47 protein-coding genes and 1 other annotated feature (1 of these 48 running past the window's edge) are annotated in these 57,671 nt (G+C 52.0%); of the genes, 28 read left to right on the top strand and 19 right to left on the bottom strand.

Annotated elements, in window-relative coordinates; all coding sequences use genetic code 11:
• Window positions 1-323: 323 nt before the first annotated feature.
• Complete coding sequence (gene sltY, locus GA565_RS22100; protein WP_152200871.1) at window positions 324-2,252, top strand: murein transglycosylase; 1,929 nt, start codon at window positions 324-326, stop codon at window positions 2,250-2,252.
• A 56-nt stretch (window positions 2,253-2,308) separates the two neighbouring features.
• Window positions 2,309-2,653 (top strand): trp operon repressor, encoded by a 345-nt coding sequence (gene trpR, locus GA565_RS22095; RefSeq protein ID WP_152200870.1) that lies wholly within the window; start codon window positions 2,309-2,311, stop codon window positions 2,651-2,653.
• 18 nt (window positions 2,654-2,671) lie between these two features.
• Here the strand turns inward: trpR and yjjX are convergent, their stop codons facing one another.
• Window positions 2,672-3,205 carry an inosine/xanthosine triphosphatase gene (gene yjjX / locus GA565_RS22090; RefSeq protein WP_055774692.1) on the bottom strand — a complete coding sequence of 178 codons (534 nt, stop codon included), beginning with the start codon at window positions 3,203-3,205 and terminating at the stop codon, window positions 2,672-2,674.
• Window positions 3,206-3,255: 50 nt separating this feature from the next.
• Between yjjX and gpmB the strand changes: the two genes are divergently transcribed.
• On the top strand, window positions 3,256-3,903 hold the full coding sequence (gene gpmB / locus GA565_RS22085) for a 2,3-diphosphoglycerate-dependent phosphoglycerate mutase GpmB (protein ID WP_152200868.1): 648 nt from the start codon (window positions 3,256-3,258) through the stop codon (window positions 3,901-3,903).
• A gap of 92 nt (window positions 3,904-3,995) precedes the next feature.
• Here gpmB and robA read toward each other — a convergent pair whose 3' ends face one another.
• Window positions 3,996-4,865 carry an MDR efflux pump AcrAB transcriptional activator RobA gene (robA, locus tag GA565_RS22080; RefSeq protein WP_152200867.1) on the bottom strand — a complete coding sequence of 290 codons (870 nt, stop codon included), beginning with the start codon at window positions 4,863-4,865 and terminating at the stop codon, window positions 3,996-3,998.
• Window positions 4,866-5,076: 211 nt separating this feature from the next.
• On the opposite strand from robA, the gene creA reads away from it, so the two are divergent.
• Window positions 5,077-5,553, top strand: a complete 477-nt coding sequence (gene creA / locus GA565_RS22075) for a protein CreA (RefSeq protein WP_152200865.1) — start codon at window positions 5,077-5,079, stop codon at window positions 5,551-5,553.
• Between the two features lie 136 nt (window positions 5,554-5,689).
• On the opposite strand, the gene arcA is transcribed toward creA, so the two are convergent.
• A complete protein-coding gene (gene arcA / locus GA565_RS22070; protein ID WP_055774702.1) occupies window positions 5,690-6,406 on the bottom strand; it encodes a two-component system response regulator ArcA in 717 nt (238 codons plus the stop codon).
• Window positions 6,407-7,073: 667 nt separating this feature from the next.
• Here arcA and GA565_RS22065 point away from each other — a divergent pair.
• The 5 genes from GA565_RS22065 (at window position 7,074) to thrC (ending at window position 12,854) form a co-directional block, all read left to right on the top strand.
• Window positions 7,074-7,778: a tRNA/rRNA methyltransferase gene (locus GA565_RS22065; RefSeq protein ID WP_152200863.1), complete on the top strand. Its 705-nt coding sequence runs from the start codon at window positions 7,074-7,076 to the stop codon at window positions 7,776-7,778.
• A gap of 199 nt (window positions 7,779-7,977) precedes the next feature.
• Complete coding sequence (gene thrL, locus GA565_RS22060) at window positions 7,978-8,046, top strand: thr operon leader peptide (protein ID WP_072045096.1); 69 nt, start codon at window positions 7,978-7,980, stop codon at window positions 8,044-8,046.
• Window positions 7,985-8,102: a sequence feature (Thr leader region), on the top strand. It overlaps the preceding gene by 62 nt.
• A 53-nt stretch (window positions 8,103-8,155) precedes the next feature.
• The gene (gene thrA, locus GA565_RS22055; RefSeq protein ID WP_152200861.1) at window positions 8,156-10,630 is read left to right on the top strand and encodes a bifunctional aspartate kinase/homoserine dehydrogenase I; all 2,475 of its coding nucleotides are present in this window, start codon (window positions 8,156-8,158) and stop codon (window positions 10,628-10,630) included.
• Window position 10,631: 1 nt separating this feature from the next.
• A complete protein-coding gene (gene thrB / locus GA565_RS22050; RefSeq protein WP_152200859.1) occupies window positions 10,632-11,561 on the top strand; it encodes a homoserine kinase in 930 nt (309 codons plus the stop codon).
• A 3-nt stretch (window positions 11,562-11,564) separates the two neighbouring features.
• Window positions 11,565-12,854, top strand: coding sequence for a threonine synthase (gene thrC / locus GA565_RS22045; RefSeq protein WP_152200857.1), 1,290 nt, complete (start codon window positions 11,565-11,567; stop codon window positions 12,852-12,854).
• Between the two features lie 98 nt (window positions 12,855-12,952).
• Here the strand turns inward: thrC and yaaA are convergent, their stop codons facing one another.
• Both yaaA and GA565_RS22035 read right to left on the bottom strand, forming a co-directional pair.
• Window positions 12,953-13,729 carry a peroxide stress protein YaaA gene (gene yaaA / locus GA565_RS22040; RefSeq protein ID WP_152200855.1) on the bottom strand — a complete coding sequence of 259 codons (777 nt, stop codon included), beginning with the start codon at window positions 13,727-13,729 and terminating at the stop codon, window positions 12,953-12,955.
• 142 nt (window positions 13,730-13,871) lie between these two features.
• Window positions 13,872-15,296, bottom strand: coding sequence for a sodium:alanine symporter family protein (locus tag GA565_RS22035; protein ID WP_152200853.1), 1,425 nt, complete (start codon window positions 15,294-15,296; stop codon window positions 13,872-13,874).
• Between the two features lie 198 nt (window positions 15,297-15,494).
• On the opposite strand from GA565_RS22035, the gene tal reads away from it, so the two are divergent.
• The 3 genes from tal to GA565_RS22020 all read left to right on the top strand — a co-directional run bounded on the left by tal (window position 15,495) and on the right by GA565_RS22020 (window position 18,660).
• Window positions 15,495-16,448 carry a transaldolase gene (gene tal, locus GA565_RS22030; protein ID WP_055774722.1) on the top strand — a complete coding sequence of 318 codons (954 nt, stop codon included), beginning with the start codon at window positions 15,495-15,497 and terminating at the stop codon, window positions 16,446-16,448.
• Window positions 16,449-16,624: 176 nt separating this feature from the next.
• Complete coding sequence (mog, locus tag GA565_RS22025; RefSeq protein ID WP_152200851.1) at window positions 16,625-17,212, top strand: molybdopterin adenylyltransferase; 588 nt, start codon at window positions 16,625-16,627, stop codon at window positions 17,210-17,212.
• A 125-nt stretch (window positions 17,213-17,337) separates the two neighbouring features.
• Complete coding sequence (locus tag GA565_RS22020; protein WP_152200849.1) at window positions 17,338-18,660, top strand: MFS transporter; 1,323 nt, start codon at window positions 17,338-17,340, stop codon at window positions 18,658-18,660.
• A 69-nt stretch (window positions 18,661-18,729) separates the two neighbouring features.
• On the opposite strand, the gene satP is transcribed toward GA565_RS22020, so the two are convergent.
• Window positions 18,730-19,290: an acetate uptake transporter gene (gene satP, locus GA565_RS22015; protein WP_152200847.1), complete on the bottom strand. Its 561-nt coding sequence runs from the start codon at window positions 19,288-19,290 to the stop codon at window positions 18,730-18,732.
• Window positions 19,291-19,627: 337 nt separating this feature from the next.
• Between satP and dnaK the strand changes: the two genes are divergently transcribed.
• From dnaK to nhaA, 3 genes are all read left to right on the top strand, one after another.
• A complete protein-coding gene (gene dnaK / locus GA565_RS22010; RefSeq protein ID WP_152200845.1) occupies window positions 19,628-21,529 on the top strand; it encodes a molecular chaperone DnaK in 1,902 nt (633 codons plus the stop codon).
• Window positions 21,530-21,747: 218 nt separating this feature from the next.
• Window positions 21,748-22,887, top strand: coding sequence for a molecular chaperone DnaJ (dnaJ, locus tag GA565_RS22005; RefSeq protein WP_152200844.1), 1,140 nt, complete (start codon window positions 21,748-21,750; stop codon window positions 22,885-22,887).
• Window positions 22,888-23,074: 187 nt separating this feature from the next.
• Window positions 23,075-24,241, top strand: a complete 1,167-nt coding sequence (gene nhaA / locus GA565_RS22000; RefSeq protein WP_152200842.1) for a Na+/H+ antiporter NhaA — start codon at window positions 23,075-23,077, stop codon at window positions 24,239-24,241.
• Between the two features lie 74 nt (window positions 24,242-24,315).
• On the opposite strand, the gene rpsT is transcribed toward nhaA, so the two are convergent.
• A complete protein-coding gene (rpsT, locus tag GA565_RS21995) occupies window positions 24,316-24,579 on the bottom strand; it encodes a 30S ribosomal protein S20 (protein ID WP_045048604.1) in 264 nt (87 codons plus the stop codon).
• A gap of 490 nt (window positions 24,580-25,069) precedes the next feature.
• On the opposite strand from rpsT, the gene ribF reads away from it, so the two are divergent.
• From ribF to ispH, 5 genes are all read left to right on the top strand, one after another.
• Entirely contained in the window at window positions 25,070-26,005 is a 936-nt protein-coding gene (gene ribF / locus GA565_RS21990) for a bifunctional riboflavin kinase/FAD synthetase (protein ID WP_152200841.1), read from the top strand.
• 64 nt (window positions 26,006-26,069) lie between these two features.
• Complete coding sequence (gene ileS / locus GA565_RS21985; RefSeq protein WP_152200839.1) at window positions 26,070-28,886, top strand: isoleucine--tRNA ligase; 2,817 nt, start codon at window positions 26,070-26,072, stop codon at window positions 28,884-28,886.
• Complete coding sequence (gene lspA / locus GA565_RS21980) at window positions 28,886-29,392, top strand: signal peptidase II (protein WP_152200837.1); 507 nt, start codon at window positions 28,886-28,888, stop codon at window positions 29,390-29,392. The genes ileS and lspA overlap by 1 nt, the downstream gene beginning before the upstream one ends.
• Window positions 29,393-29,396: 4 nt before the next feature.
• On the top strand, window positions 29,397-29,867 hold the full coding sequence (fkpB, locus tag GA565_RS21975) for an FKBP-type peptidyl-prolyl cis-trans isomerase (protein WP_152200835.1): 471 nt from the start codon (window positions 29,397-29,399) through the stop codon (window positions 29,865-29,867).
• Window positions 29,848-30,798, top strand: coding sequence for a 4-hydroxy-3-methylbut-2-enyl diphosphate reductase (gene ispH / locus GA565_RS21970; RefSeq protein ID WP_152200833.1), 951 nt, complete (start codon window positions 29,848-29,850; stop codon window positions 30,796-30,798). The genes fkpB and ispH overlap by 20 nt, the downstream gene beginning before the upstream one ends.
• A 76-nt stretch (window positions 30,799-30,874) precedes the next feature.
• Here the strand turns inward: ispH and GA565_RS21965 are convergent, their stop codons facing one another.
• A complete protein-coding gene (locus tag GA565_RS21965) occupies window positions 30,875-31,741 on the bottom strand; it encodes an SMP-30/gluconolactonase/LRE family protein (RefSeq protein ID WP_152200831.1) in 867 nt (288 codons plus the stop codon).
• Between the two features lie 166 nt (window positions 31,742-31,907).
• On the bottom strand, window positions 31,908-33,059 hold the full coding sequence (locus tag GA565_RS21960; protein ID WP_152200830.1) for a porin: 1,152 nt from the start codon (window positions 33,057-33,059) through the stop codon (window positions 31,908-31,910).
• 607 nt (window positions 33,060-33,666) lie between these two features.
• Between GA565_RS21960 and dapB the strand changes: the two genes are divergently transcribed.
• From dapB to GA565_RS21930, 6 genes are all read left to right on the top strand, one after another.
• Window positions 33,667-34,488, top strand: a complete 822-nt coding sequence (gene dapB / locus GA565_RS21955) for a 4-hydroxy-tetrahydrodipicolinate reductase (RefSeq protein WP_152200828.1) — start codon at window positions 33,667-33,669, stop codon at window positions 34,486-34,488.
• A 500-nt stretch (window positions 34,489-34,988) separates the two neighbouring features.
• Complete coding sequence (carA, locus tag GA565_RS21950; protein ID WP_152200826.1) at window positions 34,989-36,137, top strand: glutamine-hydrolyzing carbamoyl-phosphate synthase small subunit; 1,149 nt, start codon at window positions 34,989-34,991, stop codon at window positions 36,135-36,137.
• A gap of 20 nt (window positions 36,138-36,157) precedes the next feature.
• On the top strand, window positions 36,158-39,382 hold the full coding sequence (gene carB, locus GA565_RS21945; protein ID WP_152200825.1) for a carbamoyl-phosphate synthase large subunit: 3,225 nt from the start codon (window positions 36,158-36,160) through the stop codon (window positions 39,380-39,382).
• A 170-nt stretch (window positions 39,383-39,552) separates the two neighbouring features.
• Window positions 39,553-40,125, top strand: coding sequence for a glutathione-regulated potassium-efflux system oxidoreductase KefF (gene kefF / locus GA565_RS21940; RefSeq protein WP_152200823.1), 573 nt, complete (start codon window positions 39,553-39,555; stop codon window positions 40,123-40,125).
• Window positions 40,118-41,965, top strand: a complete 1,848-nt coding sequence (gene kefC / locus GA565_RS21935) for a glutathione-regulated potassium-efflux system protein KefC (RefSeq protein ID WP_152200821.1) — start codon at window positions 40,118-40,120, stop codon at window positions 41,963-41,965. The genes kefF and kefC overlap by 8 nt, the downstream gene beginning before the upstream one ends.
• Before the next feature lie 226 nt (window positions 41,966-42,191).
• Window positions 42,192-43,115: a hypothetical protein gene (locus GA565_RS21930; protein ID WP_152200820.1), complete on the top strand. Its 924-nt coding sequence runs from the start codon at window positions 42,192-42,194 to the stop codon at window positions 43,113-43,115.
• Window positions 43,116-43,204: 89 nt separating this feature from the next.
• Here the strand turns inward: GA565_RS21930 and GA565_RS21925 are convergent, their stop codons facing one another.
• The gene (locus GA565_RS21925) at window positions 43,205-43,819 is read right to left on the bottom strand and encodes a LysE family translocator (protein ID WP_055775274.1); all 615 of its coding nucleotides are present in this window, start codon (window positions 43,817-43,819) and stop codon (window positions 43,205-43,207) included.
• 434 nt (window positions 43,820-44,253) lie between these two features.
• On the opposite strand from GA565_RS21925, the gene folA reads away from it, so the two are divergent.
• Window positions 44,254-44,739: a type 3 dihydrofolate reductase gene (folA, locus tag GA565_RS21920; protein ID WP_152200818.1), complete on the top strand. Its 486-nt coding sequence runs from the start codon at window positions 44,254-44,256 to the stop codon at window positions 44,737-44,739.
• A gap of 76 nt (window positions 44,740-44,815) precedes the next feature.
• Here the strand turns inward: folA and apaH are convergent, their stop codons facing one another.
• From apaH to lptD, 6 genes are all read right to left on the bottom strand, one after another.
• The gene (apaH, locus tag GA565_RS21915; RefSeq protein WP_152200816.1) at window positions 44,816-45,670 is read right to left on the bottom strand and encodes a bis(5'-nucleosyl)-tetraphosphatase (symmetrical) ApaH; all 855 of its coding nucleotides are present in this window, start codon (window positions 45,668-45,670) and stop codon (window positions 44,816-44,818) included.
• A gap of 22 nt (window positions 45,671-45,692) precedes the next feature.
• Window positions 45,693-46,070, bottom strand: a complete 378-nt coding sequence (gene apaG / locus GA565_RS21910) for a Co2+/Mg2+ efflux protein ApaG (protein WP_152200814.1) — start codon at window positions 46,068-46,070, stop codon at window positions 45,693-45,695.
• Between the two features lie 19 nt (window positions 46,071-46,089).
• Complete coding sequence (gene rsmA, locus GA565_RS21905; protein ID WP_055774792.1) at window positions 46,090-46,908, bottom strand: 16S rRNA (adenine(1518)-N(6)/adenine(1519)-N(6))-dimethyltransferase RsmA; 819 nt, start codon at window positions 46,906-46,908, stop codon at window positions 46,090-46,092.
• Window positions 46,905-47,972: a 4-hydroxythreonine-4-phosphate dehydrogenase PdxA gene (gene pdxA, locus GA565_RS21900; RefSeq protein ID WP_055774794.1), complete on the bottom strand. Its 1,068-nt coding sequence runs from the start codon at window positions 47,970-47,972 to the stop codon at window positions 46,905-46,907. Before pdxA ends, rsmA begins: the two co-directional genes overlap by 4 nt.
• Window positions 47,962-49,257 (bottom strand): peptidylprolyl isomerase SurA, encoded by a 1,296-nt coding sequence (surA, locus tag GA565_RS21895; RefSeq protein WP_152200813.1) that lies wholly within the window; start codon window positions 49,255-49,257, stop codon window positions 47,962-47,964. The genes pdxA and surA overlap by 11 nt, the downstream gene beginning before the upstream one ends.
• Window positions 49,258-49,331: 74 nt before the next feature.
• Complete coding sequence (gene lptD / locus GA565_RS21890; RefSeq protein ID WP_193312008.1) at window positions 49,332-51,689, bottom strand: LPS assembly protein LptD; 2,358 nt, start codon at window positions 51,687-51,689, stop codon at window positions 49,332-49,334.
• 198 nt (window positions 51,690-51,887) lie between these two features.
• Here lptD and djlA point away from each other — a divergent pair, with 198 nt between their 5' ends.
• Window positions 51,888-52,706, top strand: a complete 819-nt coding sequence (gene djlA, locus GA565_RS21885) for a co-chaperone DjlA (protein ID WP_152200809.1) — start codon at window positions 51,888-51,890, stop codon at window positions 52,704-52,706.
• A gap of 92 nt (window positions 52,707-52,798) precedes the next feature.
• Here djlA and rluA read toward each other — a convergent pair whose 3' ends face one another.
• The 3 genes from rluA to GA565_RS21870 form a co-directional block, all read right to left on the bottom strand.
• Window positions 52,799-53,485 carry a bifunctional tRNA pseudouridine(32) synthase/23S rRNA pseudouridine(746) synthase RluA gene (gene rluA / locus GA565_RS21880; protein WP_152200808.1) on the bottom strand — a complete coding sequence of 229 codons (687 nt, stop codon included), beginning with the start codon at window positions 53,483-53,485 and terminating at the stop codon, window positions 52,799-52,801.
• A complete protein-coding gene (rapA, locus tag GA565_RS21875) occupies window positions 53,482-56,379 on the bottom strand; it encodes an RNA polymerase-associated protein RapA (RefSeq protein WP_152200806.1) in 2,898 nt (965 codons plus the stop codon). Before rapA ends, rluA begins: the two co-directional genes overlap by 4 nt.
• A 194-nt stretch (window positions 56,380-56,573) precedes the next feature.
• On the bottom strand, window positions 56,574-57,671 hold the final stretch of the coding sequence (locus GA565_RS21870; protein WP_152200804.1) for a DNA polymerase II. 1,284 nt of this gene lie beyond the right edge of the window; 1,098 of the gene's 2,382 nt are visible here — the last part of the coding sequence; its start codon lies off the right edge, out of view; it ends in the stop codon at window positions 56,574-56,576.

The raw sequence follows: 57,671 nt of genomic DNA, 5'->3' as shown, positions 1-57,671 counted from the left end.
TTCAGCCCAACTCTCACCCCCCAACGCCAAATAGATCTGCACTAGGTTGTGGTATTGAAGAAGCCTATTCTTAAGTACGCGCCCGTTCTGCAAAATGAAGACGGCGAACCTCACTTGGCGGGGGAGGGGCCGGAGGAGGTAAAATGATGCTGAGTTCTTCAAACTGTGTAAAGTTTGTGACGCCGGAAGGGCATTTCTTCATTTATCGCGGTGAATAGATTAGCGTATGCAGTGTCTATCAATGGCGGCTGGGCAGTTTTGCCCTCAAAGCCTGGCTTTTGAGTAAGCAGTCAGCAACACAATCAGCGGGGATAAAGGTAAGTATGGTCAAGGCGGACAAGTGGCGATTTCTTGCAGTAGGACTGTTGTTAACCACGGCAACCGGAGCGGCCAAGGCTGACTCTCTGGATGCCCAACGTCAGCGTTATACGCAGATTAAACAGGCCTGGGATGCGAATCAGTTAGACGTGGTCAGTCAATTGATGCCCACACTGACCGACTACCCTTTATATCCGTATCTGGAATATCGCCAGCTCACGCAAAATATCGCGACAGCGACACCGCAGCAGGTGACGGCGTTTGTTCAGGCAAATCCAACGCTGCCTCCTGCCCGTTCTTTACCTGCGCGTTTTGTTAACGAACTGGCAAGCCGACAGGACTGGCAGGGGCTATTGGCCTTTAGCCCACAGGCACCCAAGCCGGTTGCTGCACGCTGTAACTACTATTTCGCCAAATGGTCCACCGGCCAGCAGCAGGTTGCCTTTGACGGTGCCAAAGATATCTGGCTGACCGGCACCTCGCTGCCCACCTCATGCGATAAACTGTTCACCGTCTGGCAGCAGGCTGGAAACCAAACTGCATTGACTACGCTGCAACGTATTGGGCTGGCAATGAAAGCCGGCAATACCAATTTGGTCAACTATCTGGCCAAACAGCTGCCGCCGGATTATCAGACAATGAGCGATGCGTTGGTCAAACTGCAGAACGATCCTAGCAGTATTGAAAGCTTTGCCCGCACCGTGGGGCCGACCGATTTCACCCGCAACGCCGTGACGATCGCCTTTTCTCGCGTGGTCAGTACTGACGTTGAAAATGCCCGCTCAATGCTGCCGGTGCTTGCTCGTTTGCAGAAGATGGACGACAGCGACCGTCTTGCGCTGGAAGAGGCTGTCGCCTGGCGTTATATGGGCAACGATGCCACGCCGGAGCAGGCCGCCTGGCGCGATAACGTAATTTTACGCAGTCACTCCACCTCGTTGGTTGAGCGCCGAATTCGTATGTCGCTGGCCAGTGGTGACAGAAAAGGGCTGGCGCGCTGGATGCAGCAGCTGCCCGCCGACGCGATGCAGGAAGATGAATGGCGCTACTGGCACGCTTCAGTTCTCATGGATCAGGGTAAACGCGCCGAAGCGGAAAGTATTTTACGCACCTTGATGCAGGGCCGCGGGTTCTATCCGATGGCCGCGGCGCAGAAGCTGAACGTGGCCTATCCATTGACTATCGACGTAGCACCGAAGCCGGATGCCAGCTTCGACAAGCTGGCGGAAGTGGTTCGCGTTCGCGAATTGATGTACTGGAATATGGACAATCTGGCGAGAACGGAATGGACCTATCTGGTGCTGAGCCGCAGCAGGCCGCAGCAGGAAGCGCTAGCGCGCTACGCCTTTGAAAAAGGCTGGCCCGAGCTTAGTGTGCAGGCCACCATTGCGGGCAAGCTGTGGGACTCATTGCAGGAGCGTTTCCCGCTGGCCTGGTCGCCTGAATTCCGCCAGGCCACTGAAAATAAAGGGATAACACAGAGTTATGCGATGGCCATTGCGCGTCAGGAAAGCGCATGGAATCCACAGGCGCGATCCCCGGTCGGTGCTTCCGGACTGATGCAGCTGATGCCGGCTACGGCTCAGCATACGGTGCAGATGAACGGCATTCCGGGCTATACCAACAGCAGTCAGCTGTTTGATCCGCAAACCAATATCACTATCGGTACCGGTTATCTGGAGTACGTATATCAGATGTTCGGCCGCAACCGTATTCTGTCGAGTGCTGCCTACAATGCTGGCCCATCGCGAGTGAATACCTGGTTGGGTAATACACAGGGACAGGTTGATGCTGTGGCGTTTGTCGAGAGTATTCCTTTCTCGGAAACTCGCCGATATGTTAAAAATGTGTTAGCGTATGATGCGTTTTATCGCTACTTTTTACATCAGCCAGCCAAAATCTTAACGGATGCGGAGTGGCAGAGGCGTTATTGATCTTTGCATCAATATGATATGCTGCTGTACTAGTTCAATAGTATGGCAGCGCATTGATGGCACAAATTTCTTTAAACGACCCGGCTCTTTCTCAACAAGGCAATGAAGACTGGCAATCCTTTATGGCATTGCTGCAGCAATCTTTTGCTGAAAATCTGCACTATTCTCTGCTACAGCTTTTTCTGACGCCTGACGAACGCACGGCGCTGGGAACGCGATTGAGAATTATCGAAGAGTTGATGAAGGGCGAATTGAGCCAGCGCGAGCTCAAAAATCAGTTGGGGGCAGGGATAGCAACGATAACCCGCGGCTCTAACGGTTTAAAATCCGCGCCGCCGGAGCTTAAAGCCTGGCTGGCAGCGCAGTTGCTCGATTCTGCAGACGGCGAGAAACAGCCGTAAGCACCCGCTTGAGCACTCTTAGTGCGTCTGTGAGCGAGTCTGGTAAATAGCATTATGAAAGGGCGACAGGGCGAGCACCAGTGCCTGATGATAAACGCTGGTACGCGTCAGTTTACCCGCGGTAAAAATTCCGATAGCGCCGCCTTTGCGTTTTACTTCGGCAATTCCCGAGAGTTTTTCCATTTCGTCGCCTAATTCACTCCCTTGATTGATCTCTTGTAATATAATTTCAGGCAACATTAGGCTCGCTGAGCGAGATTCGCCGCGCTGGTGCATGTTTTCAATCACCATCCAGGCGAAGGTCATGTTGTCTTCGATACCGGCCTCTATGCCTACCCAAAAGTCTGCTTCAGGACGAACCTGGCGGGCGCTGATGACGCGATGTCTTGCGCCGGTACGGGTTTCAATGTTGCCGATAGGTTGCTCAGGTACGCCGCTGTCGACGTCAATGCCTTCAATACGAAAGGTGTCGGCACCGAAGATATCTTCAAAAGCCATGGCAATTGCGTTAATTTTTGCCGGGTTAGTGGTAGCAGCGATAACGTGATACATAGATTTCATTGTCCTTAAGCTTATTTCACGCAGTATAACGGAAAACACTCATGTTACAGGTATATCTCGTCCGTCACGGCGAAACTGAATGGAATGCCGCCCGCCGAATTCAAGGGCAGTCCGACAGTCCATTAACTGAAAAAGGGACCTTTCAGGCACAACAAGTTGCCGAGAGAGTGCGCAACGAGGGTATCACACATGTGATAGCCAGCGATCTAGGTCGTACTAAACGCACGGCAGAAATTATCGCTGACGCCTGTGGCTGTAAGGTCATTACCGACCCGCGCCTGCGTGAGCTGCACATGGGCGTGCTGGAAACCCGCAACCTTGACGGATTGAACCCTGAAGAAGAGCTGTGGCGCAAGCAGATGGTTGACGGTACGCCAGAGGGGCGTATTCCCCAAGGTGAAACCATGAACGAGCTGGCGGCACGCATGCGTGAGGCGCTGGAAAGTTGCCTGAACCTGCCGGAGGGCAGCAAGCCGCTGCTGGTGAGTCACGGTATTGCGCTGGGTTGCCTTATCAGCACTATTTTAGGATTACCGGCCTATGCCGAGCGTCGTTTGCGTTTGCGTAACTGCTCAATTTCTCGCGTGGATCATCAGCAAAGCGCCTGGCTGGCATCGGGATGGATCGTTGAAACGGCGGGCGATGTTGCACATCTTGAGCAGCCCGCATTAGACGAACTTCAGCGGTAATAGTGTGGATAACAGTGTCGCTTTCAGCAGGGCGGCACGACACTAAACAGGCGCAGGCAGGAATCATACATCCTGTCGCGTCTGATTAGATGTTAGCGGCGGATTGGGATGAGATAATCGCAGTCCAGCTCTTTTGGTGGCTCGGAACCCATAACTTTGCGCATTGGGTGGAAACGCTCAATATCCTGACCTTTGCGGCGAGTCAGTTTCAGCATCGGCAGACAGGTGGTGTACAGGGTTAAAATAAACTCCTGCAGCGCTTCCGGTGAGCCTTTGAAGCGAAACAGTGCGTACTCTCCTTCGTTAAGCACAATTTCCTGACCTTCCTGCATATTCTCGGTTAAATGGCTTGGTTCGATGGCGGTGGTGTACATGACCTCCTGCTCGTCATCTTTTTCCTGGCTCGGTCGCGAATGATGCAGACCGTACAGCAGCGGCGGCAGTGCCGATGACTCACCAATGTATTGACGCCAGAAATGCGTGCGCATCTCATTACGATAAGTAGTAATTTGTTCCAGGGTGCAAGAATAGCTCTGCGTCACGCCTATCAGGTGCTTCTCTGGCAGCGACAAATACTCTGGCTGCGGCAGAATGAAGGCGCCTAAACGAATTGGCGGACAGATCCCGAAGGAGTGCCAATCTTCTGAACGACGATACAGTGCCGGAGTTTGTGCAAATTGTTTTTTAAAAGCCCGGGTGAAAGTCTGCTGAGAGTCAAAACGGTATTGCAGGGCAATATCAAGAATTGGCCGACTGGTCAGACGCAGTGCTACAGCAGCTTTCGAAAGCCTGCGAGCCCGAATGTAAGCACCGATAGCATTATTCGTGACATCCTTGAACATTCGTTGCAGGTGCCATTTCGAATAGCCTGCTTTTGCTGCAACGTTGTCGAGTGATAACGGCTGGTCCAAATGTGTTTCTAACCAGCTGAGAAGATCACGAATGATTCCTGCTTGATCCATAGATCATCCTCGTTGAACTAATATTGGCGCGTAGTGTTGTGAACCCGTGCATGATAGCAATTTTTTAACAGTAAAACTCGCAGATATTTTTTAGCTTACTGTGCGATATTGAAGAAAATGTGGCTCTTAGATTTTAACTTTGTGAGCTTGCGCAAGCTGTTACAGTGGTACGATTAGTCTATTCATCAATAAAAGGACTTGGGGTAACTCAATGAAAAAGTGTTTAATTTTTGTTCTAGGTATGTTGTCTCTGTGTTCCACCGTGGCTCAGGCGGAGCAGATTGGTTCTGTCGATACGGTGTTCAAACTGTTTGGTCCGGATCATAAAATTGTGGTCGAGGCCTTCGACGATCCTGACGTCAAAAATGTAACCTGTTATATCAGTCGGGCAAAAACCGGCGGGATTAAAGGTGGACTGGGATTGGCTGAAGATACGTCTGATGCGGCCATTTCTTGCCAGCAAATTGGGCCGGTTGATGTCTCTGACGATATCAAGAAAAACGGCGACAAAGGGACCGTAGTTTTCAAGCAAAGAACGTCACTTATCTTCAAGAAATTGCAGGTGGTACGTTTTTATGATCCGAAACGCAACGCACTGGTTTATTTGAGCTATTCCGACAAAGTCGTGGATGGTTCGCCTAAGAATGCCATCAGCGCGGTGCCGATTATTCCTTGGGCTACTCGCTAATTTCGTGCCATGAACAAGGCCAGCTTTCGCTGGCCTTTTTTACAGTTACAGACCGGTTGGCAACCCGTGTGTTAACGATTCATTTATTTTCGGCGAGCAGTGGCTCGATAATCTTAAGCCTGCTCCGAAACTGCGATTACTCTTGCAGATCACCGCAGAAGCGATAGCCTTCGCCGTGGATAGTGGCAATGATTTCTGGCGTATCCGGCGTGGCTTCGAAATGCTTACGAATGCGACGGATGGTGACGTCGACAGTACGGTCATGTGGCTTGAGCTCACGGCCGGTCATTTTCTTAAGCAAGTCACCGCGGGTCTGAATTTTACCCGGATTTTCACAGAAGTGCAGCATGGCGCGGAATTCGCTACGCGGCAGCTTGTATTGTTCGCCGGTTGGGCTGACCAGTGAACGGCTGTTGATGTCCAGCTCCCAGCCATTGAAGCGATAGCTTTCAACCAGACGGCGTTCTTCGCCAACCGGACTCAGGTTCATGGTGCGCGTCAACAGGTTGCGCGCACGAATGGTGAGTTCACGTGGGTTGAACGGTTTGGTCATGTAATCGTCGGCACCGATTTCCAGGCCGAGGATCTTGTCGACTTCGTTGTCGCGTCCGGTCAGGAACATCAGGGCGACATTCGCCTGCTCGCGCAGTTCGCGCGCCAGCAGCAGGCCATTTTTACCTGGCAGATTGATGTCCATCACCACCAGGTTAATGTTGTTCTCGGACAGAATGTGATGCATTTCAGCACCGTCATTGGCTTCGAAAACGTCGTAGCCTTCTGCCTCAAAAATACTTTTTAAAGTATTACGTGTTACTAACTCGTCTTCGACGATAAGAATTTGGGGGGTCTGCATTTTTGCTACCTAAGATTGCCAACAAATAGAAAATAGGAGTACAAAAGTCTTTGTTATCTTGAACAATTCTACTTTTTTATTGTTCAGTTTCACTCTTCACATGACTAAAGTACGTAAACGCGTTCTTGGTACACTTTCCATCAACGGCAATAACATCGCCTGCTCAGTTGGGATATCACTTCCTGCAGTCCCGTTAGTACCATGAGCGGCGCATATCCTAACCCTATTAACAGCAATATAACAGCGAGTACCGAAACTACCACTCAACAAAACTACGCTTTGTTGACATATATCAATTTCAATTGTAGCACGGTAACAGAAAGGTGAAAAATACTTAAAATCCGGCACCTGATACTTACATTTTGCTGTTTATTAAAAAATATTTGATGGTTAAATAACTTTAAGTTTCAAAAAAGTTAACAAATGGTACAAATTTACTTATCACTATGATTATTAAACCCTATTAATGACCATTGGCGAGTAGGATGCTATTCATTGCCTGATTACAATCATGAAGGCTTTTTGCCGCACAATGGGCACCGACATATTCAGAGACTGTTAAACGGATGTGAATTATAATTGGGGTCATCCCGATTGTCCGTGGCCAAAATAGATCTCATTGGCGACTTGGCAGTCGTCTTTAATCGTCATTTTTTAGAGGTAGCTCATGCAGGTTCATATTATTCTTGTCTCCCCGGCACGGCCTGAAAATGTGGGTGCTGCGGCGCGGGCAATGAAAACCATGGGTTTTGCCTCCCTGCGCATCGTTGAGAGCCAGGCGCATTTACAACCGGAAGCCGGTTGGGTTGCGCACGGTTCAGGTGAAATTTTGCAAAATGCCCAGTATTTTGCCACCCTTAGCGACGCGCTGGCTGATATCGATTTTACCGTCGCGACCACCGCCCGCAGCCGTGCCAGGTTTCACTACTACTGCACGCCGCAGGAGCTTGAAACTCAACTGACCGAACGCCAAGGCTGGGTGAACAACGTGGCGCTGGTGTTTGGCCGCGAAGATTCCGGGCTGACCAATGAGGAGCTTGAGCTGGCCGACCTGCTCACCGGCGTTCCGATGGTAGCTGACTATCCCTCTTTAAATTTGGGTCAGGCGGTAATGGTGTTCTGCTATCAGCTCTCTTCTTTACATCAGTTGGCGCAGAAAGAGCCGGTTCAGGCCCAGGCCGGTCAGCTTGAAGCACTGCGTGCGCGAGTGTCGCGTTTACTGGTCAATCTTGATGCCCAGAATGACCAAAAATTAGGTGACTGGCTGCATCAAAGACTAGGCGTTCTCGAACAGCGGGACGCGGCGATGTTGCACACCTTACTGCACGATATTGAAAAAAAATCGACCGCTGAGGCAGGAGGCTTTAGGTGAGTGGGGCGGCGTATTGTCCAACCTTTATGCTTAATTTTGGTTTTATTACCTAAAAATGGCGCGAAAATATGGTGTAAATCGCTGTCATATAAAAACGGTGAAACCGGCCAAAAACGAGAAAAAAATTGACTTACGGTGCCTTATGCTTTAGCTAATAGGGCAGACAGAGTAAAAACCAATAAGACGAACACAAAAACAAATGCGACACATCAGCCTGAACACAACAATTATTACCACCACCATTACCATCGGTAACGGGGCGGGCTGACGCGTACAGGAAAAACAGAAAAAAGCCCGCACCTAAACAGTGCGGGCTTTTTTTTTAGGCTACATTCCCTTGTAAATATTGCTCGATAAGAGAGTAGGAGAATCCAGAAATGCGAGTGTTGAAATTTGGCGGGACTTCAGTAGCAAATGCCGAACGTTTCCTGAGGGTTGCGGAAATCATGGAGAGCAATGCAAGTCAGGGACAGGTTGCTACGGTATTGTCAGCCCCGGCTAAAATTACCAATCATCTGGTCGCAATGATCGAAAAAACCGTTGCCGGGCAGGACATTCTGCCGAACATGAGCGATGCAGAGCGCATTTTTGCCGACCTGATTTTAGGCCTTGCCGACGCGCAGCCAGGATTTGACCTGCCCGCCGTCAAAACGTTTGTCGAGCAGGAGTTTGGTCAGCTCAAGCAGCTTTTACACGGAGTAGGACTGTTGGGGCAGTGTCCCGACAGCGTTAACGCCAGCATCATCTGCCGCGGTGAAAAACTTTCAATTGCCATCATGGAAGCCGTTTTTAAGGCTAAAGGTTTTGGCGTGACGGTGATCAATCCGGTCGAGAAGTTGCTGGCCGTTGGCCACTATCTTGAATCAACCGTCGATATCAATGAGTCTACCGCACGCATTGCCGCCAGTAATATTCCTGCCAGCGACATTGTGCTGATGGCCGGTTTCACCGCCGGTAATGACAAAGGCGAATTGGTCGTACTCGGTCGTAACGGTTCTGACTACTCTGCTGCGGTACTGGCTGCCTGTCTGCGCGCTGACTGCTGTGAAATCTGGACCGACGTTGACGGCGTTTACACCTGCGACCCTCGCATCGTGCCGGACGCGCGCCTGCTCAAGTCAATGTCCTATCAGGAGGCGATGGAACTTTCCTACTTCGGTGCAAAAGTATTGCACCCGCGCACTATTACCCCGATTGCTCAATTCCAGATCCCGTGCCTGATTAAAAATACTTCCAACCCGCAGGCACCGGGCACGCTTATCGGCAGCAACAGTGCGGGCAGCGAGCTTGAAGACAAAAGCATGCCGGTTAAAGGCATCACTAATCTGAATAATATGGCGATGGTCAACGTATCTGGTCCGGGTATGAAAGGCATGATTGGCATGGCCGCCCGCGTGTTTGCGGTGATGTCGCGCTCGGGAATTTCAGTGGTGTTGATTACTCAATCTTCTTCGGAATACAGCATCAGCTTCTGTGTACCGCAGGCTGAGCTGGTTCGCGCCCGCAAAGCGCTGGAAGATGAATTCTACCTTGAGCTTAAAGACGGCCTGCTTGAACCGCTGGACGTTACCGAGAAACTGGCTGTAATTTCGGTGGTTGGTGACGGTATGCGCACGCTGCGCGGCATCTCTGCCAAGTTTTTCTCCGCGCTTGCTCGCGCCAATATCAACATCGTCGCTATTGCACAAGGCTCTTCCGAGCGTTCAATTTCGGTGGTGGTCAGCAACGACGACGCCACGATGGGCGTGCGTGTAAGCCACCAGATGCTGTTTAACACCGATCAGGTTATCGAAGTATTCCTGATAGGTGTGGGCGGCGTGGGTGGCGCGCTGATTGAGCAAATCCGCCGTCAGCAAGCCTGGCTCAAGGCCAAGCATATTGATTTACGCGTGTGCGGTATCGCCAACTCCCGCGCGATGCTGACCAACGTGCACGGCATTGCGCTGGAAAGCTGGAGCGACGAACTGGGTGCTGCCAAAGAGCCGTTCAATATTGGCCGCCTGATCCGCCTGGTTAAAGAGTATCACCTGCTTAATCCTGTGGTGGTGGATTGCACGTCAAATGAAGCGATTGCCAATCAGTACGCCGACCTGCTGACCGACGGTTTCCACGTCGTGACGCCGAACAAACGCGCCAACACCTCGTCGATGAATTACTACTATCAGCTGCGCAAGGCCGCCGCGAGTTCTCGCCGCAAGTTCCTTTACGACACTAACGTTGGCGCAGGTCTGCCGGTAATTGAAAATCTGCAAAACCTGCTTAATGCCGGTGACGAGCTGGTGCGTTTTACCGGTATCCTTTCGGGTTCTCTGTCGCAGATTTTCGGCAAGCTAGATGAGGGCGTTTCTCTCTCTACGGCAACGCTGGCGGCGCGCGAAAGCGGCTTTACCGAGCCGGATCCGCGGGATGACCTGTCCGGCATGGACGTGGCGCGTAAACTGCTTATTTTGGCGCGTGAGGCCGGTTACAAACTTGAGCTTTCTGACATTGAGGTCGAGTCGGTTCTGCCGGTATCCTTTGACGCCAGCGGTGATGTAAATGCCTTCCTCTCACGTTTGCCTGAACTTGACGTCGAATTTTCACAGCGCGTGGCAGACGCCGCCGCCGAAGGTAAAGTATTGCGCTACGTGGGTGCCATTGATGAAGGTCGCTGCAGCGTGAAAATCGTCGCCGTCGACGGTAACGATCCGCTGTATAAAGTGAAAAATGGCGAGAATGCGCTGGCGTTCTACAGCCGCTACTATCAACCGATTCCTTTAGTTTTGCGCGGCTACGGTGCGGGTAACGATGTTACTGCTGCTGGCGTATTTGCCGATCTTTTGCGAACGCTGTCATGGAAGTTAGGAGTTTAATATGGTTAAGGTATATGCCCCGGCATCAATTGGTAACGTAAGCGTGGGTTTTGATGTGCTGGGTGCGGCAGTTTCTCCGGTGGATGGTTCGCTGCTGGGCGACTGCGTTACCGTTGAGGCGGCGTCAGTATTTAGTCTCAAAAATGAAGGGCGCTTTGTTTCCAAGCTGCCGGACAAGATGGAAGAGAATATTGTTTACCAGTGCTGGCAGCGTTACTGTCAGGAAGTGGGCAAAGAAATTCCGGTGGCGATGACGCTCGAGAAGAACATGCCGATCGGCTCAGGTTTAGGCTCAAGCGCCTGCTCCGTGGTTGCCGGTTTGATGGCAATGAACGAATTCAATGGCAACGCGCTCAGCGACAGCAAAATGCTGGCGCTGATGGGCGAGCTGGAAGGGCGCATTTCGGGCAGCGTGCACTATGACAACGTCGCGCCTTGCTACCTCGGCGGCCTGCAGTTGATGCTTGAAGAGCTGGGCATCATCTCTCAGGACGTGCCGTGCTTTGACGAGTGGCTTTGGGTCATGGCGTATCCAGGCATCAAGGTTTCTACCGCCGAAGCGCGCGCTATCTTGCCGGCGCAGTATCGCCGTCAGGACTGCATCGCTCACGGTCGCTATTTGGCAGGCTTTGTTCACGCCTGCCATACGCAGCAGCCAGAATTGGCGGTTAAATTGATGAAAGACGTGATTGCCGAACCTTATCGTACCCGTTTGCTGCCGGGCTTTGCTCAGGCGCGCGAGGCTGCCGAAGAGATTGGTGCGCTGGCCTGCGGGATTTCAGGGTCAGGTCCAACGCTGTTTGCAGTGTGCAACGACGGCGAGACGGCGAAACGTATGGCTGATTGGTTGCAGAATCACTATCTGCAAAATGACGAAGGTTTTGTTCATATTTGTCGCCTGGATACCGCAGGCGCGAGACTATTGGGATAATCGATGAAACTGTATAACCTGAAGGATCACAACGAGCAGGTCAGCTTCGCACAAGCGGTGAAGCAGGGGCTGGGCAAGCAACAAGGACTGTTTTTTCCACTGGATCTGCCTGAGTTTGAGCTGACCGAAATCGACCGACTGCTGGAGCTGGACTTTGTTACCCGCAGCAGCCGTATTCTTTCCGCTTTTATCGGTGATGAAATTCCCGAAGAGCAGCTGTATCAGCGCGTTAAGAACGCCTTTGCATTCCCGGCACCGGTGGCAAAAGTGAGCGACGACGTGGCCTGCCTGGAGCTGTTCCACGGCCCAACGCTGGCCTTTAAAGATTTCGGCGGCCGTTTTATGGCGCAGATCCTCACCGAAGTGTCGGGTGATCAGCCGGTAACGATTCTGACCGCAACGTCCGGTGATACCGGTGCGGCAGTCGCGCACGCCTTCCACGGTCTGAAAAACGTGCGTGTGGTTATCCTTTATCCGCGCGGCAAAATCAGCCCGCTGCAGGAAAAACTGTTCTGCACCCTCGGTGGCAACATTCACACCGTGGCTATCGACGGCGATTTCGATGCCTGTCAGGCGCTGGTTAAACAGGCTTTTGACGATGAAGAGCTGAAGGTCGCGCTGCATTTGAACTCGGCTAACTCGATTAACATCAGCCGCCTGCTGGCACAGATTTGCTACTACTTCGAAGCCGTAGCTCAGCTGCCGCAAGAAGCGCGTAACCAGTTAGTGGTTTCAGTACCTAGCGGCAACTTTGGCGACCTGACTGCGGGCCTGCTGGCCAAGTCTTTGGGCCTGCCCATCAAGCGTTTCATTGCCGCGACCAATGCCAACGACACCGTGCCTCGCTTCCTGAGCAACGGTGAGTGGACGCCAAATAAAACCGTCGCTACGCTGTCGAACGCGATGGATGTTAGCCAGCCAAACAACTGGCCGCGCGTTGAGGAGCTCTACCGCCGCAAAATTTGGCAGTTGAAAGATTTGGGCTATGCAGCAGTCAACGACGAGACGACTGAAGACGCGATGCGCGAGCTGGCGGATATCGGTTACATCTCTGAGCCACACGCGGCGATTGCCTACCGCGCACTGCGCGACCAGTTGAAAGAAGGGGAGTTTGGTCTGTTCATCGGCACGGCTCACCCTGCAAAATTCAAGGAAAGCGTAGACGCGATTTTGGGTCAGGAGCTGCCGCTGCCAAAAGAGTTGGCCGATCGCGCCGACCTGCCGCTGTTGTCGCACAACTTGCCGAGCGACTTCAGTGAAATGCGTAAATTCCTGATGGCGTTGCCTGAGTAAGTTCTGAGTCTTTGCCCCCCTCTTCGCGATAAAACGCGGAGAGGGGATCTAAATCCCTCAATGCTGCGATATAGGTCCCTTGCCCATTTTCTTCGCCATTACTTCTGCTCTGCCCGCGTAAACACCAGCTCATTGCCCTCTGAACGCGCGGCGTCAAACTGGTATCCCTCAAGAGAGAACTCTTTTAACTGTTTCGCCTTGGTCAGACGCTCTTTAATGATAAAGCGACTCATCAGCCCGCGCGCCTTTTTGGCATAGAAGCTGATCACTTTGTAATTACCGTTTTTCTCGTCGAGGAACACCGGCTTGATGATTTCACCCTCAAGCTTGGCGGGCTTCACCGCTTTGAAATATTCGTCAGACGCCAGGTTAACAAGAATATTATCTCCCTGCTCTTTGAGGATGACGTTCAATTTCTCAGTCAGCAAATCACCCCAAAATGAATACAGATTGGTCCCATGAGGATTCTTTAGGCGAATGCCCATCTCCAGACGATAAGGCTGCATCAGGTCCAGCGGACGCAGCAGGCCGTAAAGCCCTGAGAGCATGCGCAGGTGTTTCTGGGCAAAATCGAAATCTTTCTCGCTGAAATCTTCAGCCTGCAAACCGGTATAAACGTCGCCTTTGAAGGCGAGAATAGCCTGACGCGCGTTTTCTGGAGTAAAGTCCGGCTGCCAGTCGTTAAAACGCTCGGCGTTGAGGTGTGCAAGCTTATCGCTAATCCCCATCAGGCTTGAGATCTCCGCCGGCGTCAGTTTCTTTGCAATACCTATTAGCTGGCTGGATTTATCCAGTAATTCCGGCTGAGTAAAGCGTTTGGTGGCAAGCTCACTTTCAAAATCGAGTGTTTTGGCTGGAGAAATAATAGTCAGCATTAGGGCGTCCGGTTAGTTTGCGCAGGGATTCAGCCGCGAATTTAAGAAATTTATTGGCACTACTTTATCAAAAAATAATCGCGTGCGGGGCGATGAAGGTAAATCATAGCAATAGGCCCCGCCTTGAGAGGTTTAGCGATTTTTATTTTTCATGGTCTTTCCAGACGTCGGCCTGCAACTGGCCTTTCAGCTCTGGGAAGTGATCAGGATTAAACACCGGGGTCCTGCCCATCACCCGCTGGCGCTCGTAGTCTTTTACCACCCTAAGCGCCAGGCCAGTGAGTAAAAGCAGGGCAGTCAGATTAATAATGGTGATGACCGCCAGCGAAATACTGGCCGTTTGCACCAAAAGCGGCGTACTTATCAGGCAGCCACCCAGTAGCATGGCAGTCATAAGCAGGCGTAATAGCGGTATTGACTGTGTTTTTCCGCGCTGCAAAAACACCAGATTATTTTCCGCATACATATAGTTGGCAATCATGGTGGTGAAACCAAACGCCAGAACAAAAATCGCCACCATCTGCGGGCCGAACTGGCCAACGCTTGCCGTCACCGCAAGTTCCAATACGTTAATGCCGCTGGTGCTGCTTGCGGGCGTATTCAACAGGCCGGAAGAAAGAATAATTATTGCGGTGGCGCTACAGACCACAAAGGTGTCAATTAGCACGCCCAGCATCTGCGAGAATCCTGCGCTGGCAGGGTGTCGCATAGACGCCAAGGCACTGACGTGCGGCGTTGATCCCGAACCCGCTTCGTTGGAGAACAATCCCTGCTGAATACCTTGCGTCATGGCAAGAGTGACACCATAGCCAACTGCACCGGCGGCAAATTCCTGCAGCCCGAATGCTGATCTGAAAATCAGCAGGAAAACGTCGGGAAGTTGATGAACATTCTCCGCCATCACCCACAGCGCCAGTACCAGATAACTTATCGTCATGAATGGCGCCAGCCAGACAGAAATACGCACTATCGCCTTAAGACCGCGGAAAATTACCAGACTAAAAAGCAGCGCCAGCGCAACCGCAATGTGCCACGGCGTAAATTGATAAGCCCTTGAAAGTGCGTGCGTTACCGCCTGCGCCTGTAGCGCATTAAATACCAGCCCAAGGGTGACTATCATCAGCAGGGAAAACAGCACACCCATCCAGCGCATGCCAAGTCCGCGGCTCATGTATTCCGATGGTCCGCCGCGAAAATGCCGCTGTCGGTCGGTGGTTTTAAAGACCTGCGCCAGAGTGTTTTCGACCAGCGACATCGGCAGTCCCAGCAGGGTTATCGCCCACATCCAGAATATTGCGCCGGGACCGCCTGCGGTGAGCGCCATAGCCACGCCGGTCAGGCTCCCTATGCCGATACGTCCCGATAGCGTGACCGCCAGCGCCTGCCATACAGAAATACCCCGCGAGTCGGCGGCCGTGTCGCGCTTTAAACTGATGAACATCTCCGGCCAGCGCCTGAACTGAATAAAACGGGTGCGCAGTGTAAGGTAGAGTCCGTATCCCAGCAGGAAGTAGATAAGTATTGATTCCCATAGAATATCGTCCAAAAAGTTAAGCAAACTGGCCATTTAAATCCTTTATCCCTGAAAAATGCATGGCTAATCCTTCATTTTTTGCCTTGTTTTTGTGCAAAAACGGCGCTTTTAACCCTTTAAATAATGACCGCCAGAACTGCCTTGCGGATGTCTTCGTGCATGTTATCATCAAGACAAGGCAAGGCATGAAAATGCCTCAACGATAATCTACAAACGATGAGATATGCCATAATGACCGATAAACTTACTTCTCTACGCGAACTGACCAAAGTAGTTGCAGACACTGGTGATATCGCGGCAATCAAGTTGTATCAGCCTCAAGATGCAACCACCAACCCTTCACTGATCCTGAACGCGGCTCAAATTCCTGAGTACCGTAAACTGATCGACGAAGCCATTGCATGGGCACGTGACCAGAGCAGCGACCGCGACCAACAGATTATAGACACCGCTGATAAGCTGGCGGTAAATATCGGTCTCGAGATCCTCAAGCTGGTCCCGGGCCGTATTTCTACCGAGGTTGACGCTCGTCTGTCTTATGACACCGAAGCCAGCATCGAGAAAGCTCATCGTTTGATCAAACTCTACAACGATGCAGGCATCAGCAACGATCGCATTCTGATTAAACTGGCTTCAACCTGGCAGGGTATCCGTGCCGCTGAAGTTCTGGAAAAAGAAGGCATCAACTGTAACCTGACTCTGCTGTTCTCCTTCGCTCAGGCTCGTGCTTGTGCCGAAGCGGGTGCTTACCTGATCTCTCCATTTGTTGGCCGTATTCTTGACTGGTACAAAGCCAACGGCGACAAAAAAGAGTTCGCACCAAGCGAAGATCCGGGCGTTGTTTCTGTCACCGAAATCTACGAATACTACAAACAGCATGGTTATGAAACTGTTGTTATGGGCGCAAGCTTCCGTAACATCGATGAAATCATCGAGCTGGCCGGTTGCGACCGTCTGACCATCGGACCTGCACTGTTAAAAGAGCTGAAAGAGAGCGAAGGCACCCTGGAACGTAAACTGTCTTACAGCGGTGAAGTTAAAGCCCGCCCGGCGCGTCTGACAGAAGCACAGTTCTACTGGGACCACAGCCAGGACCCAATGGCTATCGACAAACTGGCAGACGGCATTCGCAAGTTTGCTATCGACCAGGGCAAACTCGAAAAAATGATCGCCGACCTGCTGTAATAGCCTGTCCGATTGTTTAAGTAAAAATGAAAAGGTGGCTTTGGCCGCCTTTTTTTATGCTTGCCCGCTGCAAAAAATCATTTCTCTCTCTACTCCACGCTGATGTTCCCGATATACTCGTCTTTTACTGTGCGCGCGCCGTGCGCAATATTGCACAGACGTCCTGGAGGAAAGAAATGGATAAATTACGTATTGGCCTGGTGTCGGTTTCAGACCGGGCTTCGAGTGGGGTATATCAGGATAAAGGCATTCCGGCGCTGGAAGCATGGCTGGAACAGGCAATTACTACCCCCTTCAGTCTCGAAAAACGCTTAATTCCGGACGAACAGCCTCTGATTGAGCAGGCGCTTTGCGAGCTGGTGGATGAGGCCGGTTGCCACTTGGTGTTAACCACCGGCGGCACCGGTCCGGCGCGTCGCGACGTCACGCCTGATGCCACGATGGCCGTCGCCGATCGCTTAATGCCCGGTTTCGGTGAGCAGATGCGCCAGATAAGCCTGCACTTTGTGCCCACGGCAATTTTGTCGCGTCAGGTGGGGGTTATCCGCAAGCAGGCGCTTATCCTTAACCTTCCCGGACAGCCAAAATCAATCAAAGAAACGCTTGAGGGCCTGAAAGAGGCTGACGGTAAAGTTATCGTGTCAGGGATTTTTGCCAGTGTACCGTATTGTATACAGCTGCTGGATGGACCCTACATTGAAACGAATAGCCTGCTGGTAGCAGCATTTCGTCCGAAGAGCGCAATTCGCGATACAAAAAACTAAAGTTAACCTATTTCTGCTATAAGATTCAGAGTCTGTGGTGTGAAAATTAGCTGCCGCTTATAGTAATAATTACTTTACATAAGGCGGCAATATTTTTTACCTCAACTCGGTGCTCCAGGTATCTTATGCAACTTGATAATAATCGCCGGCTGAACCGGCAGGACTACAAAACCCTCTCTCTCGCTGCCTTGGGTGGCGCACTGGAATTCTACGACTTTATTATTTTCGTGTTTTTTGCGGCGGTGATTGGCGATCTGTTCTTCCCGTCGACCATGCCTGACTGGCTGCGGCAGGTGCAAACCTTTGGTATTTTTGCCGCCGGTTATCTGGCTCGTCCGCTGGGTGGCATCGTGATGGCGCACTTTGGCGATCTGGTTGGCCGCAAACGTATGTTCAGCTTGAGTATTCTTCTCATGGCGCTGCCGACGTTAGCTATCGGGCTTTTGCCGACCTATTCCTCGATCGGGATTGCTGCTCCGCTCTTACTGTTGCTGATGCGCCTGCTTCAGGGCGCGGCCATTGGCGGAGAAGTGCCGGGTGCCTGGGTATTTGTGGCCGAACATGTTCCACGTAAACGCATCGGTTTTGCCTGCGGTACGCTGACAGCGGGGCTCACCGCCGGTATTCTGCTCGGCTCACTGGTCGCCACGCTGATTAATACGCTGCTGCCTGCGTCGTCGATCCTTCACGGCGGTTGGAGAATTCCATTTTTCCTCGGCGGGATCTTTGGACTGATTGCGCTGTATTTACGCCGCTGGTTGCAGGAAACGCCTATTTTCCTTGAGATGAAGGCGCATAAGGCGCTGTCGGAAAGTCTGCCGCTGAAGTCGGTGCTTACTCATCATAAGAAAGAGATTGTCGTATCGATGCTGATGACCTGGTTGCTTTCAGCCGGCATTGTGGTTGTTATTTTGATGACGCCGACCTATTTGCAAAAGCAGTTGGGTATTCCGGCGGCGCTGACGTTACAGGCCAACAGTATGGCGACAATTGCACTGCTGTTTGGCTGTATTGTGGCAGGCTGGACTGTAGACCGCATTGGCTCCAGCAAAACCTTTATTATGGGTAGCCTGTTTTTGGGCGTGTGCAGCTGGTCATTTTACCATCTGGTAGCCCAGGACAGCTCGCTGCTTAAGCCGATGTATACGCTGGTGGGATTCAGCATTGGCGTGGTGGGCGCGGTGCCTTATGTGATGGTTCGCGCTTTCCCGTCGGCGCTGCGTTTCACCGGCATTTCATTCTCATATAACCTTTCTTACGCCATCTTCGGTGGACTGACGCCTATTTTTGTCACCCTGATTATGCACCTTACGCCAATGGCACCGGCCTATTACGTGCTGGCGCTGGCGGGGATTGGCCTGGGATTGGGAATTTATCTGAATCGCGACTTAAACAGCGAGTCCGCTGTCGAAGCGCGGTTGGCAGATTCTATTTCCGGCGGGCAATAAACGATAAAGGCAGCGGAGCCGCGATGGCGACGCTGCTGCCTTTATTACTTCACCCCGTTTTCCAACCTGTTATTCTCCGATGGGCAGCAGGCTGCGTCCATACTGCTCGTTAATCACCTCGGCCATCGCCAGATAGATGGCGCTGGCTCCACAGAAAATACCTTCATAGCCTGCCATGCGCAGCAGGTCGGCATCGCCCAATAAATGGCCGGTAGCCAGCATGGCGAAAAGCAGCGTCAGGCTGCCGAATACGATTTGCAAAGCGCGGTTGTGCTTCAGTGATCCTACAAACATAAACAGCGTGAATATGCCCCACAGTGCTAAATAAGCGCCGAGCTGTTTATCGCTACTGGCGTCGGCCAGACCCATTTTTGGCAATAATAGAATGCCTATCAGGCTTAGCCAGAATGCTCCGTAGGCGGTAAACGCGGTCATACCAAAAGTGTTGCCTTTCTTATACTCCAACATGCCAGCCAGAATCTGGGCAATGCCACCGAAGAAAATGCCCATGCTGATAATCACGGCGCTCATGGGAAAGAAGCCTGCGTTATGCAGATTTAATAAAATAGTGGTCATGCCGAATCCCATCAGGCCGAGAGGGGCGGGATTGGCGAGCTTGCAATGTTGCATGAATGTCCTGAAAAAATCGTTGTTCTACATAATTATCCCCGCGCGGTTGGGCAGGGGAAGAGTGCTTCCTCTCAGAAAAATTGGCGATTATTACGTCAAAGCCTGAGCGACGGGCATCATAAAGAGGGGTGAAAGGCTGAATATTGATCTCAAACGGCAATTAAGAAGAATTTTTTTCACTCTTGCCCTTGATGCTGGGCAACATGGCCCCATCTTATTCTCAACCGCAGTTGTTACCGCCGGTCTTAAGCAATATCGGACAGTTGAAAAGATGAAAACCGTCCGCATATAGAGTAACAACCTCAACGAATAATGAATTTTAGTGGAGACGTTTTAGATGGGTAGAATTATTGGAATCGACTTGGGTACAACCAACTCTTGTGTAGCGATCATGGACGGCAACAAAGCACGCGTGCTTGAAAACGCCGAAGGGGATCGCACCACTCCTTCAATCATTGCTTATGCGCAGGACGGTGAAATCCTGGTTGGCCAACCTGCTAAGCGTCAGGCCGTCACTAACCCGCAGAACACGCTGTTTGCTATCAAGCGTCTGATTGGTCGTCGCTTCCAGGACGAAGAAGTTCAGCGTGATAAAGGCATCATGCCTTACAGCATCGTCGGTGCTGACAACGGTGACGCCTGGATTGATGTTAAAGGTCAAAAAATTGCACCTCCGCAGATCTCTGCAGAAGTGTTGAAGAAAATGAAGAAAACTGCTGAAGATTATCTGGGCGAGCCAGTGACTGAAGCCGTTATCACCGTTCCTGCATACTTCAACGATGCACAGCGTCAGGCAACCAAAGACGCCGGCCGTATCGCAGGTCTGGAAGTAAAACGTATTATCAACGAACCGACCGCAGCAGCACTGGCTTACGGCCTGGATCGCGAAGTGGGTAACCGCACTATTGCGGTATACGACCTGGGCGGCGGTACTTTCGATATCTCTATTATCGAAATCGACGAAGTTGATGGCGAAAAAACCTTCGAAGTTCTGTCTACCAACGGTGACACCCACCTCGGTGGTGAAGACTTCGATAGCCGTCTGATTAACTACCTCGTTGAAGAATTTAAGAAAGACCAAGGTATGGATCTGCGTAACGATCCGCTGGCAATGCAACGTCTGAAAGAAGCAGCAGAGAAGGCTAAAATTGAGCTGTCTTCTGCACAACAGACCGACGTTAACCTGCCGTACATCACTGCTGACGGCAGCGGCCCGAAACACATGAACATCAAAGTAACCCGTGCAAAACTGGAATCTCTGGTTGAAGACCTGGTTGCCCGTTCAATAGAGCCACTGAAAGTTGCATTGAAAGACGCAGGTCTGTCTGTTTCTGACATCCAGGACGTTATCCTGGTCGGCGGTCAGACACGTATGCCAATGGTTCAGAAGAAAGTTTCTGACTTCTTCGGTAAAGAACCACGTAAAGACGTTAACCCGGACGAAGCAGTGGCCATCGGTGCTGCGGTTCAGGGCGGCGTATTGTCTGGTGAAGTTAAAGACGTTCTGTTGCTCGACGTGACTCCACTGTCCCTGGGTATCGAAACCATGGGCGGCGTGATGACTCCGCTGATCACCAAGAACACCACTATTCCAACCAAGCACAGCCAGGTGTTCTCTACCGCTGAAGACAACCAGTCTGCGGTAACCATCCACGTGGTGCAGGGTGAGCGTAAGCGTTCAAGCGACAACAAATCTCTGGGTCAGTTTAACCTGGACGGTATTCAGGCAGCGCCACGCGGCATGTCTCAGATCGAAGTGACCTTCGACCTCGACGCCGACGGCATTCTGCATGTGTCTGCTAAAGATAAAAATACCGGCCGTGAGCAGAAGATTACCATCAAGGCATCTTCTGGTCTGAGCGAAGAAGAAATCCAGAAAATGGTTAACGACGCAGAAGCTAACGCCGAGTCAGACCGCAAGTTCGAAGAGCTGGTTCAGACCCGCAACCAGGCTGATCACCTGATCCACAGCACGCATAAGCAGCTGACTGAAGCCGGTGATAAACTGCCTGCTGAAGATAAAACGGCAATTGAAGAAGCATTGAAAGCGCTTGAAGTTGCAGCAAAAGGCGAAGACAAAGCTGATATCGAAGCGAAAACTCAGGCTCTGGTTCAGGTTTCTGGCAAGCTGATGGAAATGGCTCAGCAAGAAGCTCAGGCTGAGGGCGGCGATGCCAGCGCGAAGAAAGACGACGACGTTGTCGATGCTGAATTCGAAGAAGTTAAAGACAAAAAATAATTGCCCTTGAGGCAAAGTAATCGATACGTACCCGAAAGCATTTGAGATGCAGGTAGGCGGCAAGTGAACTCACTTCAGGAGCTTACATCGGTAAGTGACTGGAGTGAGTTAGCGTAGCCAACACCCCTGTGTTTCGAAGGATGAGGGGGATATTGATAACCAGCACGGGCGTCGAGGTAACTCTACGCCCGTGCACGCATGTTGAGGGTAGCAAAGGCATGGCGAAGCAAGATTACTATGAGATTTTGGGCGTCTCCAAATCAGCGGAAGAGCGCGAAATCAAAAAGGCTTATAAGCGCCTGGCGATGAAGCATCACCCTGACCGCAATCAGGGTGATAAAGAGTCCGAAAGCAAATTTAAAGAAATCAAAGAAGCCTATGAAATTCTGACCGATGCGCAAAAGCGTGCGGCCTATGATCAATACGGTCACGCAGCCTTTGAACAAGGCGGTATGGGTGGCGGTGGTGGTTACGGCGGCGGTGGCGGCGGTGGCGATTTCAGCGACATCTTTGGTGACGTCTTTGGCGATATCTTTGGTGGCGGCCGTCGTCAACGCGCAAGTCGCGGTTCAGACCTGCGCTATAACATGGACCTGACTCTTGAAGAGGCAGTTCGTGGCGTAACCAAAGAAATTCGTATCCCGACATTGGAAGAGTGCGACGTTTGCCACGGCAGCGGCGCTAAAGCGGGCAGCAAGCCTGTGACCTGTCCAACCTGTCACGGTCAGGGCCAGGTGCAGATGCGCCAGGGCTTCTTCACCGTGCAGCAGGCCTGTCCGACCTGTCACGGTCGTGGCAATATTATTAAAGACCCTTGCACCAAGTGTCACGGTCATGGACGTGTAGAGCGCGCCAAAACGCTGTCAGTCAAGATCCCTGCAGGTGTTGACACGGGTGACCGTATTCGTCTTGAAGGCGAAGGAGAAGCGGGCGAGCAAGGTGCACCGGCGGGCGATTTGTACGTTCAGGTTCAGGTCAAGGCACACAAGATTTTCGAGCGCGAAGGCAACAACCTGTATTGTGAAGTGCCGATCAACTTTGCTATGGCTGCACTGGGTGGCGAAATTGAAGTGCCAACCCTCGATGGCCGCGTGAAGCTGAAAATTCCTTCCGAGACGCAGACCGGTAAACTGTTCCGCATGCGCGCTCGCGGAGTGAAATCCGTTCGTGGTGGCGCGCAGGGTGACCTGCTCTGTCGCGTAGTGGTCGAAACGCCTGTTAGTCTGAACGAAAAGCAAAAGCAGCTGCTTCGCGATTTGGAAGAGAGCTTTGGCGGTGCATCGGGTGAGAAAAACAGCCCACGCTCCAAAAGCTTCCTGGACGGCGTGAAGAAGTTTTTTGACGATCTGACACGTTAAGATTTAGAAATATTCAATCTTCACAACAAATCCCCGGCTGAAAGGCCGGGGATTTTTGTTTGTGTCGTCATCTGGCCACCTGCTTGGGCATAAACGACTTTTGCCCACGCCCACATCTGAGTACACTTCAGGGCTTACTCCGTGCAGTATTTTTCACGGACAGCGTTTTTAATAGGAGTGTATAAGAGTGACAAACCTGATTCGTCAGTTCTTACGTATGGAAGCGTCGGGCGGAATTGTCCTGATTGCAGCCGCCATCGTCGCACTGATCATGGCCAATACTTCGTTGAGCGACGTCTATCTTGATTTCCTCAACATGCCGGTCGCGGTGGGCATTGGGTCTGCCGGGCTCGACAAGCCGCTGCTGCTGTGGATTAACGACGGACTGATGGCAATTTTCTTCCTGATGGTCGGCCTCGAGGTTAAGCGAGAGCTGCTTGAAGGCGCGCTTTCCAGCCGTGAGCAGGCGCTGTTTCCGGCTATTGCTGCATTGGGTGGCATGGTCGCCCCAGTGCTTATCTATTTGTCGTTTAACGGCGCTGACGAGGTGGCGCGTCAAGGATGGGCTATTCCGGCCGCGACCGATATCGCCTTTGCATTAGGCGTGATGGCGCTGCTCGGCTCACGCGTCCCAACCAGTCTCAAAGTGTTCTTGCTGGCGCTGGCGATTATTGATGACCTCGGGGCCATCATCATCATTGCCGTGTTCTTCAGCCACGATGCCTCTGTAACGGCGCTGATGCTTTCTGTGTTAGCCATTGCCGCGCTTGCCTGGCTCAATTTCCGCGGCGTGACCAAACTGACTCCGTACGTGGTGTTAGGGATTTTCCTGTGGGTCTGCGTTTTGCAATCGGGCATTCACGCTACGCTGGCCGGGGTTATTTTAGGCTTCCTGATCCCACTTAAGACTGAAGGCAAGTCGCCTGCGCGTCGCGTCGAGCACGGCATTCATCCTTGGGTGGCGTGGCTGATACTGCCGCTGTTTGCCTTTGCTAATGCCGGTGTATCGCTGCAGGGTGTCACTGCCGAAGGTGTAATGTCATTGCTGCCGATGGGCATTGCGGCGGGTCTGCTGTTCGGTAAACCGATTGGCATCATGCTGTTTTGCTGGGTATCAATGAAGCTGAAAATCACACGCCTTCCGCCTGGCGTTAACTTTAAGCAGATTGCTGCCGTCTCGGTGCTGTGTGGGATCGGCTTTACGATGTCGATATTTCTGGCGTCGCTGGCGTTTGGCGATGCGGATGCTTCGATGATGATTTATGCCAAGATTGGGATTTTGACCGGATCGGTGCTGGCTGCGGTGATCGGGTACTTGCTGCTGAGCCGCGCATTGCCGGCGAAGCGGGCCTAAGGCCAGAGAGGAATTGCAGATATAAAAAAACCGGCAATTGCCGGTTTTTTTATCAAGCTCTCAACAAAATGCGATTATTGCATTGCGTTGATTTGCGCAGTCAGGTTTGACTTATGACGCGCAGCTTTGTTCTTGTGGATCAGGCCTTTACAGGACTGACGGTCCACAATTGGTTGCATTGCGTTGAATGCATTTTGTGCAGCTTCTTTGTCACCAGCTGCAATAGCCGCGTGTACCTTTTTGATAAAGGTACGCATCATTGAACGACGGCTAGCGTTATGCTGACGGCGTTTTTCTGATTGTACGGCGCGTTTCTTAGCTGATTTGATGTTAGCCAAGGTCCAACTCCCAAATATTTTTCTATTGAGGACAATTCGAAGGCCGAGGAATATGCCTTTTCGGACTTCTTTTGTCAACGGATTTGTGCAAATAAGCGCCGTTTCTTTGCTCGAACTTCATCCGAACTTCAAGCGACGCTTGTTACGTTGTGATGGCGCAGGATTTTAACAGCTTCCGGCCGCAGAATACAGCCCATCGCAATAAAATTCAGTTAAGAAGTGATTATTCTTCCAACAGAGATTGTTAATGCTGAGTTTTTTTGAGAAAACAGAATGGATTGACGAAAACGGGGTTTTCAAAGAAGCCTCACTGTTATTCTGCGTCGAGTATAGAGATAATCTTCGGCCAAGTCGCCCTGATACCAAAAAAAGTACGGTATCAATGAGAGATTACTGCGATCCCACCAATCGCTGGTTAACCTTATTGGCTGTACAAGGTATAATCCGCCGATTTCCTCTGTTTTGAGCCAGCTATGGATTTGAGCCTGTTATGGAGCTAATTCGCGGGATACACAATATTCGAGCACGTCACCACGGGTGCGTTCTCACTATTGGTAATTTTGACGGTGTACATCGTGGCCATCAGGCCTTGATCGACCAGCTTAAACTGGAAGGTCAACGTTTGGGTTTACCGGTCATGGTGATGATTTTTGAGCCTCAGCCTCTCGAGCTTTTCTCGGCAGAGAAGGCACCGGCACGCTTGACCAACCTGCGCGACAAGGCAAAGTATCTCGCCGAGTGCGGGATAGACTATTTACTGTGCGTAAAATTCGACCCGCGTTTCGCCGCCAACAGTGCTCAGGCATTTGTTTCGCAGTTGCTGGTTGAAAAGCTGGGCGTGAAGTTTCTGACCGTTGGCGACGATTTCCGCTTTGGTGCCGCCAGACTCGGCGATTTCACGCTGCTGTTGAGCGCCGGCACCGAATACGGCTTTGACATTGTCAGCACCCAGACCTTCCGTGAGGGCGGGCATCGCATCAGCAGTACCGCCATTCGCGATGCGCTGCGTGATGACGAACTGGCGCTGGCCGAAAATCTTCTGGGCCATCCTTTCAGCATTTCTGGAAGGGTAGTGCACGGCGACAAGCTGGGCCGCACCATCGGCTTTCCCACGGCCAACGTCCCGCTTAAACGTTTAGTCAGCCCGGTTAAAGGCGTCTATGCGGTTGAAGTCATGGGATTAGGCCCGGAGCCCTTGCCCGGCGTGGCAAACATTGGTACCCGACCGACGGTCAACGGCGTTCGCAAGCAGTTGGAAGTTCATCTGCTCGACACCACATTAGATCTATACGGGCGCCATATTGACGTGGTGCTCCGCGCGAAACTGCGCAATGAACAGCGTTTTGCATCGCTCGATGCGTTGAAGCAGCAGATTGCTAACGACGAGCAAACAGCCCGTGAATTTTTTGGGTTGAAACCTATTTGAGCTTTATCTTAGCGCAATAACCAAGTAGCCCGGCTTCTAGCCGAAAAACGGAACCGAGAATCTTATGAGTGACTTTAAGAATACCCTGAACTTGCCGGAAACAGGGTTCCCGATGCGTGGCGATTTAGCCAAGCGCGAACCTGCCATGCTGGATAACTGGTATAAGCAGGATCTGTACGGGATTATCCGCGCGGCCAAAAAGGGCAAAAAATCCTTTATTTTGCATGACGGCCCTCCGTATGCGAACGGCAGCATTCATATTGGTCACTCAGTAAACAAGATTCTCAAAGACATTATTGTTAAGTCTAAAGGGATGGCTGGCTACGACTCACCTTATGTTCCAGGCTGGGACTGCCACGGGCTGCCTATCGAACTCAAGGTTGAGCAGCTGATTGGCAAGCCGGGTGAAAAAGTCACGGCCGCCGAGTTTCGCGCCGCCTGCCGCAAATATGCCGCCGAACAGGTTGAAGGGCAGAAAGCTGACTTCATCCGTCTTGGCGTGCTGGGCGACTGGGATCACCCGTATCTGACGATGGACTTCAAAACTGAAGCCAACATCATCCGTGCGCTGGGTAAAATCATCGGCAACGGCCATCTGCACAAAGGCGCCAAGCCGGTTCACTGGTGTACCGACTGTGGTTCTTCTTTGGCCGAAGCGGAAGTTGAGTATTACGACAAGACGTCTCCGGCTATCGACGTGGCGTTTAACGCTGTTGATGCTGCCGCCGTCGCCGCTAAATTTGGCGCAGCGTCCTTTAACGGCCCGGTGTCACTGGTCATCTGGACCACCACGCCTTGGACCATGCCGGCAAACCGCGCTATTTCACTGAACGCCGAGTTTGATTATCAATTGGTGCAGATTGAAGGCCGTTGCCTGATTCTGGCCACCGATTTGGTCGCCAGCGTAATGCAGCGCATCGGCGTGAGCGAGTGGACCGTGCTGGGCGAATGCAAAGGTGCCAGTCTCGAACTGCTGCGCTTCAAGCACCCGTTCCTTGATTTTGACGTGCCCGCTATCTTGGGTGACCACGTGACATTAGACGCCGGTACCGGTGCCGTTCACACGGCACCGGGCCACGGCCCTGACGACTTCGTGATCGGCCAGAAATACGGTTTGGAAGTGGCAAACCCGGTCGGCCCGAACGGCTGCTATCTGCCAGGCACTTACCCTGCGCTGGACGGCAAGTTTGTGTTCAAGGCCAACGATCTCATTGTTGAAATCCTGCGTGAGCACGACGCACTGGTGCATTTCGAAAAATTCACCCACAGCTACCCGTGCTGCTGGCGTCACAAGTCGCCGATCATCTTCCGCGCTACGCCTCAGTGGTTTGTCAGCATGGACCAGAAAGGCCTGCGTGCTAAATCTCTGGAAGAGATCAAGGGCGTGCAGTGGATCCCCGAGTGGGGCCAGGCGCGTATCGAAAACATGGTTGCCAACCGCCCTGACTGGTGTATTTCCCGTCAGCGTACTTGGGGTGTGCCGATGTCTCTGTTCGTGCATAAAGAGACCGAGCAGCTTCACCCGCGCAGCCTTGAGCTGATGGAAGAAGTCGCTAAACGCGTTGAAGTTGACGGCATTCAGGCGTGGTGGGATCTCAACCCTGAAGATATTCTGGGCAGCGATGCGGCCGATTATGTGAAAGTGCCTGACACGCTGGACGTGTGGTTCGATTCCGGTTCCACCCACTCTTCCGTGGTGGCAGTGCGTCCTGAATTTAACGGCCACGAACCGGACATGTATCTGGAAGGTTCTGACCAACACCGCGGCTGGTTCATGTCATCGCTGATGATTTCTACCGCGATGAAAGGCAAGGCGCCTTACAAACAGGTGCTGACTCACGGCTTTACCGTGGACGGTCAGGGCCGCAAAATGTCTAAATCCATCGGCAACACCGTCAGCCCTCAGGACGTGATGAACAAGCTGGGTGGCGACATTCTGCGTCTGTGGGTGGCCTCGACCGACTACACTGGTGAAATCGCCGTGTCGGACGAGATCCTCAAACGTGCTGCTGACTCTTATCGTCGTATCCGTAACACCGCGCGCTTCCTGCTCGCCAACCTTAATGGTTTTAATCCCGCAACAGACTGCGTGAAACCGGAAGAGATGGTTGTGCTTGACCGTTGGGCCGTTGGCCGTGCCAAAGCTGCGCAGGAAGAGATTGTAGCCGCCTATGAGCGCTATGATTTCCACGGCGTAGTGCAGCGTCTGATGCAGTTCTGTTCGGTCGAGATGGGTTCTTTCTATCTGGATATCATCAAAGACCGTCAGTACACCGCGAAAAGCGACAGCGTGGCGCGCCGCAGCTGTCAAACGGCGCTTTACTATATTTCGGAAGCGCTGGTTCGCTGGATGGCACCTATCATGTCCTTTACAGCCGACGAGATCTGGGGCTTCCTGCCGGGCGCACGCGAGAAGTTCGTGTTCACCGAAGAGTGGTACGATGGCCTGTTTGGTCTTGAGCAGTCTCAGCCAATGAACGATGAGTTCTGGGCCGAACTGCTGAAAGTCCGCACCGAAGTTAACAAGGTGCTAGAGCAGGCGCGTGCCGACAAACGTCTGGGCGGATCGCTTGAAGCCTCCGTGACACTGTTTGCTGACGATGCGCTGGCCACCAAGCTCAACAGCCTGGGCAACGAGCTTCGCTTCGTGCTGCTGACCTCTGGCGCTAACGTGGCACCGCTGTCGGCGGCTGACGACGCGGCAATCGCAAGCGAGCTGGTGAAGGGCCTGAAAATCGGTCTGGAAAAAGCGGCGGGCGAGAAGTGTCCGCGCTGCTGGCACTACACCACCGACGTGGGACATGATGCAGCGCATCCGCAAGTTTGCGGACGTTGTGCGACCAACATCGCCGGTGACGGTGAAGAGCGCGAATTTGCATAATGGCTAAACCTATTTGTTCTACCGGACTCCGCTGGCTTTGGCTGGCGGTTGTTGTGCTGGTCCTGGATCTCGGCAGCAAAGTGTGGGTGATGGATCATTTCCAACTTGGCGAATCAATGCCGCTGATCCCGTTTTTCAATCTGACTTATGCGCATAATCCGGGTGCTGCCTTCAGTTTCCTGGCAGACAAGGGCGGGTGGCAGCGCTGGTTCTTTGCCGCCATTGCCTTAGTTATTGTCGTCGTTCTGCTGGTGCTGATGTACCGCAGCAGTGGCAGGCAAAAGCTGAACAATATCGCGTTTGCGATGATTATCGGCGGTGCGCTGGGTAACCTGTTTGACCGCATGGTTCACGGGTTTGTCATCGACTTCATTGATTTTTATGTGAAAGATTGGCACTACCCAATATTCAACCTGGCCGACAGCTTTATTTGCGTCGGTGCAGTGTTAGTTGTCCTCGAGGGCTTTATGTCCTCACCGGACAAAACGGCAAAAAGTAAGGGATAAGAGAATGGCCGAGCAGGTGATACACGACAGCGCGGTGCTGGTTCATTTCACGCTGAAGCTGGAAGATGGCTCTACGGCGGAATCGACGCTCAGTCACGGCAAACCCGCTTTGTTCCGACTGGGCGACGGTAGCCTGTCGGACGCGCTGGAAAACCAGCTGCTGGGTCTGCGAATTGGCGATAAAAAAGCCTTTACGCTATCGCCTGAGTCAGCGTTTGGGACCCAAAGTCCTGACCTGATTCAGTTCTTCCCTCTGCGTGATTTTTTGGAGACCGGCGTTCCTGACGTCGGTACCATCATGCTGTTCACAACCCGTGACGGCAGTGAAATGCCCGGCGTGGTTCGCGAAGTGACCGAAGGTTCGGTTACCGTCGATTTCAATCACCCCTTGGCTGGGCAACATATTGATTTTGATATTGAAGTGTTAAAGATAGACCCTGAAATGGAGGCGTCTAATGCAAGTTCTGCTGGCTAACCCACGAGGTTTCTGTGCCGGTGTTGACCGTGCCATTACCATCGTTGAACGTGCTCTCGAGCTTTACGGCGCGCCGATTTTCGTGCGTCATGAAGTGGTGCATAACCGTTATGTCGTAGACAGCCTGCGCCAGCGCGGCGCGGTATTCATTGAGCAAATCAGCGAAGTGCCAGACGGTTCTATCCTGATCTTCTCTGCGCACGGCGTGTCTCAGGCTGTGAGAACCGAAGCGAAATCGCGCGATCTGACCGTGTTTGACGCCACCTGTCCGTTGGTAACGAAAGTACATATGGAAGTGGCGCGTGCCAGCCGTAAAGGCACTGAAGCCATCCTGATTGGTCACGCCGGGCACCCAGAAGTGGAAGGCACCATGGGCCAATACAACAACCCCAACGGCGGCATGTATCTGGTGGAGTCACCGGCTGACGTGTCGAAGCTGGACGTTAAAGACCCGGACAATCTATGCTTTATGACGCAGACCACGCTGTCGGTTGATGACACCTCGGAAGTGATCGACGCCTTGCGCGAGCGTTTTCCAAAAATTGTGGGTCCGCGTAAAGACGATATCTGCTATGCCACTACCAACCGTCAGGAAGCGGTGCGAAACCTGTCTGACGATGCTGACGTGGTGCTGGTGGTGGGTTCTAAAAACTCCTCTAACTCCAACCGCCTGGCAGAACTGGCCCAGCGTGTAGGTAAGCCTTCTTATCTGATAGATTCTGCAGCAGACATTAAAGAAGAGTGGGTTAAAGGTGCGCTCAGCGTAGGCGTAACGGCCGGTGCTTCTGCGCCAGACATTCTGGTGCAGGAAGTGATCGACCGTCTGAAAACGCTGGGCTGCCTCGGCGTAGTTAACATGGACGGCCGTGAAGAAAATATCGTTTTCGAAGTTCCAAAAGAGCTGCGTATCGATATTAAAGCGGTAAGCTGATTTTTAAAATTTCCCCACCCTAGTCCTTCCCCCGCTATTTCAGCAGGGGAAGGCGGGGATGCAAGAGCAGCAACGCTTAAAGTGTAAACTGATATTGCCCTGCGCCACGCGTTGAGGTTTCAACCTGCAGCAGCGCCCCCTCGATTTCCCCCGGATTTTCTAACTCTTTTCTCGCCGACGTAATAAACAGCCGCCGCATATCCGCACCGCCAAAGGTGCAGCAGCTTGGCTGAGTCACTGGCACCTTTAACGTATCAAGCGTTAAGAGTTCACCCTGATTGATCTGTTGTCGCAGCAGACAGTGGCTTCCCCAGCAGGCAGTCAGCAATATGCCGTCTTCAGTCAGGGTTGAACCATCGGGCGTTTTATCGCCGGAAGAGTGGCAGGAGAGTTTTAAAGGATTTATTCTTCTGGCGCTGCCGGAGTAGAAACGTTTCTGCGTACTGTCGGCAAACCACACTTTCCCTTCGTACCAGGCCAGAGTATTCGGCGTGCCAACCTTGTCCATCATCAGCACTGGCGCAGAGTCACCGATTTCATAACGAAACCAGGCGCCTATTTTTTCTTTTTCTTTGAGATCCATCGAGCCATACCACAGAGAACCATCTGGGGCGATCGCGGCTTCGTTAGGCCTTGTGCCTTCTGCCCCCGCATAGTCACAGAGCAGGGTGAAGGTTTCATTGGCGTAGTCGTAAAGTGAAATTCCGTCCTGAGTGACCAGTAAAAAAGTGTCCTGCTTTTCAGTCAGCAGAGCCGCGCTGGTAATCGAGGGAAGTTCGCGCTGTTCGAAGGCTTGCGTTTCAGGCCAGTAGCGCAGCAGTCGCTGGTTAAGAATATCCATCCAAAGCAGTGACTGGGTGCGCTGGCACCAGACGGGTGTTTCACCCAACTCGGCGCGATAATCGTTAACGGCGGTTATCTCGGACCTCAAAAATGCGGTCATCAAGGTTTCTCCTGCAAGGGCTAAAAGTGTCTGTGTAATGAGTTTAGCCGCGCTTTGCCACATGGGGAAAGCAGAAGCAGCAAGTTAAGGGGGCGAGGGTAAAAAAAAGCCTGCTGATGTTTCAGCAGGCCAGGTAACTCATAAAGACGGATTTCTACAACGTAGATTAGAAGTTGTAGTACAGGCGAACCAGGTTCAGGTCGCCAATATCGTCGGTAGAGTTGGTGATCATGTGCTCGAAATCAACCTGGAAGCCGTAGTCGAGTTTCAACGCGATGCCCACGCCGTTGTCGGTACGCTGGTAGTCACGACCGCTCACGTATTTCAGATGGTCACCCATGAAGTACGGTTGAATGCTCTTGATGGCGTACTGTTTGATTGGAATGTTGTAACCGGCATAGTATTCCACACCGTAGGCGTTGCCCGCGAAGTAGTCCTGATCGTTGTTGATTTTAGTGGTCAGGAAGTTGTGGTACCAGCCGCCGCCTGCAGACAGTGTCCAGTTGCCCGGCGTCCACGACAGTGCAGTACCCAAAATGCTCTGGTCATAGTCTTTAGAGCCGCCAGCGGCACGGTTCTTAACTTCGGCGCTGGTGTAGTTATACGCCGTACCCCACGTTAAGGTGTCATTGATGTGCCAATTTGCGCCAACGGAGCCGCCGCCTTTGCGTTTGTAGGCCAGGTTATTGGATTCAAGCAGGTCATCGTCTGAGAACAGGTAAGCGGCATAAAGATCCACTGGACCTGCAGCATACTTGTATTTCAACATCTTGCGTGAACGATAAGAACCATCATAGTCACCGTTGATGCCGTTGCCCGGAGCCTGGGCTAACATGTCGTCATCCCACACGTCGGTTTTAGCGCCAACAACATCATAATAGATGCTGTTCTGCTGACCATAAGTCAACGTACCGTAGGTTTTGCTCTTGAAGCCGGTATACAGCTGGCGACGGGTGGTGTCATGTGCGCCTTTTGCATAATGTTGATCCCAGTCGAATACCGCCGGAATATTTACACCCAGTTCGTAATAGCTAACCCAGTGAATATCATCAAACAGGAAATAATCAGCAGAGAAGCGGAAACGGGTGCCGCCGTCATAACCGTTGTTTTTGTATGAGCCTTTATCAGAGTTGCCCATAGTATTGACAACCTGCGGACGAATACTGCCGCCGACTTTAAAGTCGAGACGGCTAAGCAGGTCATAAGGTTGCGGATCTTGTTTGATAAGCGTGATTTCTGCCTGTGCTGCGAAAGATGCGCCACCCAATAGCAGGCCGGCGACAACCGTTTGTGAAACCCTATTCATTTTAAATTTCATAACGACTCCAGGTGCCAATGCTGTGTTGGCATCCTCATTTCCCTTGTTATGCACGAGGGGGATTAACGAGCATTAAAGATCTATGCCGCAGCCTGCCTTGTTAGAATAACGACACTCATTGCGTAATAGTCTGTTTTTAAATAAAACCTTCCAATCGCTAACTTACTGACATGCCGTGATTATTGGTTAGCTTATATAGTTTCGCTTTTGCAATAATTCATCGACTTAAAATTAGCTGGCTATTTATTAACATAACGGTTCAGCAAAATCCAATAACGAAATATGAATTATTTATATCACCACTAATAAATTCATCGCCGTCGACAAAAACAACATTGTCAAAACGTGCTTAAGCGCACATTATTCACACTTTTGCATAGCTATTCGTTTTTGTGAATTTTTTATCAAAAGGGCAGAGAGTGTTGATTTGTCTTGTGATTAAGGGGAGATGTCCGACATTATTCAGTCAGAGCAAAATAGATTTACTGATGCTAGCGCGCCTCTATCATAATTTTCTAATTATGAGGCAATTTCACTAGCCGTGATGGAGCGGGGTGGTTAACCTGATTCTGTTTTACGGCAGCACACATTAATAAAGAGAGAAATTATGAGCAAAGCTGATATCCGCATGGCGATTGCCGGTTCCGGTGGGCGCATGGGTCGCCAGCTGATTCAGGCCGTACAGCAGGCCGAGGGCGTGGTACTGGGTGTCGCATTAGAGCGCAAGGGTTCTTCATTGGTCGGCACCGATGCGGGTGAACTGGCCGGTGCGGGCGTGATGAATGTTCGCGTAAGCGATAGCCTGGAAGCCGTGGTTGATGATTTCGATATCTTAATCGATTTCACCCGTCCTGAAGGCACCCTTGAACACCTTGGCTTCTGCCAACAGCACGGTAAAGGCATGATTATCGGCACTACCGGTTTTGATGATGCGGGTAAGGCGGCAATTAGCCAGGCTGCGCAACAGATCCCTATCGTTTTCGCCGCTAACTTTAGCGTTGGCGTCAACGTGGTATTGAAGCTGCTTGAAAAAGCGGCAAAAGTGATGGGCGATTACACCGACATTGAAATCGTTGAAGCCCATCACCGTCACAAAGTCGATGCACCATCAGGTACGGCATTGGCAATGGGTGAGGCAATTGCAGGTGCGTTAGGCCGTGATTTAAAAGACTGTGCGGTTTATGCGCGTGAAGGTCACACTGGGGAGCGCGACCCAATGAGTATTGGTTTCGCGACTATTCGCGCGGGCGATATTGTCGGTGAACACACCGCCATGTTTGCCGATATTGGCGAGCGCGTCGAGATTACCCACAAGGCCTCCAGCCGCATGACTTTTGCTAATGGTGCAGTTCGTGCGGGGAAATGGGTATCATCCAAGAAAAGTGGTCTTTATGACATGAAAGATGTCTTGGGTCTTGAAGATTTATAAGGTTCTCCAACAATCGTGATGTGGTTGTTTTAATCATAGTGTTTTGATAAAAGGGCAGTTATTTTATTGCCCTTTTCTTTTATCTATAAAATGGGCGTTATGATGCGGTTTGTTTCCCAAACCTATATTTTAAGGTGTTAATGATCATTTGATTACCGTATTGAGTATAAAATAACCAGATCATTTCATCATAATTATCTAAACTGCGTCAAAAACCGATTTTTTCAGACAAACCTCCCCGCAAACGTTTACTATGCTTACTTATCCCGTCCTTTTATCGCTATCCGGTGCTCATTTCACTGAGTGCAGCAAAAAACAGTAAAATAATGGTGCTTTTGGTGGACAAACCAAACGCTCATCATTAGAATGCGCGCAATTTGCCAAAAATTAGCTTTTAGGGTAGAAAAAATTACCGCTCTGAGTGCAATTTTTGCATTGATCAGGTCACTGGATCTGAATTAATATGCAAATATAATGATTGATTATTCTTGGAGGATGCTTTGATAAAGTCAGCGCTATTGGTTCTGGAAGACGGAACCCAATTCCACGGTCGGGCCATCGGGGCAGAGGGAACGGCAGTAGGAGAAGTGGTCTTCAATACGTCGATGACCGGTTATCAAGAAATCCTCACTGATCCTTCCTATTCCCGCCAGATCGTTACTCTTACTTATCCTCATATCGGCAATGTCGGCACTAACGCCGCTGATGAAGAATCCTCCGCAGTACACGCTCAAGGTCTGGTTATTCGCGACCTCCCCCTGATTGCCAGCAACTACCGTAATGAAGAATCCCTTTCTGATTACCTCAAGCGCCACAACATCGTTGGTATCGCGGATATCGACACGCGTAAGCTGACTCGGTTGCTGAGTGAAAAGGGTGCGCAGAACGGTTGCATCATTGCCGGTGATAATGTGGACGCGGTGCTGGCACTGGAAAAAGCCAAGGCTTTCCCGGGGCTGAAAGGCATGGATCTGGCGAAAGAAGTCTCCACGCAAGAGTCTTACAGCTGGCAGCAGGGTAGCTGGACTCTTGAAGGCGATTTGCCGGAAGCGAAGAAGGCTGAGGATTTACCTTTCCACGTCGTGGCCTACGATTACGGCGTGAAGCGCAACATTCTGCGCATGTTGGTTGACCGCGGCTGTCGCCTGACGGTGGTGCCGGCAAAAACGTCTGCAGAAGACGTGCTCAAACTCAATCCGGACGGCATCTTCCTGTCAAACGGCCCGGGTGACCCAGAGCCATGTGACTATGCCATTGCAGCCATCAAAACTTTCCTGACCACTGAAATCCCGGTGTTCGGTATCTGCCTGGGCCACCAATTGTTGGCACTGGCCTGCGGCGCCAAGACGTCAAAAATGAAGTTTGGACACCACGGCGGCAACCATCCGGTTAAAAATCTTGATAACAACACCGTGATGATCACCGCACAGAACCACGGTTTTGCGGTAGAAGAAGCCAGCCTGCCGGACACGTTACGCACCACGCACAAATCACTGTTCGACGGTACATTGCAAGGTTTGCATCACACCAGCAAGCCAGCGTTCTGCTTCCAGGGTCACCCTGAAGCGAGCCCGGGTCCGCACGATGCAGCACCTTTGTTCGATCACTTCATTGAACTGATTGAAGCCTACCGCAACAGCGACAAATAAGAGAACAGGAGCGATTTAAAATGCCAAAACGTACAGACATAAAAAGCATCCTGATTCTGGGCGCAGGTCCGATTGTTATCGGGCAGGCCTGTGAGTTCGACTACTCCGGTGCCCAAGCGTGTAAAGCGCTGCGCGAAGAAGGTTACCGCGTCATTCTGGTGAACTCCAACCCAGCCACCATCATGACTGACCCTGATATGGCCGATGCCACCTACATCGAGCCTATTCACTGGGAAGTTGTACGCAAAATTATTGAAAAAGAGCGTCCAGACGCCGTACTGCCGACAATGGGCGGCCAGACTGCACTGAACTGTGCGCTGGAGCTTGAGCGTCAGGGCGTGCTTGCTGAGTTCGGTGTGACCATGATTGGTGCCACCGCCGACGCTATCGACAAGGCAGAGGACCGCCGTCGCTTTGATATCGCGATGAAGAAAATCGGATTAGGCACGGCGCGTTCAGGTATTGCACATAACATGGAAGAAGCGCTGGTGATTGCCGCAGACGTTGGCTTCCCGTGCATTATCCGTCCTTCCTTTACCATGGGCGGCACCGGCGGCGGTATTGCGTACAACCACGAAGAGTTCGAAGAGATTTGTACTCGTGGTCTGGATCTCTCGCCAACCAAAGAGCTGCTGATTGACGAGTCGCTGATCGGTTGGAAAGAGTACGAGATGGAAGTGGTGCGTGATAAAAACGACAACTGCATCATCGTTTGTTCAATCGAAAACTTCGATGCCATGGGCATCCACACCGGTGACTCCATCACCGTGGCACCTGCTCAGACCCTGACCGACAAAGAATATCAAATCATGCGTAACGCCTCGCTGGCGGTACTGCGTGAAATCGGCGTAGAAACCGGCGGTTCAAACGTACAGTTCTCCGTTAACCCGAAAGACGGCCGTCTGATCGTTATCGAAATGAACCCGCGCGTGTCACGCTCTTCGGCACTGGCTTCAAAAGCGACCGGTTTCCCGATTGCTAAAGTGGCGGCCAAATTGGCTGTGGGCTACACCCTCGACGAGTTGATGAACGACATCACCGGTGGCAAAACACCGGCCTCTTTCGAGCCGTCAATTGACTACGTTGTGACTAAAATTCCTCGTTTCAACTTCGAGAAATTTGCCGGTGCTAACGACCGTCTCACCACTCAGATGAAATCTGTCGGTGAAGTGATGGCGATTGGCCGCACTTTCCAGGAGTCGATGCAGAAAGCGCTGCGCGGCCTGGAAGTGGGGGCCAGCGGTTTTGACCCTATCGTTAATCTCGATGATCCTGAATCGTTGACCAAAATTCGTCGCGAACTGAAAGAAGCCGGTTCAGACCGTATCTGGTACATCGCCGACGCATTCCGTGCGGGCATGTCAGTAGACGGCATCTTTAACCTGACCAACGTTGACCGCTGGTTCCTGGTGCAGATTGAAGAATTAGTTCAACTGGAAGCAAAAGTGGCAGAGGGCGGCTTTAGCTCGTTAAATTATGATTTGCTGCGCGTTCTGAAACGCAAAGGCTTCGCAGATCTGCGTTTGGCGAAACTGGTTGGCGTATCTGAAAGCGAAATGCGCAAATTGCGTCACAAGCACAATCTGCACCCGGTTTATAAGCGCGTTGATACCTGTGCTGCCGAGTTCTCCACCGACACCGCCTACATGTACTCCACGTATGAAGAAGAGTGCGAGTCCAACCCGACCACCGGCAAACCAAAAATCATGGTGCTGGGCGGCGGGCCAAACCGTATTGGTCAAGGTATCGAATTCGACTACTGCTGCGTACACGCCTCGCTGGCGCTGCGCGAAGACGGTTATGAAACCATCATGGTTAACTGTAACCCTGAAACGGTTTCTACCGACTACGACACTTCCGACCGTCTATACTTCGAATCCGTAACGCTGGAAGACGTGCTGGAAATCGTGCGTATCGAGCAGCCAAAAGGCGTGATCGTGCAGTACGGTGGGCAGACTCCGCTGAAACTGGCTCGCGAGCTGGAAGCTTGCGGCGTGCCAATCATCGGTACCAGCCCGGACGCTATCGACCGTGCTGAAGACCGTGAGCGTTTCCAGCAGGCGGTTCACCGTCTGGGCCTGAAACAGCCGGCTAACGCCACAGTTGCCACTATCGAACAGGCAGTTGAAAAAGCCAGCGGTCTGGGTTATCCGCTGGTGGTGCGTCCCTCATACGTGCTGGGCGGCCGCGCAATGGAAATCGTTTATGACGAAATCGACCTGCGTCGCTACTTCCAGAACGCGGTAAGCGTCTCTAACGATGCGCCAGTACTGCTGGATCGTTTCCTTGACGACGCGGTAGAAGTCGACGTTGACGCTATCTGCGACGGCGAGCGCGTGCTGATTGGCGGCATTATGGAGCACATTGAGCAGGCTGGCGTTCACTCCGGTGACTCCGCGTGTTCACTGCCCGCTTACACCCTGAGCAAAGAGATTCAGGACGTCATGCGTCAGCAGGTTGAGAAGCTGGCCTTTGAGCTGCAGGTTCGTGGCCTGATGAACGTGCAGTTTGCGGTTAAAGCCAACGAAGTTTACCTGATTGAAGTTAACCCACGTGCTGCGCGTACCGTACCGTTTGTCTCCAAGGCCACCGGCGTGCCGCTGGCGAAAGTGGCCGCTCGCGTGATGGCGGGGCAGACTCTGGCCGAGCAGGGCATTACCAAGGAAGTTATCCCGCCGTACTACTCTGTGAAAGAAGTGGTGCTGCCGTTTAACAAATTCCCTGGCGTGGACCCCATCCTCGGCCCTGAAATGCGCTCCACCGGTGAAGTCATGGGCGTTGGCCGTAGCTTCGCCGAAGCGTTTGCCAAGGCGCAGCTGGGCAGCCTGTCCGGCATGAAAAAGGCCGGTCGTGCACTGCTGTCAGTTCGCGACGGAGATAAAGCGCGCGTGGTCGATTTGGCTGCCAAGCTGCAAAAACACGGCTTCGAACTGGATGCGACTCACGGTACTGCCGTTGTTCTGGGTGAGGCGGGCATTAACATCCGCCTGGTGAACAAGGTGCATGAAGGCCGTCCACACATTCAGGACCGCATTAAAAACGGTGAATACAGTTACATCGTCAATACTACCGCGGGTCGTCAGGCGATTGAAGATTCCAAACTTATTCGCCGCAGCGCACTGCAGTACAAAGTGCACTACGACACTACGTTGAACGGTGGCTTTGCGACCGCGATGGCGCTGTCTTCCGACCCGACTGAGCAGGTTATTTCAGTCCAGGAAATGCACGCAAAAATTAAAGGCTAATTAACACGATTAGTTCTTCAATGATTACCGTTGATTCTGAAGGGCGCGGCGTAAGCTGCGCCTTTCTTTTTTGCTTTTTTATTAAATTAACAAGATTAAAAGATTGGCTATTTTTCCTCAGACGCAAAGTTGCGTATGCTGATCTGAAACCATTTTTAAACGGAAGTTTTATGATCCTGATTATTTATGCTCACCCTTATCCTCGGCATTCACATGCTAATCAGCGTTTACTTCAGGGAATTAAGGATCTTCCCGATGTAAAAATCCGATCGCTTTACGATCTCTATCCTGATTTCAGTATTGACATCAAGGCCGAGCAAAAAGCGATGGAAGAGGCCGATCTGGTGGTTTTCCAGCATCCGCTGCAGTGGTACGGGTTACCCCCCATGCTCAAGCTGTGGATTGACAAAGTGCTTGAGCACGGTTGGGCCTATGGGCACGGCGGTGAAGCGCTGCGGGGTAAAGGTTTACTCTGGGCAGTCACTACCGGCGGCAATGAGCAGCATTTTGAGCTGGGAAGTCATCCTGATTTCGCCACGCTGGCGCAACCCGTTGAGGCCACGGCACTTTACTGCGGCATGAAATGGCAGCCCTATTTTGCATTGCATAACACCTTCACCTGCGATGAGGTTTCTATTAAAGCCGGTGCCGAGGCTTACCGCCAGCGACTCATTGATTGGCAGACTGCGCACCCCACCGTGCTGTTGGACGCACAGACTGTAGAAGGAGAAGTGAATGGATAATCACAGCATGATGATCGAGGGGCTGATTTATCTCGGCTCCGCGGCGCTTTTTGTACCGATTGCGGTGCGTCTTGGCCTTGGCTCTGTTCTGGGATACCTGATAGCCGGCTGCATCATTGGTCCCTGGGGCCTCAAGCTGGTGTCCGACGCCGAGTCTATTCTAACCTTTGCCGAAATTGGCGTCGTGCTGATGCTGTTTATTATCGGCCTCGAGCTGGACCCGAAAAGGCTGTGGACCCTGCGTGCCTCGGTGTTTGGTGGGGGGAGCATCCAGATGGTCGGTTGTGGATTGGTGCTGAGTGCATTCTGCACCGCGCTGGGACTCGACTGGAAAATTGCCCTGCTGATTGGCCTGACGCTGGCGCTGTCGTCTACCGCGATTGCGATGCAGGCGATGAGTGAACGTAGCCTGACGCCAACGCCTATTGGACGTAGCGCCTTCGCCGTGCTGCTGTTCCAGGACATTGCTGCCATTCCGCTGGTGGCGATGATCCCGCTGTTGGCCAGCACCGGTGAAACCACCACCATGCTCTCGTTTGGACTCTCTGCCGCCAAGGTGGTGGGTGCGCTGGCGATAGTTATCCTGCTGGGGCGTTACGTGGCGCGGCCCTTGCTGCACTTTGTAGCGCGTTCAAACATGCGCGAAGTGTTCAGTGCCGTGGCGCTATTCCTGGTGTTCGGATTTGGCATATTGCTGGAGATGGCCGGTCTGTCGATGGCGATGGGCGCATTTTTAGCCGGTGTTATGCTTGCCAGCTCTGAGTATCGCCACGCACTGGAAAGTGATATTCAGCCGTTTAAAGGCCTGTTACTGGGGCTGTTCTTTATCGGCGTCGGTATGTCTATCGACTTCGGTACGCTGATTAACCACCCAATGCTGATTGCCGGCCTGTTGGCGGGCTTTATGGCCTTGAAGGCGGCGCTGCTGTGGATTGTGGCTCCTTTGTTGAACGTGCCAAAACGTCAGCGCGGAATGTTTGCCATCCTGCTTGGTCAGGGCAGTGAATTCGCCTTCGTTATCTTTAGCGCGGCGCAAATGGCAGGCGTGCTTCCCCCCGAGTGGGCTAAAGCGCTGACGCTGGCCGTGGCGCTGTCTATGGCCGTAACGCCGGTGCTGTTGGTTATTGCCAGCCGTCTGGAGCGCAATGCGCCGAAGGACTCGCGTCCGCAGGACGTGATTGATGACGAGCATGCCAGTGTGATTATCGCCGGGTTTGGCCGCTTCGGGCAAATTGCCGGACGTTTGCTGATTGCTAATAATGTGCACACGGTGGTTTTGGACAACGATCCGGATCATATCGACACGCTGCGTAAATTCGGCACCAAGGTGTTTTATGGTGATGCAACGCGTGCCGACTTGCTTGAGTCCGCCGGCGCGGCGCAGGCCAAGGTGTTAATTAACGCTATTGATGACGTTGAAGCCAACCTTGAGCTGACGCGTCTGGCAAAAGAGAATTTCCCTAACCTGAAGATAATTGCTCGCGCTCGCGACGTCGATCACTGGTATCAGCTGCGCCAACTTGGCGTAGAAGCGCCTGAACGTGAGCTGTTTGAAGGCTCGCTGCGCGCAGGGCGTGAAACGCTGGAGATGCTGGGTCTCGACCCTTATGAAGCGCGCGAAAAAGCCGACCTGTTCAAACACTACAACCTGAAAATGTTGGAAGCGACGCTTGAGAACTATGAGGATACTGAGTTCCGGGTTGCCAGTCTGGCACGCGCCCGAGATATGCTTTCTGCAGCCATTGAGCAGGATCAGGAGCGCCTTGGCGAGCAGCAGCAAAGCTGGCGTGGGAGTATTGACGGTAAAGCGCCAGAACACGAGGTGATAGAAGCCAAATAATTGTTATCTGCAGCAATGACCTAAAGATAATCTTACAAATAAACGCACCTTTTTAGGTGCGTTTTTTATTACTGGAATTCCCGTCGAGATAATATTAATCCTAATAGAGAAAATTCTATTTAACGTTTGGTGTATTGCGGTTGAAGTTTTAATGCTATTTAATGCACTCCGTAGACCCAATTTAGAAACACTTTATTACAATCACTTAAAAGGATTTTTTGTAAAAATGAACACTTTATCTAAAACTGTATTATCCGTATTTGTACCTTGCGCTTTATTATTGTCAGGGAACGTATTGGCGCTCGAAAATAACCTTTTGATCGAAGGGCCAACGCACGTGACTCAAAAAACACCTGGTACATTTATTCAAAAAAAACCAGCTTATTACAGTGAAATTCATTGGTTCTCTGATTATTCTAAATATGAGTCAGAAACTTCCCTCAAGCCAAATGATAAATACCCTATCCCTTCAAGATCGGTCATTGCAGGCATAACTGTTGGTATTCCCGTAACATATACTATGTTACAGGCAGCGGTGAAGGTCGACGGTGAGTATGTCAATGTTACCCACGCATTTTGCCAAGATGGTTTAGATACGAAATGCGATAGCTTAAAGGGGCCTGACAGTGTGATAGGGGGTGGAGACGTAACGCTCGATGTTTCACCTTCAACGCAAGAAACTCAGTATCGCTATACGTGGAACATAAACCAGAATGCCGCTAAATATATAGATAATGTTAAAATGAATCGCGGTGTATTGACATTTACCGCGAAAAAGCCTGAAGAAAGTCAAAAATTAACATTTGACGTTGAGGTATTCCGGAACTTCGTTGGAAAACTACAAGTATCTAGATATAGGCATGAAATTTGTATTTTGGGGAAATATAATCAAGACTGTGGAACCATTAAAAATCCAGTAATGCTTCATAAACCTCTAGAGAAAGCGGAGCTTTATTGGACTGGGTTGGGTACATTCAAAAAAGGTTCGGTTGTACAAGCAGGTGCGCATCAATATATTTGCGTAAATGAGAAGAAGTGTAATTTCAAAAATTTCAATCCTGGACCAAATCAAGACTGGACTGAAAACAATGATACGAAGGCTGCGCGTCAGGCCTGGATTATCAATAACCTTCCTCTGCAAATAAATTAATTTTTAACAACTTTTAATTTTATTTTCTATAATGATTTCAATAAATCAAAAAGGCAAGCCTATATCAGGGTTTGCCTTTTATTTAATTTTCAGCTCAGCGCCACTTTAATACCCAGCGCAATCAACACGCCGCCAAGCAGTTTATCAATCAACTTCTGCGCCTTTGCCAGCCCTCGCCGTACTGGACCGCTTTGAATAAGCACCACCAGCAGCGGCCACCAGATGCATGACAGCCCGACAATAATTGAGGCGTACCACAGCTTCTCGCCCAGCGTAGAGTTGATTTGCAGCACCTGAGTAAACATCGCCAGGAAAAACAGCGTCGCCTTGGGATTAAGCAGGTTGCATAAATAGCCCTGTACGAAGGCTTTGCTCATCTTCACCTGTTGTTTCTCAACATTGTCGAGATTCATTTTACTGTCGGTACGCGACAGCAGCGCCTGCACGCCAACCCAAATAAGGTACGCAGCACCCACGTATTTCAACAGGTCAAACAGCCAGGGGGTTTGGGTTATAACCACCGCCAGACCGGCCACGCAGTAGGACATGTGAGTTAACACACCGCAGATAACGCCCAGCGAGGTCATAAGCGCCGTCATGCGCGGATAACGCGCAGCGTTTTTGATCACCAGAAAAAAGTCCGGACCCGGGGAGATCATCCCCAGCGCTGCAATGGTAGCGACAAACAAAGAGGTTTCGAGCATTAAACCGACCGTCATCAAGAAGCATGAGAAATTAACGCGGCATCATACGCCAATCGCCGACTTTTAACAGGGGCAGCGCATCTCGGTTATTCCCGTTTGTATACTTAATAAACCGAAGCGTAATCGGCAGTTTACATGCGCCAAGAGGCAAGAGAGGGCAGCAGTGCGAAACGCTGTCGGGCGGCGTTTGATTGATGCTTTACGCGCAGTATTTCCCTGGCTGTTAGATAATTATGCTGAATTAATCACACTCCGCTAAGAGGTCTCTTATATCTTTATCAAGGCACCTTCTCCCTATCGACGGCGGATTGGCCTTTCCGTATAGTGTGGCTCTTTTCTGCCCCGACACAGAATGTTTTCCAGGTCTGCTGTATGTCGTCTGCCGGCGGAACCACGAATATGTTTTTATTAGCACTTCACCACAAGGTTTCACGATGATTATCAGCCTGATCGCTGCAATGGCAGCGGATCGCGTTATCGGTATGGAAAATGCCATGCCTTGGCATTTACCGGCTGACCTGGCCTGGTTCAAGCGTAATACGCTGAACAAACCGGTTATTATGGGGCGCAAGACTTTCGAGTCTATCGGTCGGCCACTGCCTGGCCGTCTGAACATCGTTATCAGCAGCCAACCCGGTAGCCACGACGGCGTGACTTGGGTCACCTCAGTAGAGGACGCATTGGCGGCGGCAAGTCATGCAGAAGAAGTGATGATCATGGGCGGAGGCAGAGTTTACGAACAGTTCCTGCAGCGCGCAAACCGTCTTTATCTCACTCATATCGATGCTGAGGTCGAGGGGGACACGCATTTCCCAGACTACGAGCCAGACGAGTGGGAAAGCGTATTCAGCGAATTCCACGACGCTGATGAAGCCAATTCACACGGCTACTGCTTCGAAATTCTCGACCGCCGCGTTTAATCACAGCGTGACGCAGTAATGCAAAAAAGGCACCTTTCGGGTGCCTTTTTTATTAATCAAATGATCAAAAAGAAGCTTATGAGGCTTTTGGTGTCAGAAGCTGCTCTTTTTCTTTACGGCGGATAGAGGCCTGAGTAAAGAACGTTTTATCTTCCCAGCGTAGCATCGTCATCTCTCCGCCCCAGCAACAGCCGGTATCCAGCGCATAAACGCCCTCGGGTGTCCCTTTGCCTTCTAACGAGGCCCAATGGCCGAAGATGATGCTGTAACCCTCTTGCATAACCTGGCTCGGCAGATCAAACCACGGCTTAAGTGGACGCGGTGCATCTTCGGGCGAGTCTTTGCAGATCATGTCCAGCTGGCCGTTCGGGAAGCAATAACGCATCCGCGTTAGCGCGTTGGTGCTGAAACGCAGTCGAGCCAGGCCGCTCAGCTCTTCTGACCAATTGTTCGGCATATCCCCATACATCGCGTCGAGGAACAGCGGATAACTGTCGCTGCTCAGAATGGCCTCTACTTCACGGGCACAGATTTTTGCGGTCTCAATATCCCACTGCGGCGTAATGCCCGCGTGGCCCATAACCAGTTTCAGCTCGTCATCCACCTGTAAAACAGGCTGACGACGCAGCCAGTTGATGAGCGTGTCGGCATCATCGGCTTCCAGCAGCGGCGTCAGGCGGTCTTTAGTCTTGTTAGGGGTAATACCCGCGTAAATAGCCAAGAGGTGCAGGTCGTGATTACCCAGCACCATGCGCACGGCATCGCCTAATCCACTGACGAAACGTAAAACCTCAAGCGAATCAGGGCCACGCGCGACTAAATCACCGGTTAGCCACAGGCAGTCATGCAGGGGGTTAAAATTAACCCGTATAAGCAGAGCTTTAAGCTCATCAAGGCAACCGTGGATATCACCCACTAAATATGTCGACATAAGCGTTTTATTACTCGGAAACTCAATTAATCAGCGTCGGAAGCGCAAGCCGAAACACGGGGATTGGCACCTGGAAAGGCTCACCTTTGTGGTCGATCATTTCGTAATGACCTTCCATGGTGCCCATTGGCGTTTCAAGGATGGCACCGCTGGTGTAGTGGAACTCACCGGCTGGTACGATCAAAGGTTGTTCACCGACAACGCCTTCGCCCTGAACTTCGGTTTGATGGCCGTTACTGTTGGTTATCAACCAGTAACGGCGCAGGAGTTGCACGTTATGACGCCCCAGATTGCGAACAGTAATGGTATAGGCGAAAACATAACGCTGTTCTTCCGGTATCGACTGAGACTCAATGTAGATACTTTGTACCTGAATACTGACTCGCGGGGCATTAAGCATAGCGGCACTCCTGCTAAGTTTACTGTTCGTTGTTCTTGCGCGTTGAAATCCAGTTGGCCAGTTTGCAGTACTGCTCAACCGAGATATTTTCAGCACGCATCGACAGGTCAAGACCCAGCTCCGTCATCTGCTCTGGGGTAAACAAATGCCCCAGGCTGTTACGGATAGTTTTGCGGCGCTGGTTAAAGGCATCGGTGGTCAGGCGCGCAAGAATGCGGATGTCGGAAACAGGGTAAGGAATTTCTGCATGCGGCGTCAAACGCACGACCGCTGAATCAACTTTTGGCGCCGGTGTGAAGGACTCAGGCGGCACTTCCAGCACGGGAATAATGTTGCAGTAATACTGCGCCATTACGCTAAGACGGCCATACGCTTTGCTGTTTGGACCGGCAACCAGACGATTCACCACTTCTTTTTGCAGCATGAAATGCATGTCGCTTATTGAGTTAGTGTAGGTGAAAAGGTGGAACATCAACGGCGTGGAGATATTGTAAGGCAAGTTACCAAACACGCGCAGCGGCTGACCCAGTTCTTCGGACAATTCGCCAAAGTTTACGGTCATCGCATCGGCCTGGATCACGCGCAGCTTGTTGGCCAGCTTAGGATTCACCTCAAGGCGGGCCGCCAAATCGCGGTCAAGTTCGATAACGGTCATGGCGTCAAGGCGTGCCGCGACAGGCTCGGTTAACGCTGCCAGACCGGGGCCGATTTCAACAACGGCCTGACCCGGCATAGGGTGGATAGCGGAAACGATGCTGTCGATGACAAACTGATCTTTTAAAAAGTTTTGTCCAAAACGTTTACGGGCGAAGTGGCCTTGGTGGACTCGATTATTCATTGCTGTGTTTTTTCACTACTGTTGTTGTCGTTACTGACATAAGTCGTCGTTTCAGACAGATTGTTGTCATTGCTGACAGAAGCCATATTGATGGCAAGATTTAAGGCGGTAATAAAGCTGCCAACGTCGGCTTTGCCCGTGGCGGCAAGGTCGAGCGCCGTACCGTGATCGACTGAAGTGCGAATAAACGGCAACCCCAGCGTGATGTTCACGGCGCGACCAAAGCCCTGATATTTTAGCACCGGCAGGCCCTGGTCGTGATACATGGCCAAGACAGCATCGGCATGCTGCAGATATTTCGGCTGAAAAAGCGTATCTGCGGGCAGCGGGCCAATCAGATTAATGCCTTTTTCACGCAGCGAATTGAGCGCTGGCGTGATGGTATCAATCTCTTCACGTCCCATGTGACCGCCTTCTCCTGCATGAGGATTAAGGCCACACACGTAAATTTGCGGAGACTGAATGCCAAATTTGGTCTTGAGGTCGTTATCGAGAATGGTGATCACTTCATGCAGACTCTGCACAGTGATAGCGTCCGATACGTCCTTCAACGGCAGGTGCGTTGTTGCCAACGCGACGCGCAGTTCTTCGGTTGCCAGCATCATCACCACGCGGTCGCACAGACTGCGGTCGGCGAAGAATTCGGTATGGCCGATAAACGGAATGCCAGCGTCATTAATTATACTTTTTTGAACCGGACCGGTGATAAGTGCGGCAAATTCGCCGCTTATCGCCCCGTCGCAGGCCCGTGCCAGCGTGTCAACGACATAGGGGCCATTGGCCACGTTAAGCTGTCCGGCAACGACACATTCCGCAAGAGGAATAGGGAGCACGGTTAGCGTTCCCGCTGCCTGAGGTTTGGCATATCCCGGGCGGTAGTCGAGCAAACGAATAGGCAGACCCAGCGCCTTGGCTCGGCTTAGTAGCAGAGACGGGCAGGCACAAACGACAAGCTCAACGGGCCAATCCCGTTGAGCAAGTGCGAGAACCAGGTCAGGGCCCACCCCGGCAGGTTCACCGGGGGTAATGACCACTGATTGCGTCACGTGGATTTTATTGTCCATTGCCGTCCATAATTTTCACGTACGACTGCGCGCGTTGTTCCTGCATCCAGGACTGCGCTTCTTCGGCAAACTTGCGGTTGAACAGAAGACGGTAGGCTTTGTCTTTCTGTACAGCATCCGTTCTGTCTACCTGACGGGTATCGAGCAACTGGATCAGGTGCCATCCAAAGGAAGAACGCACTGGCGCACTGATTTCACCTTTTTTCAGCTTCAGCAGCGCATCGCGGAATGCTGGGTCATACATGTCTGGTGAAGCCCAACCCAAGTCACCGCCCTGATTGGCAGAACCCGGGTCTTGTGACAGCTGTTTAGCTTCGTCGGCGAAGTTGGCACGTCCGCTCTTAATGGCTGCAGCAACCTGTTCCAGTTTTGCCTGCGCTTGAGCATCTGTCAGAACCACAGACGTTTTCAACAGGATGTGGCGGGCGTGAACTTCAGTCACCGATACTTTCTGGTCAACGTCACGCATATCGTTCACTTTCAGGATGTGGAAGCCCACGCCTGAACGAATGGGACCCACAACCTGGCCTTTCTTAGCGGTAGCGAGCGCCTGTGCAAACAGTGAAGGCAGACCCTGAAGCTTGCCCCAACCCATATTACCGCCGTCCAGCGCGTGGGGATCGGCAGAGTAGGTCATCGCCATTTTGGCGAAATCAGCACCGCGATTCAGTTCGCCTACCAATTTCTTGGCCAGTAACTCGGTTTGGTCAACCTGATCCTGAGTCGGATTTTGTGGCAAAGGCAAAAGAATGTTGCTGAGGTTATATTCAGCCTCATTGCCGGTTTGCGCCGCCAACTGTTTCGCCAATGCGTCAACTTCCTGAGGAAGAATGGTCACACGACGACGAACTTCGCCGTTACGCACTTGCGAAATCAGCATCTCTTTACGGATCTGAGTACGGTAAGTGTTGTAGTTCAGACCTTCATAAGCCAGGCGACTGCGCAGCTGATCGAGAGTCAGGTTATTCTGCTGTGCGATGTTGGCAATGGCCTTGTTGACGTCGTCGTCAGTCACCGTGATGCCCATCTTGGTTGCCATCTGCAGCTGAATGTTGTCCATGATCAGGCGGTCGAGAATTTGATGACGCAGTGTCGCATCATCCGGAAGCTGTTGTTTCGCTTCTTTTGACTGCTGCTTAACCGACATCAACATGTCGTTGACTTCGCTCTCCAGGACAACACCGTTATCGACAACGGCGGCGACTTTATCAACTTCTTGCGGTGCTGCGAACGCGGTGTTAGCACAAAGCACCACGCCGAGGAGAAGTGTTCTCCAGTTCTTCATACTTTATCCATTTATTTAATCCGCAAATGCGGGTTCAAGTTTCAAGTTTACTGAATTCAACATGCCATAGGGCATCAGAATGCACGTTGATAAGGCAGTATGCCGCTGGCTAACATTTCTTTAGTACCCAGGCTTTGATTGCTGCTCAGGCCACGAAGTTCAATGTTAAATGAAATACGGTTGTCATATTGGCTACTTGGGGTGGAACTGGTGTAGTCCCAATCGGTAATTTTACGCTCGTAGCCGAAATTAACCGCCCAGCAGCACGTGCTGTACTGAACGCCCAGCAACTGGTCAGCGGCCTGTTTCGCCTTGGTGTCATAGTAATACGCTGCCACTACGGCCCAGCGATCGGCGATCGGCCAACTGGCAATAATACCGGCCTGCGAGATCCCCTGCTGGTAACCCGGGTTAGTGACACCAGGCAATGTTGCCTGAATATATTCCGGGCTGGCGTAACGGTAGCTCAACTGAACCATTCTTTCTGCATCAGAACGATATTCCAGCACCGCGTCGCCGATGGCAAGTGCATCAAGACGCGTGTCGTACTGCAGTCCGCCGCGGAAGGCCAGCGTATCGTTGATTTTATAGTACGTGTCACCGGCCCACACCATGCTGCCAGTATCATCACTTTTATCCAGACTGCTGGTCGGGTCACCGGTCCGTGGACGTGTGAAGTAGTAAATCTGACCGGCGGACACGTTGAAACGTTCAACCAGACTGTCGTCGTAAATACGGGTGGTTACACCCGACGCCAGCTGGTTAGCCGAAGCTATGCGGTCCAGGCCGCTGTAGCTTTGGTCGCGGAACAGGCCGGTGTAGTCAGTCTGCAACAGCGTGGAGTCGTACTGCTGAATATCGCTCTGGTCACGGTAAGGGATATAGAGGTACTGCAAACGGGGTTCGAGAGTTTGCGTGTAGCCCTGATTCCAATCCATGGTGCGGTCAAACACCATCTTGCCGTCACTTTTGAACTCAGGCATGACACGGTTTACCGAGCTCTTGAGCGTTGAGTCCGGGTAAATATCATAATAGCTGTTAGGGATATCTTGTTGGTAATGGGTGGCCATCACCTTCACTTGGTTATCCCAGCTTCCCCAGCGGTTGCTCAACGGCAGGTCAATTTGCGGCGCGATGTGCCAGCGGGTTGCCGTTGGGAACGCCGGATTCACGTTGGTGAATTTGGCAATCTGCCCATAGGTACGAAAGTTAAACGGACCTATGTCATCTTTATAGTAATTAATGTCCAACTGCGGCATGGCGCGGTAGACATTGGTCGTCGTCGTTGTCGTCTCGGAGAAAATCTGGAACTGCTTGCTGGCAAGCGTGATGTCCCAGTTTTCATTGGCATAGCCTGCGCTGAATTTCTGCGTTGCGTAGCCGTCGGTGGTTGAACCAAATTTGGAGTCGAGATCGGTAAAGTAATACGGGTCACTGACCTTGGTGAAGTCAACGTTGAAACGCCAGTTCTGTTCATAAACGCCGTTGTGTTGCCAGTAGTAGAGCCAGCGTTTAGTGTTGTTTTCGCCAGGGTGTGCAGCCTCAACCAGTTTGTCATCGGTCAGGAAATCGAACTCCATAACGCCTGCGCCGGCAACGGTCAGATAGCGGAATTCGTTTTGCAGCTGAGTACCACGCTTGCTCATATAGTGCGGCGTGATGGTGGCATCGTAGTTTGGCGCAATATTCCAGTAATACGGCAACATCAGCTCGAAGCCGTTATTACTGCCGTATTTCGCGTTAGGGATCAGGAACCCTGAACGACGGCGGTCGCCAATCGGCAACTGCATATAAGGGCTGTAGAATACTGGCACCGGGCCAATGTGGAAACGGGCGTTCCAGATTTCGGCCAGCTCTTCCTGGCGGTCTTCAATCACCGTGGTTCCGACTACGCTCCAGCTGTTGTCGCCCGGTAGACAGGAGGTGAAAGTCCCGTTATTTAATATGGTGTAACGGTTATTATCGCGCTGCTTCATCAGGTCGGCTGTGCCGCGGCCCTGACGACCTACCATTTGATAATCACCTTTTTCGACGTCGGTATCCTTGGTGTTCAGGTTAGAGAACGCCTTGGGACCTTTAAGCTTGACCTGATTATCGAAATACAACACGTCGCCCGTAGCTGTGACGGTACGAAGCGGTGTGGCTTCATTTGGATGAGCAATCTGGTTAAGCTGGACCTGATCGGCTTTTAAAGAGCTGTTGCCCTGATCAACCGTCACGTTGCCGCTATAAAGGGCATCGTTGGGATAAGTACCCTGCAGGTTGTCGGCCTGAATCTTTACCGGCAGCTGATTAGGGTCTCCCTGTACCAGTGGCTTATCATAGGTCGGCACGCCGAGCATACATTGTTCAGCGAGTGAGGCCAGCGCGCCCTGGCTATAGAGTGCCGTCCAAATCATTGTGGCCAGCAGGGTGGGGAAGCTTTTTTTCATACGTCTATTTTTCATACGTAAAATGTGTGTTCCGTCATCAGAGGCGTCATGCCGGCAAACGGTCAGAGACTATCTCACTCATCATCGTTGCGCTAGTGTTAAATCCACAGGGTTAACGCTGTCGCCGTTAGGCACAACGGTAAATGCCGGTTATGATAAAGCAATTCTTACACGACGGCATTGTGAATTGAGGAGTATATGCAGTATTGGGGAAAGCTGCTCGGACTTATATTGGGCTTAATGTCCGGTACAGGCTTCTGGGGAATCGTATTAGGGTTGTTGGTCGGCCACATGGTAGACAAGGCGCGGGCTGTTAAAAGACGTGGTTTTTTCTCCGATCAGCAGACAAGACAAACAATTTTTTTCCGCACCACCTTCGAGGTGATGGGACATTTAACCAAATCAAAAGGGAGAGTGACTGAGGCCGATATACAAATAGCCAGCCTTTTCATGGAGCGTATGCGGCTGCACGGCGAGCAACGAGAGGCGGCGCAGCAGGCATTTCGCACCGGTAAAGGCGGTAATTATCCGCTTCGCGAAAAAATGCGCGAGTTTCGCAGCGTCTGCTTTGGGCGTTTTGACCTGATCCGCACGTTTTTAGAGATTCAGATCCAGGCGGCCTATGCCGACGGTTCACTGCATCCTAACGAGCGGCAGGTGCTTTATGTCATAGCAGAAGAGCTGGGCATCTCTCGCCATCAGTTTGATCAGTTCCTCTCTATGATGGAGGGCGGTCAGCAGTTTGGCGGTAATCAGCAGGGCGAACACGCCTACGGCGGCTACCAGCGCAGTTCGCAGGGGCCAACGATGGCCGATGCCTGCAAGGTATTGGGCGTTGAGCCTACTGACGATGCCACCACTATTAAGCGCGCCTACCGCAAGCTGATGAGCGAACACCATCCTGACAAGCTAGTGGCGAAAGGCTTGCCGCCAGAGATGATGGAAATGGCCAAGCAGAAAGCGCAGTCGATCCAGTCAGCCTATGACCTGATCAAGCGAGAGAAAGGCTTTAAATAGACCTTCCGCTTTAGCTTTAATCGGGTTTGAATAAAAAACAAAAACGCCGTGAGCAAAACTCGCGGCGTTTTTTTTTGCGTCATTCCAAACAGTCAGAAATCGGGATCGCAACTAAACGTCATCGGCACATCGGTTATCGGGTGATAAATTGATAACTCCTGCGCATGCAGCTGCAGGCGAGGCGCCATTGCGAGCGCCTCTGGGGGCGCATAAAACTTGTCACCCAGAATCGGATGGCCGAGGGCGAGAAGATGAACGCGCAGCTGGTGCGAACGCCCAGTAACCGGACGCAGCTTCACTCGCGTGGTGCCGTCTTCATCCCACGACAGCACCTCATACTGAGTCAGCGCCTTTTTGCCGGTCTCATGACACACCTTTTGCTTCGGGCGATTGGGATAGTCGCAGATCAACGGCAAATCGATAATACCGTAGTCCTCCTCCATGTGCCCCCACACTCGTGCAATATAGGCTTTCTTGGTTTCCCGCTCGCGAAACTGACGTTTTAACTCGCGTTCCGCCTCTTTGGTCAGCGCCACGGCAATCACACCGCTGGTTGAGAGGTCGAGGCGATGCACCGATTCGGCGATTGGAAAATCGCGTTGGATGCGCGTCATCAGACTGTCGTGGTGTTCGGCCGCTTTGCCAGGGACCGAAAGCAGTCCGCTGGGCTTGTTCACCACCATCAGATGTTCATCCTGAAACAGGACCCGCAACCAAGGATCGGTCGCGGGATGATAGTCTTCAAGTGGCAGAATATTTGACGGCGGTGGCGTTATCATTGATGGCTTACCACCACCAGACGAATGGCATCTAAACGCCAGTTCGCCTCGTTAAGGCTGCTCAGAACCTGCTGGCGATTCGATTCAATCGACTCAAGCTCGTCGTCACGAATGTTTGGGTTCACTTCTTTTAACGCTTTCAAACGTTCTAACTCAAGCGTTAGCTGCAGGTCGGCCTCAATCTTGGCGGCGGCAATCAGCGCCTGGGCTTCAACGGCCACCAGCGGCTCAGCCTGTTGCAGCATGGCGTGAACGTCTTGCTGTACGGCGTTGACCAGTTTGCTGGAATTGTGGCGATTGATGGCATTCAACTGGCGGTTGAAGCTTTCAAACTCGACCTGTGCTGCCAGATTGGTGCCTTTACGGTCCATCAGCATGCGTACCGGCGTTGGCGGCAGGAAGCGCGTCAGTTGTAGGTGTTTAGGTGCCTGGCACTCAACAACGTACAGCAGCTCGGCCAGCAGCGTGCCAACCGGCAGGGCTTTGTTTTTCAAAATAGACACCGCGCAACTGCCGGTATCGCCGGAGAGGATCAGGTCCAGACCGTTGCGGATAATCGGATGTTCCCAGCTGATAAACTGCGCATCTTCACGCGACAGCGCCTGCTCACGGTCAAAGGTCACGGTGCATCCGTCCTGTGGCAGACCCGGGAAATCAGGCACCAGCATATGATCTGACGGCGTCAGGATAATCAGGTTATCGCTGCGATCTTCCTGATTAATGCCTACAATATCAAACAGATTGAGCGCAAAGTTTACCAGATTAACGTCGTTGTCCTGCTCGCCAATCGCGGTGGCCAGTGCCTGAGCCGGTTCGCCGCCGTTAGAGTGCATTTCTAGCAGGCGGTCACGGCCCTGTTCTAGCTGCTGCTTCAGAGCATCGTGCTGCTCGCGGCAGGCAAGAATAAAGGCGTCTAGCCCATCCTGCTCGGCTGGCGTAGCCAGGAAACCGATCAGTTGCTGATAGCTGCCGTCATAAATGGTGCGACCGGTTGGGCAGGTGTGTTCAAACGCGTCCAGGCCTTCGTGGAACCAGCGCAGCAGAATAGCCTGAGCGGTTTGCTCCAGATAAGGCACCATGATCTCGATGTCGTTTAGCTGGCCGATACGGTCCAGACGGCCAATACGCTGCTCGAGCAGGTCTGGGTTAAACGGCAAGTCGAACATTACCATCTTGCTGGCAAACTGGAAGTTGCGGCCTTCGGAGCCGATTTCAGAACACAGCAGAACCTGTGCACCGTTTTCTTCAGAAGCAAAATAGGCCGCTGCGCGGTCGCGTTCAATAATTGACAGCCCTTCGTGGAATACGGCGGCACGAATGGCTTCACGCTCGCGCAGCACCTGCTCAAGCTGCAGCGCCGTGGCGGCTTTGGCGCAGATAACCAGCACCTTTTTGTCGCGGTTGGCTGTCAGGTAGCCCAACAGCCACTCAACGCGGGGATCAAAGTTCCACCAGGTCGCGTTATCGCCTTCAAATTCCTGATAAATCTGCTCCGGGTAAAGCATGTCCAGCGCGCGGGCTTCTTCAGTTTTCTTACTGCCCATGATGCCGGAAACCTTGATAGCGGTTTGATACTGCGTCGGCAACGGTAATTTTATTGACTGCAAATGACGCGCTGGGAAGCCCTTCACGCCGTTACGGGTGTTACGGAACAGCACGCGGCTGGTGCCGTGGCGGTCCATTAGCATCGCGACCAGTTTTTTGGCGGCGTCTTCGTCACCTTTATTGGCGGCGGTGAGCAGGGCGTCAACGTCGGCATTGCCCACGCTTTCACCCAGCAGGGCCAGCGCCTCGGGGGTTAGCGGCTGTTTGTTGAGCAGCAGTGTGACTGCATCGGCGACCGGCTGGTATTGCTGCTGTTCTTCGATGAACTCTTCGTAATCGTGGAAACGATCCGGGTCCAGCAAGCGCAGGCGGGCAAAGTGGCTTTCCTGACCGAGCTGCTCGGGCGTTGCCGTCAGCAGCAGTACGCTTGGAATTGTCTGTGCAAGCTGCTCAATCACCATGTATTCGCGGCTTGGGGCCTCTTCACTCCACACCAGGTGATGGGCTTCATCAACTACCAGCATGTCCCATTCGGCTTCGGTCAGCTCTTCAAGGCGCTGTTTGTTGCGGCGAACGAAGTCCAGCGAACAGATAACCAGCTGTTCAGATTCAAACGGGTTGGTGGCGTCGTGGCGCGATTCGGCGTAACGGTCGTCATCAAACAGCGAAAAATGCAGGTTGAAGCGGCGCATCATTTCGACCAGCCACTGGTGTTGCAAGGTTTCTGGCACCACGATCAGCACGCGCTCGGCGCGACCCGAAAGCAGTTGCTGGTGGATAATCATGCCGGCTTCAATGGTTTTACCCAGGCCGACTTCGTCTGCCAGCAGTACGCGAGGCGCATGGCGTTGACCCACTTCATAAGCGATATGTAATTGGTGTGGGATCAGGCTGGCGCGCATACCGCGCAGACCGCCAAACTCGAGGCGGAATTGTTCACGCTGGTATTTGCGTGCGCGAAAACGCAGCGCAAAACGGTCCATACGGTCGATTTGTCCGGCGAACAGACGATCTTGGGGTTTACTGAAGGTCAGCTTACTGTCGAGCAGAACCTCACGCATCGCGACACCTTCTTCCTCGGTGTCCAGACGAATACCCACGTAAGTGAGCAGACCTTTGTCCTCAACGACTTCTTCAACTTTCAGCTGCCATCCCTCATGACAACTGATGGTATCACCCGGGTTAAACATCACACGGGTGATAGGGGAATCATTTCTGGCATACAGGCGGTTTTCACCGGTAGCGGGGAAAAGCACAGTCACCATGCGCGCGTCTACCGCGACAATCGTACCTAAACCTAATTCGCTTTCCGTGTCGCTTATCCAGCGTTGACCAAGTGTAAAGGGCATAATGTCTCTCTGTGCTTTGTGTCTATTGGGCTGAAGTGCCCTTTCTATTCAGTTCTTAAACGTTGGGTAATAGCTTTTCTTTCCCCGCCCAAAAGGCGTGGAGTCTTTAAATGTGTGAGAGTAGATAAGAAATGGGAAAGGGCGCTATGTTAATTGATGGTAGGCCGTTCGTCACCTGTCATTGCGCCTTCTGGTTAAAACAATCCCATTTGTCCCGTTATCAGTGTAGCAAAATCGTCCTGCAGGAAGGGCAAAATGCCGTCAGCAACCGGCTCGAGTTGCTTCTCGATATAATGATCGTAATCAATAGGGGAACGGCGATTCTCAAGCGGCTCCGGTCCCGAGGTGGTCATAACATAGCTTATCCACCCGCCGTTCTGGTACTGCATTGGGCGGCCGTTTGCCTGATTGTATTCGTCCGCCAGGCGCGCTGCGCGCACGTGGGGCGGCACGTTGCGTTCGTATTCACTCAGACGGCGACGCAGTCGCTTACGATACACCAGTTGGTCGTCAAACTCGCCGTTTAGGGTGCTGGCGACATAGTCGCGAATATACTCCTTATAAGGCTGCTGGTGGAATATTCGCTCATACAACGCCTGCTGAAAAGTTTGGGCCAGCGGCGTCCAGTCGGTACGTACGGCCTCCAGCCCTTTATAAACAATGTGCTCGCCTTTTGCGTCTTTCACCAGGCCGGCATAGCGCTTTTTACTGCCCAGCTCTGAACCACGGATCGTCGGCATCAAAAAGCGCTGATAGTGTGTTTCAAACTCCAGTTCAAGCGCGCTTTCGAGGCCCATTTCCCGTTCAAGATGCGTCTTCCACCACTGATTGACCTTCATAACCAGGCGTTTGCCGATTTCGTCGGCCTCTTCTGCCGCGTGGGCGCGGTTGAGCCAGACAAAGGTCGAGTCGGTATCACCATAAATTACCTGATAACCTTCCTCCTCAATCAGCGTGCGGGTTTGCTGCATGATAGCGTGACCACGCAGGGTTATTGATGAAGCAAGGCGCGAGTCAAAAAAGCGGCAGCTGCTGGTGCCTAACACCCCGTAAAGGGCATTCATGATAATTTTAAGCGCCTGGGAGAGCGGGTGATTTTTCTGCTTTTTGGCCACTTCTCGCCCCTGCCAGATCTGGCGGACAATTTCCGGCAGGCAGTGTTGAGTGCGTGAAAAACGCGCCTCGCGAAAGCCAGGTATAGAATGCGCGTCGTCAGGCTGGTCCAGACCGGTTATTAACCCCACGGGATCGATTAAAAAGGTGCGGATTATCGACGGGTACAGGCTTTTATA

The sequence above is a fragment of the Rouxiella sp. S1S-2 genome (genome assembly GCF_009208105.1).
GTDB lineage: Bacteria > Pseudomonadota > Gammaproteobacteria > Enterobacterales > Enterobacteriaceae > Rouxiella.
The sequence above is the reverse complement of the archived record's forward strand: the minus strand, read 5'-3'. Positions and strand labels throughout refer to the sequence as shown.

What these genes read in the sequence shown, in the direction of transcription:
- sltY (WP_152200871.1), top strand. Translation starts at nt 324, where the DNA reads ATGGTCAAGGCGGACAAGTGGCGATTTCTTGCAGTAGGACTGTTGTTA.
- trpR (WP_152200870.1), top strand. Translation starts at nt 2,309, where the DNA reads ATGGCACAAATTTCTTTAAACGACCCGGCTCTTTCTCAACAAGGCAAT.
- yjjX (WP_055774692.1), bottom strand. Translation starts at nt 3,205, where the DNA reads ATGTATCACGTTATCGCTGCTACCACTAACCCGGCAAAAATTAACGCA.
- gpmB (WP_152200868.1), top strand. Translation starts at nt 3,256, where the DNA reads ATGTTACAGGTATATCTCGTCCGTCACGGCGAAACTGAATGGAATGCC.
- robA (WP_152200867.1), bottom strand. Translation starts at nt 4,865, where the DNA reads ATGGATCAAGCAGGAATCATTCGTGATCTTCTCAGCTGGTTAGAAACA.
- creA (WP_152200865.1), top strand. Translation starts at nt 5,077, where the DNA reads ATGAAAAAGTGTTTAATTTTTGTTCTAGGTATGTTGTCTCTGTGTTCC.
- arcA (WP_055774702.1), bottom strand. Translation starts at nt 6,406, where the DNA reads ATGCAGACCCCCCAAATTCTTATCGTCGAAGACGAGTTAGTAACACGT.
- GA565_RS22065 (WP_152200863.1), top strand. Translation starts at nt 7,074, where the DNA reads ATGCAGGTTCATATTATTCTTGTCTCCCCGGCACGGCCTGAAAATGTG.
- thrA (WP_152200861.1), top strand. Translation starts at nt 8,156, where the DNA reads ATGCGAGTGTTGAAATTTGGCGGGACTTCAGTAGCAAATGCCGAACGT.
- thrB (WP_152200859.1), top strand. Translation starts at nt 10,632, where the DNA reads ATGGTTAAGGTATATGCCCCGGCATCAATTGGTAACGTAAGCGTGGGT.
- thrC (WP_152200857.1), top strand. Translation starts at nt 11,565, where the DNA reads ATGAAACTGTATAACCTGAAGGATCACAACGAGCAGGTCAGCTTCGCA.
- yaaA (WP_152200855.1), bottom strand. Translation starts at nt 13,729, where the DNA reads ATGCTGACTATTATTTCTCCAGCCAAAACACTCGATTTTGAAAGTGAG.
- GA565_RS22035 (WP_152200853.1), bottom strand. Translation starts at nt 15,296, where the DNA reads ATGGCCAGTTTGCTTAACTTTTTGGACGATATTCTATGGGAATCAATA.
- tal (WP_055774722.1), top strand. Translation starts at nt 15,495, where the DNA reads ATGACCGATAAACTTACTTCTCTACGCGAACTGACCAAAGTAGTTGCA.
- mog (WP_152200851.1), top strand. Translation starts at nt 16,625, where the DNA reads ATGGATAAATTACGTATTGGCCTGGTGTCGGTTTCAGACCGGGCTTCG.
- GA565_RS22020 (WP_152200849.1), top strand. Translation starts at nt 17,338, where the DNA reads ATGCAACTTGATAATAATCGCCGGCTGAACCGGCAGGACTACAAAACC.
- satP (WP_152200847.1), bottom strand. Translation starts at nt 19,290, where the DNA reads ATGCAACATTGCAAGCTCGCCAATCCCGCCCCTCTCGGCCTGATGGGA.
- dnaK (WP_152200845.1), top strand. Translation starts at nt 19,628, where the DNA reads ATGGGTAGAATTATTGGAATCGACTTGGGTACAACCAACTCTTGTGTA.
- dnaJ (WP_152200844.1), top strand. Translation starts at nt 21,748, where the DNA reads ATGGCGAAGCAAGATTACTATGAGATTTTGGGCGTCTCCAAATCAGCG.
- ribF (WP_152200841.1), top strand. Translation starts at nt 25,070, where the DNA reads ATGGAGCTAATTCGCGGGATACACAATATTCGAGCACGTCACCACGGG.
- ileS (WP_152200839.1), top strand. Translation starts at nt 26,070, where the DNA reads ATGAGTGACTTTAAGAATACCCTGAACTTGCCGGAAACAGGGTTCCCG.
- lspA (WP_152200837.1), top strand. Translation starts at nt 28,886, where the DNA reads ATGGCTAAACCTATTTGTTCTACCGGACTCCGCTGGCTTTGGCTGGCG.
- fkpB (WP_152200835.1), top strand. Translation starts at nt 29,397, where the DNA reads ATGGCCGAGCAGGTGATACACGACAGCGCGGTGCTGGTTCATTTCACG.
- ispH (WP_152200833.1), top strand. Translation starts at nt 29,848, where the DNA reads ATGCAAGTTCTGCTGGCTAACCCACGAGGTTTCTGTGCCGGTGTTGAC.
- GA565_RS21965 (WP_152200831.1), bottom strand. Translation starts at nt 31,741, where the DNA reads ATGACCGCATTTTTGAGGTCCGAGATAACCGCCGTTAACGATTATCGC.
- GA565_RS21960 (WP_152200830.1), bottom strand. Translation starts at nt 33,059, where the DNA reads ATGAAATTTAAAATGAATAGGGTTTCACAAACGGTTGTCGCCGGCCTG.
- dapB (WP_152200828.1), top strand. Translation starts at nt 33,667, where the DNA reads ATGAGCAAAGCTGATATCCGCATGGCGATTGCCGGTTCCGGTGGGCGC.
- carB (WP_152200825.1), top strand. Translation starts at nt 36,158, where the DNA reads ATGCCAAAACGTACAGACATAAAAAGCATCCTGATTCTGGGCGCAGGT.
- kefF (WP_152200823.1), top strand. Translation starts at nt 39,553, where the DNA reads ATGATCCTGATTATTTATGCTCACCCTTATCCTCGGCATTCACATGCT.
- kefC (WP_152200821.1), top strand. Translation starts at nt 40,118, where the DNA reads ATGGATAATCACAGCATGATGATCGAGGGGCTGATTTATCTCGGCTCC.
- GA565_RS21930 (WP_152200820.1), top strand. Translation starts at nt 42,192, where the DNA reads ATGAACACTTTATCTAAAACTGTATTATCCGTATTTGTACCTTGCGCT.
- GA565_RS21925 (WP_055775274.1), bottom strand. Translation starts at nt 43,819, where the DNA reads ATGCTCGAAACCTCTTTGTTTGTCGCTACCATTGCAGCGCTGGGGATG.
- folA (WP_152200818.1), top strand. Translation starts at nt 44,254, where the DNA reads ATGATTATCAGCCTGATCGCTGCAATGGCAGCGGATCGCGTTATCGGT.
- apaH (WP_152200816.1), bottom strand. Translation starts at nt 45,670, where the DNA reads ATGTCGACATATTTAGTGGGTGATATCCACGGTTGCCTTGATGAGCTT.
- apaG (WP_152200814.1), bottom strand. Translation starts at nt 46,070, where the DNA reads ATGCTTAATGCCCCGCGAGTCAGTATTCAGGTACAAAGTATCTACATT.
- rsmA (WP_055774792.1), bottom strand. Translation starts at nt 46,908, where the DNA reads ATGAATAATCGAGTCCACCAAGGCCACTTCGCCCGTAAACGTTTTGGA.
- pdxA (WP_055774794.1), bottom strand. Translation starts at nt 47,972, where the DNA reads ATGGACAATAAAATCCACGTGACGCAATCAGTGGTCATTACCCCCGGT.
- surA (WP_152200813.1), bottom strand. Translation starts at nt 49,257, where the DNA reads ATGAAGAACTGGAGAACACTTCTCCTCGGCGTGGTGCTTTGTGCTAAC.
- lptD (WP_193312008.1), bottom strand. Translation starts at nt 51,689, where the DNA reads ATGAAAAAAAGCTTCCCCACCCTGCTGGCCACAATGATTTGGACGGCA.
- djlA (WP_152200809.1), top strand. Translation starts at nt 51,888, where the DNA reads ATGCAGTATTGGGGAAAGCTGCTCGGACTTATATTGGGCTTAATGTCC.
- rluA (WP_152200808.1), bottom strand. Translation starts at nt 53,485, where the DNA reads ATGATAACGCCACCGCCGTCAAATATTCTGCCACTTGAAGACTATCAT.
- rapA (WP_152200806.1), bottom strand. Translation starts at nt 56,379, where the DNA reads ATGCCCTTTACACTTGGTCAACGCTGGATAAGCGACACGGAAAGCGAA.